Below are 57260 nucleotides of genomic sequence, written 5' to 3' on the forward strand. Positions count from 1 at the left end.
CACCCTGATATTGTCGAACGAATCATGAAAGATGGACATGAGATTGGTAGTATGGGCTATAATTACACATCCTACAATTCACTAGAAGCAAATGAAATACGAAGAGATCTTTTGCGAGCGCAAGATGTTTTTACGAAACTTGGCGTAAAACAAGTCAAGCTATTACGCCCACCTAGTGGCGACTTTAACAAAACAACCCTTAAAATAGCAGAATCACTCGGATACACCATCGTTCATTGGAGTAACAATTCAAATGACTGGAAAAATCCCGGCGTAAATAAAATCGTCTCCACAGTCTCTAGCAATTTAAAGGGTGGAGATATTGTCTTATTACACGCTTCTGATTCTGCTCTTCAAACAAATAAGGCTTTACCATTACTCTTACAAAAATTAAAGAGCGACGGATATGAACAAACATCTGTATCACAACTTATTTCCAACACAAGTACGAAAAGCGAAGATATTAAGTAGTTCCTTTCTACACGATTCTTCACACATAAAAAGCTCCGCTACCTTAATGAAAGATAGCGGAGCTTTTTTATCCTGGGATTTACAAATGATAAGAACCTAGCTAATTACAAATCCACTCTCTCCTCATTAAGCTGACTTACTCTTTTGTCCAATTAAACGATGCAATACAAGTAACTGATATGCATTACATAATAGAAGTGGTATCACCATTAAATATAACCAATCTGTGTCATTAATCCGGAGCGCTGGTACCCATTCAAGAATTGTTACAACAACCATAAAGAACAGAGCGGGCACAAATGCTTTTTTATTCGTTTCTTTACTCTTTATGTATGCGACAATTGCTCCAAACACAAATAACATCCCCGCAACAAGTATGTTATTCCCTAATGAAACTTCCCCATTCGCAATAAGTACTGACCTTAAATAAACGAAATCAAACAATACGAACGCAATAAAGAAGAGTTGCACCGCATTCCATAAAGCCGATGACCGAAACATCCCTAATCCAAAACGATGGATTGTTAAATACGCAAAGAACCCCATTTGACTTATAACACTAAAAATAAATCCTACGCCCATCAACCAAAAAGAAATTGCTAAAATCTCTTTTCCGTCGAAATTTTGAAAAAATTCAGCGTACTTGTCCCACTCTAAAACAAATCCAATAAAGACTGTGCTAATCCCACCCAGAAATAACGTCGTAAAAAATAGTCGTACCCACTTGCGGCTATTCACAACACATCCCCCATTATTCTTATATTTCTAATTAAATTGTATCAATGACAATTTCAAAAAGCTAGCCATGTTAATGTATAAATTCCTTAAAGAGATTTATATTAAAAAAAGAGAACTGTGCTGAAAGGAGCTCCAATTTATGAAACGGCTGCTGCTCGTTTTGATTTCTTCTTTTCTATTTATCGCACTAGTGGCATGTGCACAAGGAAAAGAAGCAAAATCCGAACTTGATTATGATCAAACAAAAAAAATGATTGTTGATATTTTAAAAACAGACCAAGGAAAAAAAGCGATCCAAGATGTATTAACTGATGAAAAAATGAAACAAGCACTCATACTAGATGAAACAGTCGTAAAGAAAACGATCGAAGATGCGATGGTATCCGAAAAAGGGCAACAATTCTGGGAAAAACTCTTTAAAGACCCTGAGTTCTCATCGAAATTTGCTAAAAGTATGGGAAAAGAACAAACAAACTTAATGAAAACTTTACTAAAAGACCCTGAATACCAGTCAGGTGTTATAGAGATTATGAAAAATCCTGAAGTAGAAAAAATTATGTTACAAACAATGAAGAGTAAAGAGTATCGTCAATATTTACAACAAGTACTAACCGAAACTGCCGAAAGTCCACTCTTCCAGGCTAAGATGATTGACATCATTAGTAAAGGTGTACAAAAAGCTGAAAAAGGCGGGTCTGATAAAAAAGGTGCAGGCGGTGAAGGTGGTTCTCAAGATGGGAACAAAGAACAATAAAAAAAATTATAGTAATGAGTGGACAATGTATATATTGTCCACTCATTACTACTTTACTTTTGTGTAACAGCTGTTTTATCAATAACTGTCTCAGCTATCGAACGATAAATAAGACCAGTTGTATGTGTATCTTCATATACTGACGGCGCAAAGTCCTCTTTATTCCAATCCGGTTGTTGAAGTGGAATTCGACCAAGCACATCTGTTTGGAGTTCCGTAGCTAATTTATCTCCTCCACCTCTTCCAAACACATACTCTTTTTCACCAGTTGCTTTACTTTCAAAATACGCCATATTTTCAACAACCCCAAGAATACTATGTTCTGTACGTAAAGCCATAGCTCCAGCACGCGCTGCTACAAATGCAGCTGTTGGATGCGGCGTTGTTACAATAATCTCTTTGCAAGCCGGCAACATCGAATGCAGATCTAAAGCAACATCACCCGTACCTGGTGGTAAATCCAATACTAAGTAATCTAAATCACCCCATTCTACTTCTGTGAAAAAGTGATTTAACATTTTCCCAAGCATCGGTCCTCTCCAAATAACTGGTGCGTTATCTTCTACAAAGAATCCCATTGAGATCACTTTCACACCTAGACGCTCCACTGGTATTATCTTATCCCCTCTTACGATTGGACGTTTCTCTATACCCATCATATCCGGTACACTAAAACCGTAAATATCCGCATCAATGATACCGACCTTTTTCCCTAAACGAGCTAAAGCAATTGCAAGGTTAACGGAAACAGTCGATTTCCCTACTCCACCTTTTCCACTTGCCACTGCTAAAAATGTTGTATGTGAGTTTGGTGATAATAAAGATTCACTTTTCTCTTCCTCTTGCGGTGGTGCAAACTGAGCTAATTCCTCTTCTGTAAATTCTGCAAAACGAAGTCCAACTGTTGTTGCCCCAAGTTCTTTTACTAATTTTACAATTCCAGACTGCAACTGCATTTGTTCCGCTGTACCTGTTTTTACAATTGCAATTTTAACACTTACATGTTCCTTCTCAGGCTTGACTGTTACCTCTTTAATTGCATTTGTTTCTTTTAACGTTTTATGTAAAAACGGATCTACAATCCCTTCCAACGCTTCCACTACCTGCTCTTTTGTTACCATAATTAGCCCAGCCCCCTGTATGAAAAATAACGTAATGTTAATTGAATTTATCTCTCTTTATTTTTGAAATAAATGCGTTTACATTTCCAGTATAACATATTTTCGGAAAACTTCGTTAACGAGAGAAACTCGAAAAATCCTCCTTATTCCGGAGGATTTCCTTTTTCTGTGAAATAACGTAATATACCACGATATATTGCAGCTGCTACTTTTTGCTGATACTTCTCCGAATTTAGCATATACCTTTCATTCACATTCGACAAAAAGCCCGCCTCAATTAAAGCACCCGGTTTTTTAGCATACTTCAATAAATACACGTGAGGAATTGTTTTAGCAGAACGATTCGTATTTTCTAAGCTCGTTCTCAATTCAGCCTGTATAAATTTCGCAGCCCGTTCATTTTCAATTAAAGAACGGTAGTAGAACGTTTGTGCGCCTTTAGATCCACCGCTAGTTAGAGCGTTTAAATGAATGCTTGCAAAAAAGTCTACATCAGGCTTATTAATAATCTCTACACGCTTTTTTAAGTCCTCTGCTTTACGCCTACTATATGACTTTGTATCTTTGTTAGCTAAATCATAATCTCCTTCACGAGTTAAAATAACTAACGCACCTTGTTCTTGTAAATAATCTTGTACTTTTTTTGTAATCTCGAGCGTAATATCTTTTTCTACAATATCCTTTCCACCAACAGCCCCTCCGTCTGGACCACCATGCCCAGCGTCTAGTACGATCACTTTCCCTGATAAGGGCAAATTCCAAGCTCGCCACGATTTTGTAATTTGAAATTCTTGTTTGACTAAAAAAACAAAACAACCGCAGCGAGCGCAAAAGAGATAATTCGAATTCTCTTCATACCTTTCCTCCTCCAGCTAGTCCCTCTAATTACTTATATGGGACAAGAGGAAAGTTTATGCTTGTCTTAGTGTAGCTTTAATCGATATCTTCGTTCACCTTTTTCATACCCTTCCTGCCACCACAGGCCGATAAACTGCTGGCAAGATTCAAAAAGTAATTCCTCATCTTGCAATTTAATTTCACGCATAGTCATACTTGTTAAAAATTGAAATAATGTTTCAGTTAATTGTTGCTCTTCTTCTAAGGCTCTATATTTCACATCAAAAAATGATTCACCATAATAACCAAATTTACTGTATCTCGCTCCTAATAAATAAGATTCTATCCCTAGTTCAATACAATAATCTTCATACTGACGATGAAGTTCTTGCATCTGAAAGGCATCACGAATATTTGAGCGCAATGTTTTTAACGATAATTCTCGCAGCATCTTACGCTCGTATTTTAACTGCTTTTCTTTTGTTTTTCTTGTAAGCTGACAATGACATTCATAGTACGTATAAACCTCCCTAATACGTATTAGTCTAAACTTCTAAAGAAGAAGCATACGCGAGGCCGTAGCACTAAAATATTCCAAGCTAAAAAAATTACAAAAGAGGAATTAAACATAAAAAAACCCCAACCAAAATGGTTGGGGTTTGTAGTTCGCAAAAATTAACGTTTTGAGAACTGAGGTGCACGACGTGCGCCTTTAAGACCGTATTTTTTACGCTCTTTCATACGTGCGTCACGAGTTAATAGACCTGCACGTTTTAGTGTTAGACGGTATTCTGGATCAGCTTTTAATAAAGCGCGAGAAATACCGTGACGAATAGCACCAGCTTGACCAGTGTATCCACCACCATTTACGTTTACAAGTACATCGTAGTTACCTAAAGTTTCTGTTGCAACTAGAGGTTGTTTCACTACTTCACGTAATGCAGCAAATGGGATATAGTTTTCAAAATCACGACCGTTAATGATAACGCGTCCTTCGCCTGGAACTAGGCGCACGCGCGCTACTGAACTCTTACGACGTCCAGTGCCATAGTATTGAACCTGTGCCAAAGTAAGCCCTCCTTTAATTGATTATCCGCGAAGTTCGTAAACTTCTGGTTTTTGTGCTTGGTGTGGATGCTCTGCTCCAGCATACACGTTTAATTTCTTAGATACTTGACGTCCTAAACGTCCTTTTGGAAGCATCCCTTTAATTGCAAGCTCTAACATTTGTACAGGGTAGTTTGTACGCATTTCTAGAGCTGTTCTTTGTTTAAGTCCACCTGGGTGGTTAGTGTGACGGTAGTAAATTTTATCGTTTAATTTATTACCTGTTAAATGAATTTTCTCAGCGTTAATAATAATTACATGATCACCCGTGTCAACGTGTGGTGTAAATGTAGGTTTGTTTTTACCACGTAAAATGGATGCTACTTCAGTAGATAGGCGACCTAAAGTTTGACCTTCAGCATCAACCACATACCATTTACGCTCAACTTCGTTAGCTTTTGCCATAAAAGTCGTACGCATGTGTTTCCCTCCTCGTTATCTTTTCCATAGAAAAAATCTATTGTTTATCTTAAACACGATTTCCTTCCGGGGCTAATCGTGGTTTTAGAAACAATACCATATGTTATGATATACTTTTGAGTTTCTAATGTCAAGCAAATGTTACACCAGGATTAGTTGTTATAGTTTACCTGCCATAAGTAAAGTCCATGACCTGGAGCCATCTTTCCAGCAAACTGGCGATTTTGTTTCGCTAAAATCTCTGGAATGCTATCAGGATCAAGCTTTCCTTGCCCTACGTTCAGTAACGTACCAACAATAATTCTGACCATATTATATAAAAATCCATTACCTACAAAACGAAAAATTAATTCGTCGTCTTGCTCAATTAACTCAATTTCATAAATTGTTCGCACTTTATCTTTTTTGTCAGTTTTTGCCGAACAAAAAGAAGTGAAATCATGCGTTCCAATAAAATAAGGAATCGCTTTTCTTATAGAGTTTATTTCAAGTGGATATGGATATTGATATACGTAATTTCTACGGAATACATCCGCAGTCTTTGATAATAATACACGATAACGATATTCTTTTTTCTCGACACCGTAACGCGCATGAAATTCTTCTGTTTTTTTCTCTACCTGTCTGATAACAATATCATCTGGCAACATTGTGTTTAAAGCATTACTCCATTGCCACTCTGCAAGAGACAAAGGGGTATCAAAGTGTATCACTTGTCCTTTTGCATGAACGGTAGAATCTGTTCTGCCCGATGCTTGAACACGAACAAGTTCTCCTTTATGCAATTTCTGCAATGCTTTCTCTATCTCTTGTTGAACAGTACGATGCTGCGGCTGAATTTGATAGCCACAAAAATGCATGCCATCATATGCAACCGTACATTTTATTCTATCCATTTCTTTATTCTCCATTACGATCGCACCCATGCCAAAATACAAGCTAAACAAAGTAAGCTTATAATCGTTACTGTATCACTTGTTTTCCAGCGTAGTTGCCTAAATTTAGTGCGTCCTTCGCCACTTTGATATCCACGAGCTTCCATCGCAATCGCTAAGTCCTCTGCACGCTTAAAAGCACTAATAAATAGCGGAACGAGTAGTGAAATAATAGCTTTCATCCTATCTTTTATCGGTCCCCCGGCGAAATCAATGCCACGTGACGCTTGTGCTTTCATAATTTTACTCGTTTCATCCATTAATGTCGGGATAAAACGTAGTGAAATTGACATCATTAATGCAATTTCATGAACAGGAACTTTTATACGCTTCAACGGCTTTAATAACGTCTCCAACCCATCTGTAATTTCAATAGGTGTCGTCGTTAACGTTAATAATGTCGTCATTAAAATAATAACGAAGAATCGTATAGAAATGTATATCCCTTGCTCTAATCCTTTTTCATGTATCGAAAACCAACCAAGCTGGAATAGTACTTCCCCTTCTTTATTTGTAAAAATATGCAGGAAAAATGTAAAAAGAAAAATCCATAGAATTGGTTTTAAGCCCGAAAGTACATAACGAATCGGCACTTTTGCAAAAAATAAAGCAATGAGTGCATATAAAAATAAAAATCCATATGAAATCGCATTATTTGCTAAAAAAACAACAAATACATATAAAAAGACAATCAACAGCTTCGTACGAGGATCAAGTTTATGAATGAATGACTGACCTGGAATGTATCTCCCAATGATCAACTGCTGCATGATTCATGACCACCTTTTCGTAACACCTGTACAACTTCATGAGTAAGATCCTCTAAAGATAAGGTAGCCTTCGAAATTGAAATACCAAACTTTTCTTCAATTGCACGTTTATACTTTAAAGACATCGGAAGATCCACACCAATTTTCTCTAATTCATCTGCATGTGAAAATACTTCCTCTGCTCTTCCTTGCAAAAAGACCGTTCCTTTATGCATGACCACAATTTGATCTGCATACTTAGCGGCATCCTCCATATTGTGGGTGACAAGAATGACTGTAAGCCCCTGTTCCTTATGAAGCTTGTAAAACATCCCCATGAGCTCGTGCTGTCCTTTAGGATCAAGCCCTGCTGTAGGTTCATCTAATACAAGCACTTCGGGTTCCATCGCAAGTACGCCTGCTATTGCAACGCGCCTCATTTGCCCACCGCTTAACTCAAACGGAGAACGTGCTAATAACTCTATGTCCAATCCAACAAGCTGGATTGCATCTTTCGCCTTTTGTTTTGCCTCTTCTTCAGATACACCAAAATTAGTAGGACCAAAACAAATATCCTTCTCAACTGTCTCTTCAAATAGCTGATGTTCTGGGAACTGAAAGACAACCCCTACTTTTTTTCGTAGTGGTTTAAGTTTCTTTTCTTTCTTCCCTGCTGAAATTAAATGTTCGCCAATTTGAACCGTACCATTTGTCGGCTGTAATAAACCATTTAAATGTTGAATCATCGTCGACTTTCCTGAACCAGTATGACCAATAATGGCATAATAGCCCCCACTTGGAAACGACACGTCTACATCGTAAAGTGCGCGTCTTTCAAATGGAGTTTTATATTGATAACGATGTTCTACTTTTTGGAATGTAATCTCCAAAGTTCGTTCACCAAGCTTTCCATTGTAAGATGCGTATTGTGCAAGTGAATTTCATTTCTTTTTAATAATTCTGCTATTTTCACCGAAAAAGGTACATCTAATCCAATCTCTTGGAGCATATGAGAGGATTTGAAAATTTGCTCTGGAGTACCTTCCTCTAATATTTCTCCCTTGTTCAAAATAATAATACGGTCTGACTGTGCCGCTTCTTCTAAATCGTGCGTAATCGATAACACCGTAATACCCTTTTGATTAACAAGTTGTCTAACCGTTTCTACTACTTCAAGTCTCCCCTGAGGGTCTAACATTGAAGTTGCTTCATCTAGTATTAAAATAGATGGCTGAAGTGCTAAAACACCTGCTATTGCGACTCGCTGTTTTTGTCCGCCAGATAACGAATGGGGTTCATCATTAAGAAAATCTTCCATACGGACCAGTTGCAGGGCTTGTTCTAGTCTTTCTATCATCTGCTCCCTTGGCATTCCGATATTTTCTAGACCAAATACAACGTCATCTTGTACTGTCGTTCCAACAAATTGATTATCAGGATTTTGAAATACCATCCCAATTTGTTTTCGAACATCCCATACCGTTTCCTCTGATAAAACCACTGTATCATTTACAGTAATGGTCCCTGATTCCGGTAAAAACAAACCATTCAATAATTTTGCAAGTGTAGATTTACCTGAACCATTTTGTCCAATAACAGATACCCATTCTCCTTCATATAAGGAAAATGAAACATCTTTTAATGCATAAGAGGCTGCCCCAGGATATTGAAATGATATATTTTCTGTCTGAAGTTTCTCTTTTTTCAATACAAGGCACCCTTTCCTTCGCCAAGTTAGCCTATTTTTTATATTTAAAAAAAAAGGGCCATGACCAGTTACTTGAAAAGAACTGTCCTGCCCTTTTAATCATCATTATACTAACTCGATAATTACCATTGGTGCTGCGTCTCCGCGACGTGGACCAATTTTTGCAATACGAGTGTATCCGCCTTGGCGCTCAGCATAGCGTGGAGCTACATCAGCGAATAATTTTTGAAGTGCATCTTGACCAGTCTCAGCGTTAGCAACTTCATTGCGAATGAAAGCTGCTGCTTGACGACGAGCATGAAGATCTCCGCGTTTACCTAAAGTGATCATTTTTTCCACTACAGAACGAAGTTCTTTTGCACGAGTTTCTGTCGTTTGGATGCGCTCGTTGATAATTAAATCAGTAGCTAAATCACGTAACATAGCTTTACGTTGCGCACTTGTACGGCCTAATTTTCTGTATGCCATTCGTAGTTCCCTCCTTTGTTGATGGGTTTAAATCCTCAGTCGTCTTTACGTAAACCTAAACCTAATTCCTCAAGTTTATGTTTAACTTCTTCTAAGGATTTACGTCCTAAGTTACGAACTTTCATCATATCTTCTTCTGTTTTGTTCGCAAGCTCTTGTACAGTATTAATTCCTGCACGTTTTAGGCAATTATAAGAACGAACAGAAAGATCTAGTTCTTCGATAGTCATCTCAAGAACTTTCTCTTTTTGATCTTCTTCCTTCTCGACCATAATCTCAGCATTTTGTGCTTCATCAGTTAAACCAACAAAGATATTTAAATGCTCAGTTAAGATTTTGGCACCTAAAGAGATAGCTTCTTTTGGCCCGATGCTTCCATCCGTCCATACATCAAGCGTAAGCTTATCATAATTAGCCACTTGTCCGACACGTGTCTTTTCCACTTGGTAAGTTACACGTGATACTGGAGTATAAATAGAATCAATAGGAATTACTCCTATTGGTTGATCTTCGCTTTTATTTGCATCAGCTGGCGTATACCCACGGCCACGCTTTGCAGTTAAACGCATGCGGAAATGCGCATTTTTTGCTAACGTTGCAATGTGTAAATCTGGATTTAAGATTTCTACATCACTATCATGAGTAATATCAGCAGCTGTGACAATACCTTCGCCCTGTACATCAATTTCCAACGTCTTCTCTTCTTCAGAGTAGATTTTAAGAGCTAACTTTTTCAAGTTTAAGATGATCGTCGTAACGTCTTCTACTACGCCCTCAACTGTTGAAAATTCATGTAATACGCCATCGATTTGGATAGCAGTAACAGCGGCACCAGGGAGTGAGGATAAAAGAATACGACGTAAGGAGTTACCCAAAGTAGTACCATATCCACGCTCAAGCGGTTCAATTACGAATTTACCATATTTAGCATCTTCGTTAAGTTCAACCGTTTCGATTTTCGGCTTTTCGATTTCAATCATTAACTAAACCCTCCTTCAAAACGTCGAAACCCCGGTTAAACAAAGGGATACCCCCTGTCTAACCGAAAGTCCCCCTTAGGCAGTTCCCGATTGTGCACAACAAGCGATGTTTCTGTACGAAATTTCTCGATAATGCATCATATCCATTATAGACAAAAGGGAAAATTCTATACAGAAAAATTACACACGACGACGTTTTGGTGGACGACATCCATTATGAGGAACTGGAGTAACATCTCTAATTGCTGTTACTTCTAGACCTGCAGCTTGAAGAGCACGAATTGCAGCTTCACGACCAGCACCAGGACCTTTAACAGTAACCTCTAAAGTTTTTAAACCGTGCTCCATTGCAACTTTAGCAGCAGCTTCAGCAGCCATTTGCGCAGCGAATGGAGTAGACTTACGAGATCCACGGAAACCAAGTGCACCAGCACTAGACCAAGAAAGTGCGTTACCATGAGTATCTGTAAGTGTTACGATTGTGTTGTTGAAAGTAGAACGAATATGAGCTATACCAGCTTCAATATTCTTTTTCACACGTTTTTTACGAGTGTTTGTTTTACGTGCCATTGTTAGTTCAACCTCCTTTACTTATTATTTCTTTTTATTTGCTACTGTACGACGTGGACCTTTACGTGTACGAGCATTGTTTTTAGAGTTTTGACCACGAACTGGTAAACCACGACGGTGACGAAGACCACGGTAAGAACCGATCTCCATTAGACGTTTAATGTTAAGAGATACTTCACGACGAAGGTCTCCCTCAACTTTAATACGATCGATGATATCACGGATACGTCCTAGTTCGTCTTCCGTTAAGTCACGAACTCGTGTTTCTGAAGAAATACCAGCTTCAGTAAGAATTTTTTCAGCAGTTGTGCGACCAATGCCGAATACGTAAGTTAAAGAAATAACAACGCGTTTGTCTCGAGGAATATCTACACCTGCGATACGTGCCATTCTGAATGCACCTCCTTCTGATTAACCTTGTTTTTGTTTATGTTTAGGGTTTTCACAAATAACCATTACTTTTCCACGTCTACGAATAACTTTACATTTTTCGCAGATTGGTTTAACTGACGGTCTTACTTTCATGTCTCGAACCTCCTTAAAGATTACGGAGTGCTATATTATTTAAAACGGTACGTAATACGACCACGATTTAAATCGTACGGAGATAATTCTACCGTAACTTTGTCTCCTGGTAAAATACGAATGAAGTTCATACGGATTTTACCAGAAACGTGAGCCAATACGACATGCCCATTCTCTAATTCTACTTTGAACATAGCATTTGGCAACGTTTCAAGAACGGTACCTTCGACTTCAATTACATCATCTTTAGCCATTCAATAGTTCTCCCTTCTTCAAATCAGTAACATTTTACACTGCTCTGAAATCCCGGAGAGCCAGCTACTTATAAAGTGGTAAGGATTTCGTATCCTGCTTCTGTAAGAGCAATCGTGTGCTCAAAATGTGCACACCATTTACCATCTACCGTTACCACTGTCCAGTCATCAGATAGTGTTTTTACATATCGTCTTCCTTGATTCACCATCGGCTCAACACAGATGACCATTCCCGGCTTTAATCTAGGGCCTCTATTTGGTGGACCATAGTGCGGGATTTGAGGGTCCTCATGTAAGTCTTGCCCGATTCCGTGACCAACATACTCCCTAACGATCGAGAATCCATTCTCTTCAGCATGGGTTTGAACCGCATGTGAGACATTTGATAATCTTTCGCCTGGTTTTACTTGTTCTAGACCAAGATACAACGATTTTTCTGTGACATCAAGTAGCTTTTGAACAGATTCAGAAATGTTTCCAACTGGATACGTCCATGCAGAATCTCCATGGTACCCATTGTATTTCGCACCAATATCGATACTGATGATATCGCCCTCTTCGAGCTTGCGCTTCCCTGGAATTCCGTGTACAAGCTCTTCATTTACAGAAGCACATATGCTCCCCGGAAATCCGTTGTATCCTTTAAAAGATGGCGTAGCACCATATTTTCGAATCGTCTTTTCCGCTATTTGATCGAGCTCTTTCGTTGTAATTCCTGGAGTAATATGCTGTTTCAACTCTTGATGAGTTAAAGCAACGATCCTGCCAGCTTCTCGCATGATTTCTATCTCGCGAGGAGTTTTGCAGATGATCATTACGCTAAGCCTCCGATGAGAACATCGATATCAGCAAATACTTTATTGATATCTTGCTCACCATTAATGCTTTGTAAGTAACCCAGCTCCTCGTAGAAATCAAGCAAAGGTTTTGTTTGCTTAATATTTACATCTAAACGATTTGCTACAGTTTCTTCATTGTCATCAGAGCGTTGGTATAATTCGCCACCACATTTATCGCACACATCAGCTTTTGCTGGTGGATTGAATTCTAAGTGGTAAGTCGCACCGCACTCTTTACAAATGCGACGGCCTGTAAGGCGTTTTAATAACAAACCTGAATCCACATTAATGTTTAAAACATAGTCGATTTTTTTGCCAAGATCTTTCATAATCTCTTCAAGAGCTGATGCTTGTGCAACAGTTCGTGGGAAACCGTCTAATAAGAAACCTCTTACGCAGTCTTCTTGACTTAAACGTTCACGAACGATTCCGATTGTAACTTCATCTGGAACAAGTGCACCTTTATCAATAAAAGATTTTGCTTGTAAACCCATTTCAGTTTCAGCCTTCATAGCTGCACGGAACATATCTCCTGTTGAAATGTGAGGGATGTTATACTTGGCAACAATCTGTTCGGCTTGTGTACCTTTACCAGCACCAGGAAGCCCCATTAAAATTAAGTTCATCCTTGTTCCCCCTCAGAGTACATGAGCATGTAGGGAAGACAATTCTTCCCACTTACTCACTGCTTGATAAACCCTTTGTAATGGCGTTTTACCAGTTGGCTTTCTAGCTGCTTCATTGTTTCTAAAGCAACGCCGACAACGATTAACATGCTCGTTCCACCAATCTGTGCAGATGGGGGAAGATTTCCCAGTTTCGTAAAGATAACTGGTAAGATTGCAATCGCTGCTAGGAAAATTGATCCTACAAAGGTCAAACGATACAAGATTTTTGTTAGATATTGTTCCGTATTCTTACCCGGACGAATACCTGGAACATATCCACCTTGTTTGTTTAGATTCTCTGACATTTGCTCTGGATTAACCTGAACAAACGCATAGAAATATGTGAAGGCTACAATGAGCGCAACATATATGATCATTCCCACTGGGTGAGAATAGTTAAAGTTTGCAATGATCCACTGCGATACATCATGATTCGGGAAGAACTGTGCAATAGTTGGAGGCGTAATTAAGAATGAAACAGCAAAAATGACTGGAATAACACCCGCACTATTTACCTTAAGCGGTAAATGTGTGTTTTGTGCTCCAGCATGATTCCCATTCCCTCCTGTTACACGCTTCGCATATTGAATTGGGATCTTTCTAACAGCCTGTTGAATGAAAATAACACCAACAATAACTGCTAGCACAGCTAGTAAGATCAATGCAACTTTAACGATACTCATGAACAATTGATCTCCGATATTTTGAAACTGTTGTTGATACACTTGAGATATAACACTTGGGATCGCTGCGGCAATACCGCCAAAGATAAGGATGGAAATACCATTACCTACACCTTTAGCTGTAATCTGTTCACCTAACCACATTAAAAATGCAGTACCAGCAGTCAGTACCGTAGCAATGTATAAATAAGTGCTCCAACCAGGGTTCAAAATTAATTGCCCACCTACCATACCGTTAAAACCAATTGACATACCAAACCCCTGAATAAACGCAAGAACAATTGTAAAGTAACGCGTGAATTGCGTTAGTTTACGACGGCCCATTTCACCTTGCTTCGACCATTCCGAAAATTTAGGAACAACATCCATCTGCAATAATTGCACGATGATGGATGCTGTAATATACGGCATGATTCCCATCGCGAAGATGGAGAAGTTTTTCAAGGCGCCACCGCCAAATGTATTTAGAATACCTAAGGCATTTAATTGATCTTGTGCTTTCAGTACGTCTCCATTTGTAAATGGCACTGGGATAAACGTGCCAATCCTGAATACGACTAACATCGCTAAAGTGAATAATATTTTACGTCTTATCTCAGCAACGCGCATAAAGTTGGAGATTGTACGAAACATTAGATCACCTCAACTGATCCGCCAGCTGCTTCAATTGCTTCTTTAGCACTTGAAGAGAACTTGTGCGCTTTAACAGTTAATTTTTTCTCTACTGCTCCGCTTGCAAGAATTTTAACACCGTCGTTTAACTTGCTGATAACGCCAGTTTCCAGCAATAATTCAGGTGTTACTTCTGTACCATCTTCAAAACGATTTAACGTTGATAAGTTTACAATAGTAAACTCTTTACGGTTAATGTTTGTGAAGCCGCGTTTTGGTAAACGACGGAATAATGGAGTTTGACCACCTTCGAAGCCAAGACGAACACCGCCACCAGAACGTGCGTTTTGTCCTTTATGACCTTTACCAGCAGTTTTACCGTTACCAGAACCGATACCACGACCGACACGGTTACGTACTTTACGAGAACCTTCTGCAGGTTTTAATTCATGAAGTTTCATTCCCAGGCACCTCCTTATATTAATGAGTTATCCTTAAGCTTCTTTTACAGTTATAAGGTGAGAAACTTTGTTGATCATACCAAGAATAGCAGGAGTTTCTTCCTTAACTACAGTTGAATTCAACTTTTTAAGACCTAAAGCTTCTACCGTCGCACGTTGATCTTGTGGACGACCAATTACACTACGAGTGAGGGTAATTTCTAACTTTTTCGCCATTTGTTTTCCCTCCTTAACCTAGTAGCTCTTCTACAGATTTACCGCGTAATTTTGCAACATCTTCAGCGCGCTTAAGTTCGCTTAATCCGTTCACAGTAGCGCGAATCATGTTGATTGGTGTGTTAGAACCAAGAGATTTCGAAAGAATATCTTGTACACCAGCTAATTCAAGTACCGCACGAACAGGTCCACCAGCAATAACACCAGTACCTTCAGCAGCAGGTTTTAAGAATACTTCACCAGCTCCAAAATGACCGTTGATTGTGTGTGGAATTGTTGTACCAACTAATGGTACAGCGATTAAGTTTTTCTTAGCGTCTTCGATAGCTTTGCGAATTGCGTCTGGTACCTCTTGTGCTTTACCAGTACCGAATCCAACATGACCGTTTTTATCGCCAACTACAACTAGTGCAGCAAAGCGGAAACGACGACCACCCTTAACAACTTTCGCGACACGATTTATCGTAACTACACGTTCTTCAAGTTCTAATTTACTTGGGTCAATGCGATGCATCAATTTTCCCTCCTTTGACCATTAAAATTGTAATCCAGCCTCACGAGCAGCTTCAGCTAGAGCTTTAACACGGCCATGGTATAAGTAACCACCGCGATCGAATACTACTTCTTTAACGCCTTTCTCTACAGCACGCTTAGCAACTGATTCTCCAACTTTCGTAGCAGCTTCAGTATTGCTAGTACCGTTAAGAGCAAGGTCTTTATCAAGAGTAGATGCACTTACTAACGTTACACCATTTACATCATCAATAACTTGAGCGTAAATATGTTGGTTAGAACGGAACACGTTTAAACGTGGACGTTCTGCAGTACCAGTAAGCTTAGCACGTACACGTGCATGTCTTTTCTTACGAGTCGCATTTTTATCAGCTTTAGTGATCATTCTTGTCACTCCTTTCTCTCACCTAACGGGTTTACTTAGCAGTTTTACCTTCTTTACGACGAACAACTTCGCCTTCGTAACGAATACCTTTACCTTTATATGGCTCAGGAGCACGTACAGCACGGATGTTAGCAGCAAATTCGCCAACACGTTGCTTGTCGATACCTTTGATTACGATTTTAGTTGGTGCAGGTACTTCAACTTCAAGACCTGCTTCCGGAGTCATTTCTACTGGATGAGAATAACCTACGCTTAAAACAAGTTTATCTCCTTGTTTTTGAGCACGGTAACCAACACCGACTAATTCAAGTCCGCGTGCGAAACCTGCAGTTACACCTTCAACCATGTTTCCGATTAAAGCACGAGTTGTACCGTGTAATGCACGGTGTTCCTTCTGTTCAGATGGACGCTCAACTGTTAGTGTATTTTCTTCAATTTTGATAGACATATCAGCATTGAATTTACGAGTTAATTCACCTTTAGGGCCTTTTACTGTTACAGTATTGTCTTCTGCAATTGTAATAGTAACACCTGCAGGGATTTCAAGAATCTTTTTACCAATACGAGACATGTGGTCACACCTCCGTTCGTTTTAAATATATATTACCAAACGTATGCTACTACTTCTCCACCAGTTTGTAATTGACGAGCGTCTTTGTCTGTCATTACTCCCTTAGATGTAGAAACAAGAGCGATACCTAATCCGTTAAGTACACGTGGTACTTCATCAGCTTTAGCGTAAACGCGTAAGCCAGGTTTACTGATACGTTTTAATCCAGTGATTACACGTTCATTGTTTGCACCATATTTCAGGAAAATACGAAGGATACCTTGTTTGTTATCCTCGATGTATTCTACATCACGAATGAAACCTTCACGTTTTAAAAGTTCAGCGATCTCTTTTTTGATTTTAGAAGCAGGAACCTCTAATTTCTCATGACGTACCATGTTCGCATTACGGATGCGAGTAAGCATGTCTGCAATTGGATCTGTCATCACCATGTGTTTTACCTCCTTCCCATTTGTGGGTTTTACCAACTAGCTTTTTTAACACCAGGAATTTGACCTTTATATGCAAGTTCACGGAAACAAATACGGCAAAGCTTAAATTTGCGGTATACAGAATGCGGACGACCGCAGCGTTCGCAACGTGTATACTCTTGTACTTTAAACTTAGGAGTACGCTTTTGTTTCGCTATCATAGATTTTTTAGCCACGTTTTCGCCTCCTCTACTTAGCGTTGGCTTCCATTATTTTTGGAATGGCATACCGAATTGTGTTAAAAGTTCACGAGCTTCTTCATCAGTTTTCGCTGTAGTAACGATTACGATGTCCATACCGCGGACTTTGCTTACTTTATCATAATCGATCTCAGGGAAGATAAGTTGCTCTTTAACACCTAATGTGTAGTTCCCACGACCATCAAATGATTTCTTAGAAACACCACGGAAATCACGTACACGTGGTAAAGAAACTGATACTAATTTGTCGAAGAACTCATACATGTGCTCGCCGCGTAAAGTTACTTTCGCACCGATTGGCATACCTTCACGAAGACGGAAACCAGCGATTGATTTTTTAGCACGAGTTACAACAGGCTTTTGACCTGCGATTTGTGTTAATTCTTCTACTGCATTGTCTAAAGCTTTTGAGTTAGATACCGCGTCACCAACACCAGTGTTGATTACGATCTTTTCGATTTTCGGTACTTCCATCACAGATTTATAGTTAAACTTGCTCACTAGAGCAGGAGTAATTTCCTTTTGGAACTTCTCTTTAAGGCGATTCAATGAAGTGACCTCCTTTCTTAAGAAAATTATTTATCTAATAATTCACCAGATTTTTTTGCAATACGAACTTTTTTACCATCTTCTACTTTGAAGCCTACGCGAGTAGGTTCACCTGTTTTCGGATCTAAAATCATAACGTTAGAAACGTGAATAGGTGCTTCTTTAGTAATAATTCCACCTTGTGGATTTAATTGAGATGGCTTAGAGTGTTTTTTAACGATGTTAACACCCTCAACGATAACACGGTTTTGCTTTGGGAAAGCCACAAGGATAACGCCTTGTTTTCCTTTGTCTTTTCCAGTGATTACCTGTACTTTATCACCTTTTTTTACATGCATCTTAATTCTGCACCTCCTTAGCAAGGCAATACCTTAAATTATAGAACTTCTGGAGCTAAAGAAACGATCTTCATGAAGTTGCTATCACGTAATTCACGAGCTACTGGTCCGAAGATACGAGTACCACGTGGGCTCTTATCGTCTTTAATGATAACCGCTGCGTTTTCATCAAATTTGATATAAGAACCGTCCGGACGACGAGCTCCGCTCTTCGTACGTACTACTACTGCTTTAACAACGTCACCTTTTTTAACAACGCCACCTGGTGTTGCTTGTTTTACCGTAGCAACGATAATATCACCAATGTTAGCATATTTACGACCAGAGCCGCCTAATACTTTAATTGTTAAAAGTTCACGTGCACCAGAGTTGTCAGCAACTTTCAAACGAGATTCTTGTTGGATCATGTTATGAAACCTCCCTTCGGACTAAAAATTCCGATTCGTCTATTTAGATAATAACCGCTTCTTCAACGATTTCAACTAAACGGAAACGCTTAGTAGCAGAAAGCGGGCGAGTTTCCATGATTTTAACGATATCGCCAAGTTTCGCTTGGTTTTGCTCATCATGGGCTTTGTACTTTTTAGAATACTTAACACGTTTTCCGTACAAGGAATGAGTTTTGTAAGTTTCAACTAAAACTGTAATCGTTTTGTCCATTTTATCAGACACAACACGACCAGTATAAACTTTGCGTTGGTTACGTTCGCTCACTATGCAAACCTCCCCTCAATTTATCGATTAATTCCGATCTCTCTTTCACGAACTACAGTTTTCATACGAGCAATCGCTTTACGCACTTCACGGATGCGAGTTGGATTCTCTAATTGTCCTGTAGCAAGTTGGAAGCGAAGATTGAATAATTCTTCCTTTAAAGCTTTAACTTTTGTTTCGATTTCGGCAGTGGTTAGTTCACGAATATCATTAGTTTTCATTAGATTCACCACCATTTTCTTCACGTTTTACGAATTTACATTTCACAGGTAACTTGTGAGCTGCAAGACGTAATGCTTCGCGTGCTACCTCTTCAGATACACCCGCGATTTCAAACATAATTTTCCCAGGTTTTACTACTGCTACCCAGCCTTCTGGTGCCCCTTTACCGGAACCCATACGTACTTCTAGAGGTTTTGCAGTGTAAGGTTTAGAAGGGAAAATTTTAATCCATACTTTACCGCCACGTTTCATGTAACGAGTCATTGCACGACGAGCAGCTTCGATTTGACGGTTTGTAATCCATGAAGCAGCTTGTGCTTGTAAACCGAATTCACCGAAAGCAATTTCAGTTCCACCTTTTGCACGACCACGCATTTTACCACGATGCTCTCTACGATATTTTACGCGTTTTGGCATTAACATATTATTTTCCTCCTTCCTCAGAAGCTTTCTTTTTTGTAGGAAGGACTTCTCCACGGTAGATCCATACTTTTACGCCTAATTTACCGTATGTTGTATCAGCTTCAACTGCTGCATAGTCAATATCAGCGCGAAGTGTATGAAGTGGAACAGTTCCTTCACTGTAAGATTCTGCACGAGCGATATCAGCTCCGCCAAGACGACCAGAAACCTGTGTTTTAATACCTTTAGCACCTGCACGCATAGCACGTTGAATAACTTGCTTTTGTGCACGACGGAATGATACACGGTTTTCTAATTGACGAGCGATGTTTTCGCCTACTAATTTAGCGTTAAGATCAGCTCTCTTAACTTCTAAAATATTGATGTGTACACGCTTGCCTGTTAATTGGTTAAGAGCTTTACGAAGTGCTTCAACTTCTGTACCACCTTTACCAATTACCATACCAGGTTTTGCAGTGTGAATTGTAACATTTACACGATTTGCTGCACGTTCGATTTCTACTTTAGCAACAGCAGAATCTTTTAAGCGTACAGTAATGTACTCACGGATTTTGATGTCTTCATGTAATAATGTAGCGTAATCTTTCTCAGCGAACCAACGAGATTCCCAGTCACGGATAACACCGACACGAAGACCAATTGGATTAACCTTCTGACCCATCGATTATCCCTCCTTCTTTTCTGATACCACAACTGTGATGTGGCTTGTGCGTTTGTTAATTTGGCTTGCACGACCCATTGCACGTGGACGGAAACGTTTCAACGTTGGACCTTCGTCAACGAAAACTTTTTCAACAACTAAGTTGTTAATATCCATCTCATAATTGTGCTCTGCATTTGCGATTGCAGATTTTAAAACTTTTTCTACAACTGGAGAAGCAGTTTTTGGTGTGTGGTTAAGGATAGCAATCGCTTCACCCACTTGCTTACCTCGGATTAAGTCTACTACTAAACGAACTTTACGAGGAGCAATACGAACTGTTCTCGCTACTGCTTTAGCTTGCATTGAAGTGCCTCCTCTCATTATCTTCTAGTTTTCTTATCGTCAGCAAGGTGACCTTTATACGTACGAGTTGGTGCGAATTCACCTAACTTATGGCCAACCATATCCTCAGTGATGTACACAGGTACGTGTTTACGACCATCATATACAGCGATTGTGTGTCCGATGAACTGAGGGAAGATAGTTGAACGGCGAGACCAAGTTTTAACAACTTGTTTTTGCTCAGATGCAACTAATTTTTCCATTTTGCTCATTAAGTGATCATCGACAAATGGTCCTTTTTTTAAGCTACGAGCCATTTTGGTGCCTCCCTTCGTGATTGGCGTACGGTTCTTGAAGCGAACCGTACTACAATCCCATTATTTTTTACGACGACGAACGATAAATTTATCAGACGCTTTGTTTTTCTTACGAGTCTTGAATCCAAGAGTTGGTTTACCCCATGGAGACATTGGAGACTTACGTCCGATTGGAGAGCGTCCTTCACCACCACCGTGTGGGTGATCAACCGGGTTCATTACAGAACCACGAACTGTTGGGCGCTTACCTAACCAGCGAGAGCGACCTGCTTTACCGATTTTGATAAGTTCGTGTTGTTCGTTACCAACTTGACCGATTGAAGCGCGACAAGCAGATAATACAAGACGTACTTCACCAGAAGTTAAACGTACAAGTACGTATTTTCCTTCTTTACCAAGTACTTGAGCAGATGTACCAGCAGAACGAACTAATTGTCCGCCACGACCAGGCTTAAGCTCGATGTTATGAACAACAGTACCTACTGGAATGTTGATTAATGGTAATGCGTTACCGATTTTAATGTCAGCTTCAGGGCCAGACATAACTTCCATACCTACTTCTAAAGTTTTAGGAGCAAGAATGTAACGTTTTTCACCGTCAACGTAGTTAATTAATGCGATATTCGCAGAGCGGTTTGGATCGTATTCGATCGTAGCAACGCGTCCTGGAATTCCATCTTTGTTACGCTTAAAGTCGATGATACGGTATTGACGCTTATGTCCGCCACCTTGATGACGTACAGTAATTTTACCTTGGTTATTACGACCAGCCTTTTTGCTTAAAGGAGCAAGTAAAGACTTTTCCGGTCTGTCAGTCGTGATTTCAGCGAAATCATTCGTAGTCATGTTACGACGACCGTTAGTAGTTGGATTATACTTTTTAATTCCCATCTCAATTTCCCTCCTTCTTTAGTAAGAATTAAACGCCTTGGAAGATTTCGATTTCTTTGCTGTCAGCAGTTAGCTTAACGATTGCTTTACGACGACGGCTAGTAAAACCAGCGTGACGACCAACACGTTTTGCTTTCGGCTTGTAGTTCATGATGTTTACTTTGTCTACATTAACACCAAAGATCGCTTCGATAGCGTCTTTAACCTCTGTTTTATTAGATTTAACGTCCACGTCGAACGTGTATTTTTTTTCAGCCATCATTTCCATAGAACGTTCAGTGATAACTGGGCGCTTAATGATATCACGAGGATCTCTCATTATGCAAGCACCTCCTCTACTTTTTCCACTGCCGCTTTTGTCATGATTAGCTTATCATGATGAAGCACATCTAGCACGTTTACGCCATCAGCAGTGATTACTGTTACTCCAGGGATATTGCGAGCAGATAACTCTACAGATTCGTTTGCATCAGCAGTTACGATAAGAGCTTTCTTCTCAACAGTTAATCCTTTAAGTACTGCTACCATGTCTTTTGTTTTTGGTGCATTTAACACTAGGTCTTCAAGAACTACAATGTTGTTCTCAACTACTTTAGTAGCTAATGCAGATTTAATCGCTAAACGACGAACTTTCTTAGGAAGTTTGTACGCATAGCTTCTTGGTGTAGGTCCGAATACCGTACCACCACCACGCCATTGAGGAGAGCGGATAGAACCTTGACGAGCACGTCCAGTTCCTTTTTGACGCCATGGTTTACGACCACCACCGCGAACTTCAGAGCGAGTTTTTACTTTGTGTGTACCTTGACGTAAAGATGCACGTTGCATCATTACAGCTTCGAAAAGTACAGCTTCATTTGGTTCGATACCGAAAATAGCTTCAGCTAATTCGATTTCACCAACCTGTGAACCAGTTTGGTTATATACAGTAACTTTTGGCATTGGAATTCCTCCTTCCTATTGTGAATTATTTACTAACCTTCACAGCGCCTTGAACAACTACAAGAGATTTCTTAGCACCTGGAACGTTACCTTTTACTAGTAATAAGTTGCGCTCAGTGTCAACTTGAACGATTTCTAAGTTTTGGATAGTAACTTGGTCTCCACCCATACGTCCAGCAAGCTTTTTGCCTTTGAATACACGGTTCGGAGCAACTGGCCCCATTGAACCTGGACGACGGTGATAGCGAGAACCATGAGACATAGGTCCGCGAGATTGTCCGTGGCGTTTGATAACACCTTGGAAACCTTTACCTTTAGAAATTCCTGTTACGTCAACGATTTCACCTGCAGCGAAAACTTCAACTTTTACCTCTTGACCAACCTCTAATCCGTCCACGTCTGCATCGCGGATTTCGCGAATGAAGCGCTTAGGAGTTGTAGATGCTTTAGCAGTGTGGCCTTGTTCAGGTTTGTTAGTTAACTTTTCACGTTTATCTTCGAATCCTAACTGGATTGCGTTGTAGCCATCAGTTTCAGTTGTTTTCTTTTGAAGAACAACGTTTGGATTAGCAGCGATTACCGTTACTGGGATTAACTCACCGTTCTCAGCAAATACTTGAGTCATACCGATCTTTCTTCCTAAGATTCCTTTGGTCATGAGTTACACCTCCTACATTTTTAAGTTATATAATTTATAGTTTGATTTCGATATCTACACCAGACGGTAAGTCTAAACGCATTAATGAATCTACTGTTTGTGGAGTAGGACTCACGATATCGATTAAACGTTTGTGTGTGCGCATTTCGAATTGCTCACGAGAATCTTTGTACTTATGAACAGCACGAAGAATTGTGTAAATAGTCTTCTCAGTTGGTAATGGGATCGGACCAGAAACTGTTGCCCCAGAACGCTTAGCTGTTTCTACAATTTTCTCAGCTGATTGATCAAGAATACGGTGATCATAAGCTTTTAAACGGATACGAATTTTTTCTTTTGCCATTATTTTCCCTCCTTCGTTCGCCTATTTCTAAAATAGACCTTCTCCATGGAAATTTCCCCACACCATGCCATGGCAAAGCGGCCGGGTGTGTCAGCAACCTTCCACTTCATCGCAGTCAAAGACCAACATTGTCTATTATACAATGTTATTCGTCTAGATGCAAGCATCTTTTTGTTTGCATCTGCTTTTCTCTACTTTTGCTATTATACATGGCACTTTAAAGAATTTCAAGTTTTCATCTGTTCTTATTCTACTTACAGTTTTTGGATGTTATATTCGTTTTTATATACTATAGAAGAAACCCATTCAAAAACAAAAAATGTGTCTCTTTCTTCTATATTAATAAGCAATAAAAAAACTCAAGGGAGAATCCCTTGAGTTTTTAATAATCTATTTAAAGATTACTCAGCAACGATTGTAGCAACTACACCGTAACCTACTGTACGTCCACCTTCACGAATAGAGAATTTAGTTCCCTCTTCGATAGCGATTGGAGCGATAAGTTCGATAGTCATTTCGATGTTGTCACCAGGCATTACCATTTCAGTACCTTCTGGTAATTGGATGATACCAGTTACGTCAGTTGTACGGAAGTAGAACTGAGGACGGTAGTTAGCGAAGAATGGAGTATGACGTCCACCTTCTTCTTTAGATAATACGAAAACTTCAGCTTTGAATTTAGCGTGAGCTTTTACAGAGCCAGTTTTAGCAAGAACTTGTCCACGTTGGATGTCTTCACGAGCAACCCCACGAAGAAGAGCACCGATGTTGTCTCCAGCTTGAGCTTGGTCAAGAAGTTTACGGAACATTTCTACACCAGTTACAGTTGTAGAAGCATTCTCTTCAGCAAGACCGATGATTTCTACTACGTCACCAACTTTAACGATTCCGCGCTCTACACGACCAGTTGCAACTGTACCACGACCTGTGATAGAGAATACATCCTCGATAGGCATTAAGAATGGTTTGTCAGTTTCACGTTCTGGAGTTGGGATGTAAGCATCAACTTCAGTCATTAATTCAATGATTTTTGCTTCCCAATCAGCTTCTCCTTGAAGAGCTTTAAGAGCAGAACCTTTGATTACAGGAATGTCGTCGCCTGGGAATCCGTATTCAGATAATAGGTCGCGAACTTCCATTTCTACTAATTCTAATAATTCTTCGTCGTCTACCATGTCGCATTTGTTTAAGAATACAACGATGTAAGGAACACCTACTTGACGAGAAAGAAGGATGTGCTCACGTGTTTGAGGCATTGGGCCATCAGCAGCAGATACTACTAAGATACCGCCGTCCATTTGAGCAGCACCAGTGATCATGTTTTTAACATAGTCAGCGTGACCTGGGCAGTCAACGTGTGCATAGTGACGAGTTTCAGTTTCGTACTCAACGTGTGCAGTTGAGATTGTGATTCCGCGCTCTCTTTCTTCTGGAGCAGCGTCGATTTGATCGTATCCGCGTGCTTCAGCACCACCAGCTTTTGCAAGAACTGTAGTGATCGCAGCAGTTAATGTAGTTTTACCATGGTCAACGTGGCCGATTGTACCGATGTTAACATGGGGTTTAGAACGTTCGAATTTAGCTTTAGCCATTCTAAATTCCTCCTTAGTTTATATAGGTTATTTTATATTTAGACTAGAAAGTGAAACTTAAGTCCCACTTTCTAAGCTTACATAAGTAGTTATACTTGAACAATCGATAAAAATCAATTATTCACCTTTATTTTTTTTAATAATTTCTTCAGAAACAGACTTCGGTACTTCTTCATAATGATCAAATGTCATTGAGAATGTTCCGCGTCCTTGAGTGTTAGAACGTAATGCCGTTGCATAACCGAACATTTCAGAAAGTGGAACCATAGCGCGAACAACTTGTGCGTTACCGCGAGCTTCCATACCTTCTACACGTCCACGACGAGATGTTACGTCGCCCATAATGTCACCCATGTACTCTTCAGGAATTACAACTTCAACTTTCATCATTGGCTCAAGAATTACTGGGCTACATTTAGAAACCGCAGCTTTAAGTGCCATAGATGCAGCGATTTTGAACGCCATCTCAGATGAATCGACATCATGGTAAGAACCGTCAACTAACGCAGCTTTAATGTCAACTAGTGGATAACCAGCTAGTACACCATTTTTAAGTGAGTCTTCAAGACCCGCTCCAACAGCTGGGATGTATTCACGTGGAACTACACCACCGACGATTTTGTTTTGGAATTCAAAACCTTTACCTTCTTCATTAGGTTCAAACTCAATCCAAACGTGACCGAATTGTCCACGACCACCAGATTGACGAGCGAACTTACCTTCAACTTTCGCAGCAGCGCGGAAAGTCTCACGGTATGCTACCTGAGGAGCACCAACGTTTGCTTCCACTTTGAATTCACGACGCATACGGTCAACGATGATATCAAGGTGAAGTTCACCCATACCAGCGATGATTGTTTGGCCAGTTTCTTGGTCAGTGTGAGCACGGAATGTTGGATCTTCTTCAGAAAGCTTAGATAATGCTGTACCCATTTTATCTTGGTCAGCTTTAGATTTTGGTTCGATAGCTACAGAGATAACTGGCTCTGGGAATTCCATAGACTCAAGGATAACAAGACTCTTCTCATCACAAAGAGTATCACCAGTAGTAGTATCTTTTAAACCTACAGCAGCAGCGATATCACCAGCGTAAACTGTTGAAATCTCTTCACGGCTGTTAGCGTGCATTTGTAGGATACGACCTACACGCTCACGCTTACCTTTAGTTGAGTTTTTCACGTATGATCCAGAGTTTAACACACCAGAATACACACGGAAGAACGTTAACTTACCAACATAAGGGTCAGTCATGATTTTGAATGCTAAAGCTGCGAATGGTTCTTCATCGCTAGACTTACGTTCGATTTCTTCCTCTGTATCCGGAAGAGTACCTTTAATAGCTGGTACATCTAATGGAGACGGTAGGTAGTCGATAACTGCGTCTAACAGAATTTGAACACCTTTGTTTTTGAATGCAGAACCACAGATTACTGGGAAGAATTCTACAGAAGTTGTAGCCTTACGGATACCAGCTTTAAGCTCTTCTATAGTGATTTCTTCACCTTCTAGGTACTTCATCATCATTTCTTCATCAAGCTCAGCTACCGCTTCAATAAGTTTTCCACGGTATTCTGCAGCTAATTCTTTGTGCTCTTCAGGAATTTCGACACGCTCGATGTCTGTTCCTAAATCGTTACCGTACATGTAAGCACATTCTTCAACAAGGTCAATGATACCATTGAACTCGTCTTCAGCACCGATTGGTAACTGAATTGGATGCGCGTTTGCTTGTAAGCGATCGTGGATTGTTCCTACAGAGTATAAGAAATCTGCACCGATCTTATCCATTTTGTTAACGAATACGATACGAGGTACACCGTAAGTAGTAGCCTGACGCCAAACAGTTTCTGTTTGTGGTTCTACACCAGATTGTGCATCAAGTACTGCTACCGCACCATCAAGTACGCGTAAAGAACGTTCTACTTCTACTGTGAAGTCTACGTGTCCTGGAGTGTCAATGATGTTTACACGGTGACCTTTCCATTGAGCTGTAGTTGCAGCAGAAGTAATTGTGATACCACGCTCTTGCTCTTGCTCCATCCAGTCCATCTGAGATGCACCTTCATGAGTTTCACCGATTTTATGAATACGTCCTGTGTAATACAGAATACGCTCAGTTGCTGTTGTTTTACCAGCATCGATGTGAGCCATGATACCAATATTACGAGTGTTTTCTAAAGAGAACTCTCTAGTCATTTGGTGTCTTGCTCCTTCCATATATGGATTGGATTATTTTATTTTAAGTAGCAAAAAAGCCACTTTATATTGTTACATATGCCAGTGTCTTGTACCCTCATTATGTAAAACGAGCGCCCAACGAAAGGGAGAGGCATTCTCCCTCTCCACACTTCCATAAGCGACAAATAAAGCGGTTTATGCTTACATTTATTTTACGTTGAATCCTACCAACGGTAATGAGCAAATGCTTTGTTAGCTTCTGCCATTTTATGAGTGTCTTCACGTTTCTTAACAGATGCACCAGCATTGTTAGCTGCATCTAAGATTTCGTAAGCTAGACGCTCTTCCATAGTTTTTTCACCACGAAGACGAGCATAGTTTACTAACCAGCGAAGACCTAAAGTTGTACGGCGTTCTGGACGAACCTCAACTGGAACTTGGTAGTTAGCACCACCAACACGACGAGCGCGTACTTCAAGAACAGGCATGATGTTCTTAAGAGCTTGCTCGAATACTTCCATTGGTTCTTTATCTGAACGTTCACGAACGATATCGAAAGCGTTATAAAGAATTGTTTGAGATTTACCTTTTTTACCGTCAACCATCATTTTGTTGATTAGGCGTGTTACTAGTTTCGAATTGTACATTGGATCTGGTAACACGTCACGTTTCGCAACAGGTCCTTTACGAGGCATATTGAGTTCCTCCTTTCATTATAAGTTTATTATTTTTTAGCAGGTTTTGGTCGCTTAGTACCATATTTAGAACGTCCTTGCATACGTTTGTCAACACCAGCTGTATCAAGCGCTCCACGAACGATGTGGTAACGTACCCCTGGTAAATCCTTTACTCGACCACCGCGAATTAATACTACGCTATGCTCTTGTAGGTTATGACCGATACCTGGGATGTAAGCTGTAACTTCAATACCGTTTGTTAAACGTACACGAGCGTATTTACGTAACGCTGAGTTAGGTTTCTTTGGAGTCATTGTACCAACACGAGTACATACACCACGTTTTTGAGGTGCAGAGATATCAGTTGATTTTTTCTTTAAAGAGTTAAAACCTTTGTTTAACGCAGGTGATTTAGATTTCCATACTTTATCAGTACGACCATTTCTCACTAATTGGTTAATAGTAGGCATTTGATTATCCTCCCTTCGCATGTTTGTATGACCACATATCCAGGTGGTTCATTATTAGTTGAAAACAAAGTTTTTGCAAGGAAGAGCAAATGCTCTCTCCTCACAAAAACAGTTTTAACTTATTATTCCTATTGCTGAAGCTCCTACTTGAATCCCCGAAACTTTTCCAAGCTTACGAACTGATTCAACTTTTGTTATGGGTATGTTATGTTGCAAAGCAGTGCGAATGATAACATGGGTTAACCGCACATCAGCATCTTCCGCAATAACAACTTCTTTAACTATACCATTTTTGATTGCTTCCAATGTTCGTTTATGACCAACGACTACATTTTCAGCATTTGACACTTTTTGATAAGACATATAAATATCCTCCAAAGCATCATTCAGGAGCAACCTTGATTATAGTAACATTTTGACTCATACAATGTCAACTAGGATTAGATGTTTTTATACAAAATTTACGACGGAAAATTTTACTGTTCCACATAAATCTCATCGTTTTCTACATTCATGTCATCTTGTGTTGTTTTTACAAGGTCCACTTTGCGATAACGATTCATACCTGTTCCAGCAGGAACAAGTTTACCGATAATAACGTTCTCTTTCAATCCTAGAAGCTCATCACGTTTACCTTTAATTGCTGCATCAGTTAAGACACGAGTTGTTTCTTGGAATGATGCTGCAGATAAGAATGAATCAGTTTCAAGTGAAGCTTTTGTAATACCAAGTAAAACAGGTCTAGCTGTCGCTGGTTGTTTACCTTGTAGTAACACCTTCGCATTCGCATCAGTAAACTGATGGATATCTAGTAATGTTCCTGGTAATACATCTGTTTCACCCGCATCACTTACACGAACTTTACGTAGCATTTGACGTACCATTACTTCTACGTGTTTGTCGCCAATTTCTACCCCTTGCATACGGTATACTTTTTGAACTTCACGTAATAAGTATTCTTGAACTGCCGTAATGTCCGTTACTTTTAGTAATTCTTTCGGATCAATAGAACCTTCTGTTAACTCTTTACCGTGGCTAATTGGCTGTCCTGGAGTTACTTTCAGACGAGCACCGTAAGGAATAGCATACGTACGAGCTTCAACTTCACCCTGTACAACTACTTCTTGACGATCTTTAACATCGTTGATCGCTGCGATAACACCGTCGATTTCACTGATAACTGCCTGACCTTTCGGATTACGAGCTTCAAAGATCTCTTGGATACGAGGTAAACCTTGTGTGATATCATCTCCGGCAACCCCACCTGTATGGAACGTACGCATCGTTAACTGTGTACCTGGCTCACCGATAGATTGAGCTGCGATAATACCTACCGCTTCTCCTACTTCTACGTCTGTACCAGTTGCTAAGTTACGACCGTAACACTTCTTACATACACCATGGCGAGTATTACACGTAAACGCTGAACGAATGTTTACAGTTTCAACACCCGAATTTTCAACGATATGAGCGATATCTTCAGTAATTAATTGATTTTCAGCAACTAATACTTCACCTGTTTCAGGATGTTTTACAGTTTTTCTTGCAAAACGTCCAACAAGACGATCATATAATGACTCAATTACTTCATTACCCTCTTTAATCGCACCGATTAGTAAACCACGATCTGTTCCACAATCATCTTCACGAACAATTACATCTTGTGCAACGTCTACAAGACGACGTGTTAAGTAACCAGAATCGGCAGTCTTAAGTGCTGTATCGGCAAGACCTTTACGAGCACCATGCGTAGAGATGAAGTACTCAAGTACTGTTAAACCTTCACGGAAACTTGATTTGATCGGAAGTTCAATGATACGACCAGATGGATTGGCCATCAGACCACGCATACCAGCAAGCTGAGTGAAGTTAGATGCGTTACCACGGGCACCGGAATCACTCATCATGAAGATTGGGTTGCGTTTATTCAAGGACTTCATCAGTTTTCCTTGGATAACATCTTTTGCATTACTCCAAATAGAGATAACGCGATCGTAACGCTCTTCTTCCGTGATTAAACCGCGACGGAATTGTTTAATCACATTATCTACTTTTGCTTGTGCTTCGTGGAGAATTTCATCTTTTTCACCTAATACAAGAATGTCAGATACCCCAACTGTAATACCAGCTTTTGTAGAGTATATAAATCCTAGGTTCTTCATACGGTCAAGCATGCGAGACGTCTCTGTAATTTTGAAACGCTTGAATACTTCTGCAATGATGTTACCAAGGATTTTCTTGCTAAATGGTGCCACTTCTTCGCGACTAGCAATAATTTCTTTAATGTTCGCACCTTTTTCAACGAAATATTCCGCTGGTGTTTCTTTTTCAAGGTTTGAATTTGTTGGTTCATTAATATAAGGGAACGACTCTGGTAAGATTTCGTTAAATATTAATTTACCAACTGTTGTTAATAGAAGCTTACTCTTCTGCTCTTCAGTAAATGTTACATTATTTACTGAACTTGCAGCAACTGCAACACGTGTGTGCAGATGTACATATCCATTTTGGTATGCAAGTATTGCTTCGTTTGCATCTTTGAAGACCATACCTTCACCGATTGCACCTTCACGCTCAAGTGTTAAGTAGTAGTTACCTAATACCATATCCTGAGATGGAGTAACAACTGGTTTTCCGTCTTTTGGATTCAAGATGTTTTGTGCCGCTAACATAAGAATACGAGCTTCTGCTTGTGCTTCTGATGATAACGGAACGTGAACCGCCATTTGGTCACCATCAAAGTCCGCATTGTATGCAGTACATACAAGTGGATGAAGACGGATTGCACGACCTTCTACTAATGTAGGTTCAAACGCCTGGATACCAAGACGGTGAAGTGTTGGTGCGCGGTTTAGAAGTACTGGATGTTCTTTGATCACAGATTCTAAAACGTCCCAAACTTCAGGTTGTACACGCTCGATTTTACGTTTCGCACTCTTAATGTTGTGTGCTAATCCTTTTTCCACTAACTCTTTCATAACGAAAGGTTTGAACAGTTCAAGCGCCATTTCTTTCGGTAATCCACATTGGTACATCTTTAAGTTCGGTCCTACAACGATTACAGAACGACCAGAGTAGTCAACACGTTTACCTAGTAAGTTTTGACGGAAACGTCCTTGTTTACCTTTAAGCATGTGAGATAGTGATTTTAATGGACGGTTACCTGGTCCAGTAACTGGACGGCCACGGCGACCATTATCGATTAATGCGTCTACAGCTTCTTGTAACATACGTTTTTCGTTTTGAACGATGATGCTTGGTGCACCTAAGTCCAATAGACGTTTTAAACGGTTGTTACGGTTAATTACACGACGGTATAAGTCGTTTAAATCAGAAGTAGCAAAACGTCCACCATCCAACTGTACCATTGGGCGTAGTTCTGGTGGGATAACTGGAAGAACATCTAGGATCATCCAAGATGGGTGATTTCCAGAGTTACGGAATGCTTCTAATACTTCTAGACGTTTAATAGCACGAGTACGTCGTTGTCCTTGTGCTGTTTTTAATTCTTCTTTTAAGAAGTCTACTTCTTTATCTAAATCGATGTCTTGTAATAGCTTTTTAATCGCTTCTGCACCCATAGCAGCCTGGAATGTGCTGCCATATCGATCACGATATGCACGGTATTCTTTTTCAGAAAGTAATTGCTTCTTATCAAGTGGTGTATCTCCACTTTCTGTTACAACATAAGAAGCGAAATAAATTACTTCTTCAAGCGCGCGAGGGGACATGTCTAAGACAAGTCCCATGCGGCTCGGGATACCTTTGAAATACCAAATATGAGATACAGGAGCAGCTAATTCGATATGACCCATACGTTCACGACGAACTTTTGCACGCGTTACTTCAACGCCACATCGATCACAAACTACACCTTTATAACGTACACGTTTATATTTTCCGCAATGACATTCCCAGTCCTTTTGTGGTCCGAAAATACGCTCACAGAACAAGCCGTCTTTTTCAGGCTTTAACGTACGATAATTAATCGTTTCTGGTTTCTTAACTTCACCGTATGACCAAGAACGAATCTTGTCAGGTGAAGCAAGTCCAATCTTCATATATTCAAAGTTATTTACATCTATCAAGGGGCCTACCTCCCTTTTAGTCTACAGGTTATCCCAATTATTCCTTAGTTGTCTCAACTTCGACATTCAATTTATCTGCTGATTGATGATCATCGTCATCTTCCGTATCACGCATTTCAATTTCTGTGTCATCGCTAGACATCATTTTAACGTCCATACCTAAACTTTGCAGTTCTTTAATCAATACTTTGAATGATTCTGGAACGCCTGGTTCTGGAACATTTTCGCCTTTAACAATTGCTTCATACGTCTTAACACGTCCAATAACATCATCAGACTTCACTGTTAAGATTTCTTGAAGAGTATAAGCAGCACCGTAAGCTTCAAGTGCCCAAACCTCCATCTCACCGAAACGCTGTCCACCGAACTGAGCTTTACCTCCAAGAGGTTGCTGCGTTACAAGTGAGTATGGTCCAGTAGAACGAGCATGAAGTTTATCGTCAACCATGTGCGCAAGTTTGATCATATACATGACACCAACAGATACGCGGTTATCGAATGGTTCACCAGTACGTCCGTCATACAGGATTGTTTTCGCGTCATTTGCCATACCAGCTTCTTCAATTGTGCCCCATACATCTTCCTCACGAGCACCATCGAATACTGGTGTTGCAATGTGAATACCAAGATATCTTGCTGCCATACCAAGATGAAGCTCTAATACCTGACCGATATTCATACGAGATGGTACCCCTAATGGGTTTAACATGATATCGATTGGCGTACCGTCTGGTAAGTAAGGCATATCTTCTTCTGGTAAAATACGAGAGATAACACCTTTGTTACCGTGACGTCCGGCCATCTTGTCACCTTCAGAAATTTTACGTTTTTGAACGATATATGCACGTACAAGTTGATTCACGCCTGGTGGCAATTCATCGCCATCTTCACGGTTGAATACTTTTACGTCTAAGATAATACCGCCACCACCGTGTGGTACACGTAGTGATGTATCACGTACTTCACGCGCTTTTTCACCGAAGATTGCATGTAATAGACGTTCTTCTGCCGTTAATTCTGTTACACCTTTTGGTGTTACTTTACCAACAAGTAGGTCTCCATCTTTTACTTCAGCACCGACGCGAATAATACCGCGCTCGTCAAGGTTACGAAGTGCATCTTCTCCAACATTCGGGATATCACGTGTAATTTCTTCTGGTCCAAGCTTCGTATCACGAGCTTCTGACTCATATTCTTCAATATGAATAGAAGTGTACACATCATCTTTTACAAGGCGCTCACTCATGATGATCGCATCCTCGTAGTTATAACCGTCCCATGTCATGAAGCCAACAAGCACGTTACGTCCAAGTGCTAATTCGCCTAGTTCCATAGAAGGACCATCCGCAAGGATTTCACCTTTTACAACTTCATTTCCAACACTTACGATTGGACGTTGGTTGTAACAAGTTCCTTGGTTAGAACGAATGAATTTCTGCATTTTGTAGCGATCTAAGTCGCCTTTTACTGTTTGACCGTCAACTTCTACATAACGACGTACCCAAATTTCACGTGCTTCTACGCGCTCAACAACACCAGGGTATTTACAGATTACTGCAGCACCTGAGTCTTTTGCTGATACGTACTCCATACCTGTACCTACAATCGGAGATTCCGGATTCATTAACGGAACCGCCTGACGTTGCATGTTCGCTCCCATAAGTGCGCGGTTAGAGTCATCGTTTTCTAAGAACGGAATACAAGCTGTCGCTGCCGACACTACTTGTTTTGGAGATACATCCATGTAGTCAATGCGCTCTTTATTTGTGACAATGTTTTCACCACGGAAACGAGCTACGATATCTTCATCAAGGAATTCTCCTTCTTCAGATAATTTCATATTCGCTTGGGCTACAACATAATTATCTTCTTCATCTGCTGTTAAATAATCAACATGCCCTGTTACGAGACCAGTTTCTGGGTCAACACGACGGTATGGTGTTTCGATGAAACCAAACTCATTTACTTTCGCGAACGAAGATAATGAGTTAATCAAACCGATGTTTGGTCCCTCTGGTGTTTCAATTGGACACATACGACCATAGTGAGAGTAGTGAACGTCACGTACTTCAAAGCCTGCGCGCTCACGCGTTAAACCACCGGGTCCTAATGCAGATAGTCTTCGTTTGTGAGTTAACTCTGCTAATGGGTTTGTTTGGTCCATGAACTGAGATAACTGAGAACTTCCGAAGAACTCTTTAATAGATGCAATAACAGGACGAATATTGATTAATGCCTGTGGTGTAATTGCATTTGTATCTTGAATCGACATTCTCTCACGAACAACACGTTCCATACGAGAAAGACCGATACGGAATTGGTTTTGTAATAGTTCTCCTACTGAACGCAGACGACGGTTTCCTAAGTGGTCAATATCATCTGTATCCCCTACTTTGTATAGTAAGTTGAAGAAGTAACTAATAGAAGCCAGAATATCACCTGGTGTGATGTGTTTTACATCGCGAGTAATATTTGCATTCCCAATTACGTTGATAGAACGTTCGCCTTCTGATTCTGGAGCATAAATCTTAATAGATTGCAGCTCAACATCGCCTTCTACCACTCCACCCATTGGTTTCGCTGTTTTGAATCCAATGTTTTTCTCTAAGTAAGGTAAAATGCGATCCAGTGTACGACGATCTAAGATTGTTCCTTCTGCCGCTAAAATTTCACCAGTTTCTGGATCCACTAATGTTTCAGCTAAACGTTGGTTAAACAATCTGTTTTTAATGTGTAGCTTTTTGTTGATCTTATAGCGACCTACATTTGCTAAATCATAGCGCTTTGGATCAAAGAAACGAGACACAAGTAAGCTCTTTGCATTTTCTACTGTTGGTGGTTCACCAGGACGTAGACGCTCATAAATTTCAAGCAATGCTTTTTCTGTGCTATCTGTGTTGTCTTTTTCTAACGTATTGCTTAAGTATTCGTTATCACCTAAAAGCTCGGTGATTTCTTGATCAGAGCCAAACCCTAATGCGCGTAACAAAACAGTTACAGGAAGTTTACGCGTACGGTCAATACGCACATATACAACATCCTTAGCATCTGTTTCATACTCTAACCAAGCTCCGCGGTTTGGAATTACAGTAGCAGTAAAACCACGTTTTCCGTTTTTATCCACTTTGCCACTATAGTATACGCTTGGAGAGCGAACTAACTGGGAAACGATAACACGTTCTGCACCGTTAATTACGAATGTTCCAGTCTCTGTCATGAGTGGGAAATCTCCCATGAACACATCTTGTTCTTTTACTTCACCAGTTTCCTTGTTGATTAGACGCACTTTTACACGAAGTGGTGCTGCATACGTCACATCACGCTCTTTGCATTCGTCTACAGAGTATTTAGGTTCACCTAAGCTGTAGTCGATAAATTCAAGCGATAGATTTCCCGTAAAGTCTTCGATCGGAGAAATGTCCTGGAACATTTCTCGCAAACCCTCATCAAGAAACCACTGATAAGAAGAGGTTTGAATTTCGATAAGATTTGGTAACTCTAATACTTCACTAATACGGGCATAACTTCTTCGTTGGCGGTGGCGTCCGTATTGAACTAGTTGACCTGTCAACTGCTTCACCCCTCAAATCATGAGTATTATAAATGCACAAAAAAAATTGTGCAAAATCACAAATAAATACAACTACTGCTATTAGCGTAGTTTTTTCTCTTAAAGATAGATACGTTGAGTCTTTCTACCTGCTCAAAAAAGAAAAATGGCTTCTTTAAGAAAACCATCATTCTGTTTCATAATCTGCTGATTTTACTATCTTTTCCAAGAGAAACAAAAATATACATCTTTCTCAACGCAGAAAATCATATATTGGCATTGTATAATGTTAACATAGCCAAAAATAACCGTCAACGCTTTTTTGATTTTATGATATAATATCCTTTTTTCTTTTCTACAACTTCAACTTCAGAAAATACTTCTTCTAGTTTCTTCAGCGCAGATGGTGCACCTTGTTTCTTTTGAATAACAATCCACAATTCTCCACCTGAAACCAAATACTCCACAGCCTTTTCTAAAATCTCGTGCACGACATCTTTACCAGCACGAATTGGAGGGTTAGATAGAATAGCAGCATACTTGCCATCTACATTTTCATAGACGCTACTTTGGAAAATACGTATATTCTCGATTCTGTTATTAGCGGCGTTTTCTTTCGCAAGCCCAAGCGCCCTTTCATTCACATCCACCATGTGAACGTCGCGACCTTGAAACTCTTTCGCTAACGACAAACCAATAGGACCGTATCCGCAACCTACGTCTAATATATCACCTTTAATATCCGGCATTTGAAACGCTTCAATTAAAAGACGAGAACCAAAGTCCACTTCGTTTTTCGAGAACACCCCATGGTCAGATAAAAAAGTAAATCGAGATTCACGAAGTGTAAATTCCCATCGTTTACGATCACTTTTACTAGAAGGGTCGTTAGAAAAATAATGGTCTGCCATATGGCCACCTCTTTTCTTTACAGTTAAAAAAAAAGCTCGCATGAGAGCGAGCTTTTTTTAAAGCATCAAAAGTTAATTACTTAACTTCTACAGCAGCGCCAACTTCTTCAAGTTTAGCTTTCATTTCTTCAGCTTCCTCTTTAGAAACGCCTTCTTTGATTGCTTTTGGAGTGTTGTCAACTAATTCTTTAGCTTCTTTTAAGCCAAGACCAGTGATTTCACGTACAGCTTTGATAACTTTGATTTTTTGAGCGCCAGCACTTGCAAGTACTACGTCAAATTCAGTTTTCTCAGCAGCAGCTTCACCAGCGCCACCAGCTACAGCTACAGGAGCAGCAGCAGTTACGCCGAATTCTTCCTCGATAGCTTTTACTAAGTCGTTAAGTTCTAATACAGTCATAGATTTAACTGCTTCAATGATTTGTTCTTTAGTCATTGTAAATATCCTCCCTTAAATAGGTTTGTATTGTTTTATAGATAACAAGTAATTATCTTTTAAAAAATTAAGCGCCTTGCTCTTCCTTTTGCTCTGCAACTGCTTTAGTAGCAAGTGCAAGGTTACGGATTGGAGCTTGAAGAACGCTAAGAAGCATAGAAAGTAAGCCTTCACGTGATGGAAGAGTAGCGATAGCTTTAACCTCATCAAGTGTTACAAGTTTACCTTCGATTACGCCCGCTTTAATTTCTAAAGCTTCATGTTTTGTAGCGAAGTCGTTTAATACTTTCGCAGGAGCAACTACATCCTCGTTACTGAACGCGATTGCGTTTGGTCCTGTTAAGAATTCGTTTAACTCAGCCATTTCAGCAGACTCTGCAGCACGACGAGTTAAAGAGTTTTTGTAAACTTTGAACTCAACGCCAGCCTCACGTAAGTTTTTACGTAATTCTGTTACTTCAGAAACTGTTAAACCACGGTAGTCAACAACGATTGTAGATTTACTCTCACGAAGTTTTTCAGCGATTTCAGTTACAACTTGTTGTTTAGTTTCGATTACTTTGCTCATGTTATTACACCTCCTGTAGATTATATAGAAGATGTACCGAAAGTGCACTAAAAACCTCCATGCCCAACTTGTAGACATGGAGGCATATAGTCACAGAAAAAAGATTCCGCTTCGTATATTAACACCTAGGTAGGAAATTAAGTCGAATGACACCTACTGTCTACGGTACACTATTTAAATTCACAACATAAATAATTATATTAAAACTTCTTTATGAAGTCAACTTCCAATTTTTACGCAAGTGTAGAAACGTCTACGCGTACGCCAGGTCCCATTGTAGAAGCAACAGTTGCATTCTTCATGTAAGTACCTTTTGCAGCAGCCGGCTTAGCTTTTTGTAGCGTGTCAGCAATTGTTTTGAAGTTTTCTACTAATTTAGCATCTTCGAAAGATACTTTACCGATTGGAACGTGGATGTTACCAGCTTTATCAACGCGGTATTCAACTTTACCAGCTTTGATTTCGTTAACAGCTTTAGTTACATCGAAAGTAACTGTTCCAGTTTTAGGGTTTGGCATTAAACCTTTAGGTCCTAATACGCGACCAAGTTTACCAACTTCACCCATCATGTCAGGAGTTGCTACTACTACATCGAAATCGAACCAACCTTGTTGGATTTTACCGATGTAATCAGCATCGCCTACGAATTCAGCGCCAGCAGCTTCAGCTTCTTTTGCTTTTTCGCCTTTAGCGAATACTAATACACGTTGTACTTTACCAGTACCGTGTGGAAGAACAACTGCGCCACGAATTTGTTGGTCAGCTTTCTTAGGGTCAACACCTAAACGGAATGCAGCTTCTACAGTCGCATCAAATTTAGCTGTGTTTGTTTTCTTTACTAATTCTACTGCTTCTGTTGCAGAGTAAGCAGCTGCACGATCAACAAGCTTCGCAGCTTCTACGTACTTTTTACCTCTTTTAGCCATTTTTATTTCCTCCTCGAATGTGGTTTTAGCGGAATAACCTCCCACGTTTACGCCTTTTTTTCAGGGCTGACCTGAGGATGCGCGCCATCCTTTTATTTAAAAAACGATAATCATTTACGATAATAAAGGTTGCGAATTGGAATTCCAGACCCGCAACCTTTTTTTAAAAACAAATCGAATTAGTCTTCGATAACGATGCCCATACTGCGTGCAGTACCTTCAACCATACGCATTGCAGCTTCTACACTAGCAGCGTTTAGGTCAGGCATTTTAGTTTCAGCGATTTCGCGTACTTTATCACGCTTAACAGTTGCCACTTTATTACGGTTTGGTTCACCAGAACCAGACTCAATACCAGCTACTTTCTTAAGAAGAACAGCAGCAGGAGGAGTTTTAGTAATGAAAGTGAATGAACGGTCCTCAAATACCGTAATTTCAACAGGGATGATAAGACCAGCTTGATCTGCTGTACGAGCGTTGAACTCTTTACAGAAGCCCATGATGTTAACACCTGCTTGTCCTAATGCTGGACCAACTGGTGGAGCTGGGTTAGCTTTACCTGCAGGAATTTGAAGCTTTACCATTTTAATTACCTTTTTAGCCACGAGACACACCTCCTTAAGTCCGTGATGTGGTCAATTGGACAGTGATTTGCCCTCCCACGTCATATTTTATCTGTAACGATAAAATCTTTCAAAAAACGTCTCCGATAACGAAGACGTACTGACTTAAAAGATATTATCACTTTTTACAATTCATTTCAAGTTTCATTTTATAATTTTTCAATTTGATGGAAGTCAAGTTCAACTGGAGTCTCGCGACCAAACATGTCTACAAGTACACTAACTTTTTTCTTCTCCACATCAATTTCTTCAATAGCACCTGTATAATCTGCGAATGGACCCTCATTTACACGTACTGTCTCATGAAGTTCAAAGTCGAAATCAACCACTTCGTTGTCCATTCCCATATGTTTCATAATGGAAACAACTTCCTCTTCTAATAGAGGAGATGGTTTAGATCCAGAACCCGAAGAACCAACAAAACCTGTTACACCCGGTGTATTACGAACAACATACCAAGAGTCATCAGTCATGATTAGTTCCACCAACACGTAACCTGGGAACACTTTTCTTTTCATTAATTTTTCTTTACCATTTTTCATTTCTACTTCTACTTCTTCCGGGACAACAACACGGAAAATTTTATCTTGCATACCCATCGATTCTACACGTTTCTCTAGGTTTGCTTTTACTTTATTTTCATATCCAGAATAAGTATGGACAACATACCAACTTTTTTCCATTCATTTAGGACGAGCGTCCTTCCCTCCCTGACGTACATTTTTTTGCGCAAATGAAAAAACCCGTTCACCGGGCTTTTACACAGTTCTTATAAATAACATTATATCATGGATAAGTGCTTCTTATTCAAGAATTAACCAAGAATTAACCGAATTAAAGAAGAAATGCCCATATCAACTACTGCGAAGAAAATCGCAAAGAACACAACTGTAGCGATAACAGTCGCTGTTGAGCGGAGTAATTCATCTTTTTTAGGCCAACTTACTTTTTTCATTTCGCGACCTACATCGCCGAAAAAGTTCGTTAAACGCATCTACGGGACCTCCAGTGTATTATTTCAATTATTTATTTTGTTTCCTTGTGAACTGTATGCTTATTGCATGTTTTACAAAACTTCTTTATCTCAAGTCGCTCTACTGAGCTCGTATCTTTCATCGTAGAGTAGTTTCGATTTTTACACTCTTCACATGAGAGTACAACTTTTTTTCTCATTAGTTACACCAGCCTTGTAACGTTATGTCCCTAAAAATGTATCATACAACAAAAGACAATGTCAATGTCATGACTCGCACTCTCTTTACAAAAAGAAAACAGGTGAATTAATTTACACCTGCGGTACTTTCTATGAATTTAAATTTGTACTCTCTCTCATTTCCATATATCGTTCCAACTTCCTTTTCACACGCTGCAATGCATTATCAATGGATTTCACATGCCTGTTTAACTGTTCTGAAATTTCTTGATAGGAACGGCCATCTAAGTATAAAGAGAGTACTTTTCTTTCTAAATCGCTTAATAATTCAGATATTTTTGATTCTATGTCGCTATATTCTTCCTGACTTATAATCATTTCTTCAGGATCAGTTACTTTCGCTTCCGAAATAACATCTAACAGTGTTCGATCAGATTCCTCATCGTAAATTGGCTTATCTAAAGACACATACGAATTTAATGGAATATGTTTTTGCCTTGTTGCTGTTTTAATAGCGGTAATAATTTGTCGAGTGATACACAGTTCAGCAAATGCTTTGAATGAAGACAGCTTGTCCTCTTTATAATCACGAATAGCTTTAAACAATCCAATCATACCTTCTTGAACAATATCTTCTCGATCGGCACCCACTAAGAAATAAGATCTTGATTTCGCGCGAACAAAGTTCTTATATTTGTGAATTAAATATTCTAGAGCGTCAGTATTACCTTTTCGAACTAACTCAACGATTGCCTCATCCTCTAAATCACGAAATGTAACGTCGCCTACACTTACGAAGCCTGCTTCCACCTTGATCCCTCCGACCGCTATTGATTTAGCAATATTATACAGTAAAAAGATAAAGAGCGTCAATGCTTCAACGCTCTCCTCTTCTTAATTTTTCTAACTTTTCTGTAACATCTTTACTAAATATCTTTCGCATGGCTGGTTGCTTTTCTTTCGTGTCTTTCGTACGTCTTCTTACTTGTTGCTCCATCGCTTGTACTTCTAACTCTAATTCACGCGCAGATTTCCGAAGGGCACCTTGCGCAAATATAACCCATTGTTCCGTATAATCAGAAGTCGCAACATATATTTGTGTATTAATATTTCTAAGCTCGATTGCAAGTTTCTCTATCTTTTCGTCCGCAGTTTGATTCTTACGCGTGAATATTACTTCCACCCGCGATTGTTTCATCTTTTTTTCAATACCATGCACTGTATAAGCATCAAAAACTATCATTACTTTCGTTCCTGTATAACCTTGATAATCCGCCATCTTATCAATAAGTGCGTCTCTTGATGATTGCAAATCTACATCCCGTAGTTCCTTCAAGTCTCCCCAAGCCCCGATAATGTTGTAACCGTCAACGATTAAAATATCGTTCATTTTTTATTTACCAATTTCGTGACGTTTACGATATACCTCATACATTAACAAACTTGCGGCTACTGAAGCATTTAAGGATGTAACTTTACCAACCATTGGTAAAGTAATTAGGAAATCACATTTTTCACCAATAATACGACTCATACCTTTTCCTTCACTACCGATTACTAATCCGATTGGCATTTTACCATCTAAATTGCGGTAATCTGTTTTCCCTTTGGCATCTGTACCAGCAATCCAAAGTCCACGCTCTTTTAATTCATCAATTGTACGAGATAGATTTGTTACACGCGCAACAGGAATATATTCAATTGCCCCAGTCGACGCTTTCGCAACTGACGCTGTAAGTCCTACTGCTCTTCTTTTCGGAATAATAATTCCATGAGCTCCCGTCGCATCAGCTGTACGCATAATAGAACCTAGATTATGTGGATCTTCAATTTCATCTAAAATTAAGAAGAACGGATCTTCATTACGTTTTTCTGCTACTTTAAATAAATCTTCTAGCTCGGCATATTGATATGCAGCTACTTGAGCAATTACACCTTGATGATTTCCCTCAACTAATTGATCTAATTTCTTCTTTGGTGCGTGTTGCAAAATAACCTTATTTTCCTTCGCTAATGCCAGTACAATCTGTACTTGCCCTTTGGCAGCACCTTCTGCGATCCAAATTTTATTAATATCTCTCCCTGATCGTAACGCTTCAATTACAGGGTTACGTCCGATAATATATTCACTACTCATGATGATGTGCTCCCTTCATTTTCTTCTAAAACAGCAATTGCCTTATATACAATTTCGTCTAATCTTTCACGATTATTTAATAAGTGATGATAACCGATTAAAGCTTCCAAAGCTGTACTATATCGGTATGTTTGTACATCCGTATTTTTCGGAACAGTACCCGAATTCGCATTTCGCCCTCTTCTCAGTACTGCCTCTTCTTCCTCTGTCAAAAATGCCGTCTCTAATAAATGATAAACAACTTTCGCCTGTGCTTTTGCCGAAACAAAGCTCGTCCCTAAGCGATGTAATTGATTAGGGCGAACTGTTCCTTTTTGAAGGAGGTGATAACGGATATATTGTTCATATACCGCATCACCCATATATGCTAACGCTAAGCTGTTCAATTGCTTTGCATCAATCATTTTTATCCTCTTTTCCATCTTGTACCTTGAGCGGTATCTTCTAAAATAATATTACGTTCTTTTAAATCATCGCGAATTTGATCGGATAATGCGAAATCACGATTTTTACGAGCTTCAATACGCTTTTGGATAAGCGCCTCAATTTCTTCATCAAGTAATTCTTCTTGCGCTATTTCTAATCCTAAAATATCAAATAATGTTTCAAGTTGTTTCACGTATGCTCCAATTACAACTTTAGAAGTATGTTCTTCTAATAAATATTGATTTGCATGATTTGCTACATTATATAATTCAGTAATCGCATTAGCCGTATTGAAATCATCATCCATTGCCTCTTCAAATGCAGCCTGGAATTTTTCCATTTCAGCTAACCATTTCTCATTATGATCTGTTAAATCTGTACTACTTTCCATACGATGTTTTAAATTACCGTAAGCTGTTTTAATTCTTTCTAGCCCATTATTCGTACTTTGTAATAACTCTTCACTAAAGTTAATTGGATGACGGTAATGCACTGATAACATAAAGAATCTAATTAACTGTGGATCATATTGCTTAATGATATCGTGAACTAAAATGAAGTTCCCAAGTGACTTAGACATTTTCTCATTATCAATATTAATATATCCATTATGCATCCAGTAACGTGCAAATGTTTTTCCAGTCAACGCCTCGGACTGTGCGATTTCATTTTCATGATGAGGAAACGACAGGTCTTGACCACCAGCATGAATATCAATTGTATCCCCCAAATATTTACGTGCCATCGCTGAGCATTCAATATGCCATCCTGGGCGTCCTTTCCCCCATGGGCTTTCCCAGAAGATTTCTCCTTCTTTCGCAGCTTTCCATAAAGCAAAGTCAAGAGGGTCTTGTTTCTTTTCTCCTACTTCAATACGTGCACCGTGACGTAAGTCTGCGATTGGTTGATGCGATAATTTACCGTAACCCTCGAATTCTTTCGTTCTAAAGTACACATCACCTTCTGATTCATATGCATACCCTTTATTCACAAGTTCGTGAATAAATTCAATAATGATATCCATATTTTCCGTTACACGCGGATGAACCGTCGCATGTTTGCAACCCAGTGCCGTTACATCTTCAAAGTAAGCTTCAACAAAACGATCCGCAATTGTTGGCACATCTTCGCCCAATTCATTTGCAGCCTTAATTAATTTATCATCCACGTCAGTAAAGTTAGATACATACTGCACATCATATCCTTTATATTCTAAGTAACGGCGTACCGTATCAAATACCATAGGTGGTCTTGCATTCCCAATGTGAATGTAGTTATAAACTGTAGGTCCGCACACATACATCTTTACCTTATTTTCTTCTAGTGGAATAAACTCTTCCTTTTGACGCGTTAACGTATTATAAATGTGAATAGTCATTTTTATCCTTCCTTTCTACCTTTACTTCGAGTTGCTTTCTCAATTTATCAAGTTCTGCTTCCATAACCTTTAATTTGTCAAAAATTGGGTCCGGAAGATCAGAATGATTTAATTCTTGACCAATCTTTACTCCATTTTGAATAACGACTCGACCAGGTATGCCTACAACTGTAGAATGCGCAGGGACTTCTTTTAATACGACAGATCCTGCTCCAATTTTAGAATTCTCTCCAACCGTAATCGATCCTAGTACTTTAGCACCTGTTGCAATTAATACATTATCCTGAATTGTAGGATGCCTCTTTCCTTTTTCTTTACCGGTACCACCTAATGTAACACCCTGATAAATTGTTACATTATCACCAATTTCACACGTTTCTCCAATCACAACTCCCATTCCATGATCAATGAAAAAACGACGACCAATAGTTGCTCCTGGATGAATCTCAATGCCAGTAAAAAAACGACTTACTTGTGAAATCCAGCGTGCAATAAAGAAAAAATTCCTTTTATAAAAAGCATGTGCAATTCGATGGGACCAAACTGCATGTAATCCAGAGTAAGTTAAAATGACTTCGAAATAACTTCGTGCCGCTGGATCCTGTTCAAAAACGACTCCAATATCTTCCCGAAGCCTCTTAAACATCGATGTTCCCTCCCCTTTATGGGCTGCTTTTTTCGAATGAACTAACTCCCTTAACTCCCCACTTCCCCCTAAATCTTTATACAAGGAGATAAAACTTATACTCATATCCTATTTTGGTATAAAAAAAAGACGCCTCTGTCATATCGACAGAGACGCCTTATAAGCGCGGTTCCACTCTGTTTAGGCTAAAGAAAGCCTCAAACTCATCCATGATAACGGTGTACACCGCTTCTGTTTACTTTCCGCCCTAAGACGTTCTACGAAATAATTCGCTGTTCAACAGAAGACTCGAAGGGGCATTTCAAAAATCCGCTTATAAACCACTTCCAGCCTAAAGGTGGTTCTCTCTGTAAAAAGCCTGATTTTCTACTTCTCCTTCTCGTCGCTTTTCCTTATTAGGTTTTAAGTATACTTATTATATTTCTAAATCTAGAAAATGTTAACCAATTACTTTTTGAATACGATTTAAAACTTTTTCTTTTCCAAGAAGAGCAATCGCATTAGGAAGTTCTGGGCCATGCGTTTGTCCAGTAGTAGCAACACGGATTGGCATAAATAAGTTTTTACCTTTATGTCCTGTTTCCTTTTGAACTGCTTTAATAGAAGCTTTAACTGCTGCTGGCTCCAGCGCTTCTAGAGCTTCTAATTGACTAGCAAATGCACGAAGCACTTCAGGTACTTGTTCACCTTTCAATACTTCTTGTCCTTCTTCTTCATGATCAACATGATCTTTAAAGAACATTTCAGAAAGCTCTACAATTTCAGCTCCAAAGCTCATTTGGTCATGATATAAAGCAATTACATCACGAACCCAAGCTTGTTCTTGTTCGCTTAAGTTTTCACCTACACGACCAGCCTTCACTAAATGCGGTAAGCTTAGTTCAACAACCGTATCTAATTCTTGCTTTTTCATATATTGGTTGTTCATCCATTTTAGTTTTTGAGAATCAAACAATGCAGGTGATTTCGATAAACGAGCTGCATCAAACATTTTGATAAACTCATCTTGAGAGAAGATTTCATCTTCTCCTACCGGCGACCAACCTAGTAGTGCAATAAAGTTAAAGATTGCTTCTGGAAGATATCCAAGCTCTTTATATTGCTCAATAAATTGAATAATAGATTCATCACGCTTACTTAATTTTTTACGGCTTTCATTTACAATTAAAGTCATATGACCGAACCTCGGGATATCCCAACCGAAAGCTTCGTAAATCATCATTTGTTTTGGCGTGTTTGAAATATGATCATCACCACGAAGTACGTGTGTAATTTCCATTAAGTGATCATCTACTGCTACCGCAAAGTTATAAGTTGGAATACCATCTTTTTTCACGATAACGAAATCACCAAAATCATTTGAATGGAATGCCACTTCGTCTTTTACGATATCTTTAAACGTGTAGTCGCGATCAGCAGGTACACGGAAACGAATACTTGGAATGCGGCCTTCAGCCTCAAACCCTTTCATTTGTTCCTCAGTTAAATCACGGTGATTTCCAGCATAACGCGGTGTTTCACCACGAGCGATTTGACCTTCACGCTCTGCTTCTAGCTCTTCTTCTGTCATATAACATTTGTAAGCTAAACCACGCTCTAATAAATCTACATATAATTTTTTATAAATATCTAAACGCTCTGTTTGACGATATGGTCCAAATTCACCACCAACATCAACACCTTCATCCCAATCCATACCGAGCCATTTCAAGTATTTTAATTGGCTTTCTTCTCCACCAGCAACATTACGTTTTACATCAGTATCTTCAATACGAATAATAAACTTACCATCTTGATGACGAGCAAATAAATAATTAAATAATGCCGTACGCGCATTTCCGATATGTAAGTGTCCTGTTGGACTTGGCGCATAGCGCACTCTCACTTGCTTTTCCATAATTGGTACACCTTCCATTCTTAATGTCTACACATTCTATAATTGTACAACAAAAAAATGTGATTATCCATCTTACGAATTAAAAACCATTATTTTTTCTGCAATAATACGACTGCTTGAGAAGCAATCCCTTCTTCTCTACCTGTAAATCCTAATTTTTCTGTTGTTGTTGCCTTTACATTAATATTATCAACAGATGTTTCTAATAGTTCACTAATACGTTTGCGCATGCTTTCAATATGCGGTGCCATTTTTGGCTTTTGGGCAATAATTGTACAATCTAGATTCCCTAGCTCGTAACCTTGTTCACGCACAAATTCCCAAACTTTCTGTAACAATATAGCTGAATCTGCATCTTTAAAGGCAGGATCTGTATCAGGAAAATGCTTTCCAATATCTCCTGCTGCAATTGCTCCTAAACACGCGTCAGCAATCGTATGTAACAATACATCCGCATCCGAGTGACCGATTAATCCTTTCTCATGAGGAATTGTAATTCCGCCGATAATTAATGGTCTACCTTCCGCAAATTCATGTACATCAAAACCTTGTCCAATTCGAAACATTCTTTGCATCCTCCTCAAGCTAAACTACTGAGCTTTATGATTCTATATTATATTGCTATCCCTATAAAGAAAAGCCCGGCCGTTGCCGAGCTTTTCTTTACTATAATGCCATCACTACTATTTCTTCTGAACATGAAGGAAACTTTCAGCAATTAACAAATCCTCCGGAGTCGTCACCTTAATATTATAGTAACTCCCCTCCACTACACCTACTTGCTTCCCGATACGTTCTACGAGACTTGCATCATCTGTACCAAGGAAACAACTCTGCTTTGCACTTCTATGAGCTTCTAATAACAGAGGAACAGAGAACCCTTGCGGTGTTTGAACTGCTTTAAGCTGAGAACGTTCTACCGTTTCAACAACAACACTCTGTTCTACTTTCTTAACTGTATCCTTCACTGGCACTGCACAAATGGAAGCACCATATTTTTCTGCTGCAGTTAATACATCCTGAATCATTTTATTCGTTACGAACGGGCGCGCACCATCGTGTACGAGAACATACTCGACTCCGCTCACATGCTGAAGTGCATTATATACGCTATCTTGCCTTTCAGCCCCGCCTTGAATAAATTGCACCTGTTTTTCAACTGGGTACTTCTGCATTAACTCCTCAAAATACGGGCGTTCTTCTTCGTTAATTGCCATAATAATACTTTTGCATGCTCTATCTTTTTCAAAAGCACGTAATGTATGCACAATAATCGGCACTTCATTTATAAGTAAGAACAGCTTATTTTTGCCAGCACCCATCCGTTTTCCTTGACCCGCTGCTGGAATAATTAATGTATACATATTAAAAATCCTCTACTTATAATGCTTTTTCTAATAATTTACGTTTCGCGAATATCATACGACCAGCCGATGTTTGCAATACACTTGTAACAAGTACATTGAGTTGTGAACCGACATATTCTCTACCGTCTTCTACTACAATCATCGTGCCATCATCTAAATATGCAACACCTTGATTTTGTTCTTTACCATCTTTCACAACATAAACACTTAGTTCTTCGCCAGGGAGTACAACTGGTTTAATTGCATTTGCTAAATCGTTAATGTTTAACACTGTTACCCCTTGTAATTCAGAAACTTTATTTAAGTTGAAATCATTTGTTACAACAGTTCCACCGGTGATTTTCGCTAACTTTACAAGCTTGCTATCCACCTCTTGGATATCCTCGAAATCGCCTTCATAAATTTCTACCGGAATTGGCATCTCTTTTTGAATACGATTTAAAATGTCTAACCCTCTGCGACCACGATTACGCTTTAACGCATCGGAAGAATCGGCAATATGCTGAAGCTCTTCTAATACGAATTGTGGAATCACAATTGTTCCTTCTAAAAACTTTGTTTGGCAAATATCAGCAATACGTCCATCAATAATTACACTCGTATCGAGAATCTTCCAGTGAGCTGTAGACTTCTCTACTTCTCCCTCGGCCTCTTCAGTCTCACTATTGTTCTTTTTCTTACCACCACGTTGCGGTAATGTAAATAATCCTAGCAATTCATTTCTCTTTTTAAACCCTACTTGGAACCCTAAATATCCAAGCAAAAGGGTAAAGAACACTTGCAATACTGTACTAATGACTGGGATTGTAAATTCACGAATTGGTATTAAAATTAAATATGCAACAATAAGACCAGAGATCAACCCTAATGTACCAAATAAAACATCTGCTACAGGCGCCTTTACAAGGGCCTCTTCGATATGCTTAATAAGTTGAACAATATAATCTACAAGCCAAAATGTTGTTAAAAATAAAATAATTGCACCAATAACCGCCCGAACATACGATCCTTCAAGCCATGGAACAGCACCTATGTCCAATACATTAATAACTTTTGGGATCAAGAAAATCCCTAACGCTCCCCCGATCACTAAAAAGAAGAGCTGTACGATCCGTTTTAACATCCAACCACCTCCTACTCATTATTAACCATTGTTTTGCTAATCAAAACGCCGAATGCAAAAGCGGACGTGTTTTTTTGTAAATAGTTTTATTTACCAATATACCATATCATATACCAAAAATGTTCTAGTGTCGTTATATTATGGAATCAATGTAATATTCTTAATTGTGTCTACTCATATAGAGATGCTCTTGAATTCTTTTTAGGCCTTCTCGTATTTTCTTCGCTCTAACTTCTCCAATTCCTTCCACATCATCCAATTCATTAATAGTTGCGCGACAAACACCTTGCAACGTTTTAAAGCGATTAATTAAATTTTCAATGATAAGTGGTGGAACGCGAGAAATTTTGCTTGCGATTCGGTATCCTCTCGGTGTCACACTTTCCTCTAAGCTCATTTGTCCTGGATAACCAAGCAACTTAACTAAATCGCTATCCTCTAGAAGTTGTGTATTTGCAAGATCTTGTAACTTCTTCAAAATTTGATGGTGATCTTGCGTTTTCTCTTGATAGTAATCCTTAATCAATAGCGCTGCCTCTGCTTCTAAATCAGCTAGTAATTCTGTGAGTTGTAAACGAATTAATCTTCCTTCTGTTCCTAACTCATGAATATAGCTCAATATTTCATTTTTAATACGCAGTACCATTTCAACACTATGTAAAACATGAACTACCTCGGACATTGTAACGACCTCTTCAAATTCTAGAATGCCCAAATTCGTAATCCCATCATTCCATACAGCTTTATATTTTTCTAACGTTTGAATAGCTTGATTTGCCTTTGTTAAAATTACACCTATATCTTTTAGTGTATAACGTAAGTTCCCTTGATATAGTGTAATTACGTTACGTCTTTGTGAAATAGCCACAACAAGGCTAGCCGTCTGCTTTGCTACACGCTCTGCCGTTCGATGACGCATACCTGTTTCAATAGAATCAATGGATGGATCTGGAACTAATTGTGCATTTGCAATTAAAATTTTGCTCCCAGTTTCATTTAAAATAAGTGCCCCATCCATTTTTGCTAATTCATATAAACTAGCCGGTGAGAATGCACAATTAATGTGAAATCCTCCATCAACAATACTTTTAATCTGCTCATTATACCCAAGAACAATTAGCCCTCCAGTTTGCGCACGAAGTACGTTATCTATCCCTTCGCGTAGTGGTGTTCCTGGGGCAACGAGCTGTAGAATGTTAATCATACTTTTGACACGTTGCTTGTTTTCCTCCATAGCCTAGCCTCCTAATGTCAAACGAAGCGCTTCTCCTAAATTAGAAACACCCACTACCTCAATTCCATCTGGAATTGTCCATCCTCCCAAATTTTTTCTAGGAATAATAGCACGTTGAAATCCTAATTTCGCTGCTTCTTGTACACGTTGTTCAATTCTTGATACTCTTCTTATTTCTCCAGTTAGGCCTACTTCTCCTATTACCGCATCGGTTGGTGCAGTAGGTTTATCTCTGAAACTTGAAGCAATACTTAATGCAACGGCTAAATCGATTGCTGGTTCATCTAATTTCAAACCACCCGCGACTTTTAAATACGCGTCTTGATTTTGCAACAATAAACCGGTTCTTTTTTCTAACACTGCCATAATAAGTGAAACGCGGTTATGATCAATTCCCGTCGCCATTCTTCGAGGATTTCCAAAACTAGTAGGAGAGATTAATGCTTGTATTTCTACTAAAACCGGTCTTGTTCCTTCCATTGAAGCAACCACTGTGGATCCTGCAACTCCAACTGGACGTTCTTCAAGGAAAATTTCAGAAGGGTTTAATACTTCTGCAAGACCTAGCTCCTTCATTTCAAAGATACCCATTTCATTTGTGGAACCAAAACGGTTTTTCACAGCTCGCAAAATACGATATGTATGGTGACGATCTCCTTCAAAGTAAAGAACTGCATCAACCATATGTTCTAGCATACGTGGTCCTGCAATTGCCCCTTCTTTTGTCACATGTCCGACTATAAAAATAGGAATCCCTTTCGTCTTTGCAAGTTTCATTAATTCCGCTGTACATTCACGTACTTGCGCGACACTTCCTGGTGCTGACGTCACTTCAGGTAAATGTATCGTTTGAATGGAGTCAATAACAACAAAAGCTGGATTCATCTCTTCAATGTGCGATGCAATTCGCTGTAAATCAGTCTCTGCTACAACAAATAGATTACTACCCTTTACATGCAAACGATCTGCACGAAGTTTAATCTGCTTTGCCGACTCCTCACCCGATATATATAGTACATCATATGAAGAATCTGCTAATTGCGATGAAATCTGTAATAGCAATGTTGATTTTCCAATCCCAGGGTCTCCACCAATAAGTACTAAGGACCCATCTACAATCCCACCACCAAGTACACGGTTAAACTCTTGGAATTTCGTTTCAATACGCGCCTCTGACTTTGTTTCTACTTCTGTTAGGCGTCTTGGTTTTGTTACTTCTGATTGGATTGCATTGGCATAATTAAGGCGTCTTGATGATACAACCGGTTCCATCTCTTCAACAAGCGTATTCCATTGACCACATCCAGGACATTTCCCCATATATTTTGGTGACTGATAACCACATTCTTGACATGTAAACTTTGTTTTCTTTTTAGCCATATCTTTTTATATTTCACTTCACTTTCATCTATAAACGTTTATCCTTCTCGTACAAGAAAGAGGGCTATCGCGTAGCCCTCTTTGTTTGTCTATACTTATTTTACCTTTTCCGCACTATGAATGACAAATGATTCTCCTTCTACATCAAAGATAACTTTTTGTCCTTTCTCAATAGCGCCTTTTAACAGTTCTTCTGACAGTCTATCTTCCACGTGCTTCTGAATTGCCCTACGAAGTGGACGAGCACCGTATTCACGATCAAACCCTTTATCAGCAATCGCTGCAATCGCTCCTTCTGTTAGGTGTAATTCAATCTCTTGTTCTTTTAAGCGTTTCACTAACTGATTAACCATAAGTGTTACAATCTCTTGAATATGTTTTTTCTCAAGCATATGGAATACGATAATTTCATCAATACGGTTTAAGAATTCTGGACGGAATGCCTTTTTCAGTTCATCCATTACTTTACCTTTCATATCTGAATAATCGCGGCTCTCATCTTGTACGTTAAAGCCAAGATGTTTATTACGTTTTAACGCATCTGCACCGACGTTAGACGTCATAATAACAATTGTATTACGGAAATCAACTGTACGCCCTTTAGAATCCGTTAAACGACCATCTTCTAATACTTGTAGTAAAATATTAAACACATCAGGATGAGCTTTCTCTACCTCATCTAATAGGACAACCGAATATGGCTTACGACGAACTTTCTCTGTTAATTGTCCACCTTCTTCATATCCAACATATCCTGGAGGAGATCCAACTAAACGAGAAGTAGAATGCTTCTCCATGTACTCAGACATATCGATACGAATCATCGCATCCTCATCACCGAACATAGATTCTGCTAACGCTCTTGCAAGTTCCGTTTTACCTACACCTGTTGGTCCTAAGAAAATAAATGAACCAATCGGGCGCTTCGGATCTTTTAATCCTGCTCTTGCACGACGAACAGCTTTTGCCACAGCTACGACTGCTTCATCTTGACCAATTAAACGATCATGTAAAATTGATTCTAAGTTTAATAATTTATCTGTCTCTGTTTGTGCAAGTTTAGAAACTGGGATACGTGTCCATGTGGAAACGACGTTTGCAATGTCTTCTACTGTTACTTCTGAATTTTCTTTTCCTTGTTGCTCTTTCCACTGGCGTTTTGTATCTTCTAACTTTTCACGTAAACGTTGTTCCATATCACGTAAGGAAGCAGCTTTTTCAAATTCTTGACTTTGTACCGCTGCATCTTTTTCTTTTCTAATTTCCTCAAGTTTCACTTCGAGCTCTTTTAAGTTCGGTGGTGTTGTGTAAGAACGTAAACGTACTTTTGATGCAGCCTCATCAATTAAATCAATTGCTTTATCAGGTAAGAAACGATCTGTAATATAACGATCTGAAAGTTTTACAGCCGCATCAATTGCATCATCTGTAATAGATACACGGTGATGCGCCTCGTAACGATCACGTAAACCTTTCAAAATTTGAATTGATTCCTCTAAACTCGGCTCATCAACATGGATTGGCTGGAAACGTCTCTCTAAAGCTGCGTCTTTTTCAATATATTTACGATATTCATCTAAAGTTGTCGCCCCAATACATTGTAATTCACCACGAGCTAAAGATGGTTTTAAAATATTTGACGCATCAATTGCACCTTCTGCTCCACCTGCACCAATTAATGTATGAAGCTCATCAATAAATAGAATAATATTGCCCGCTTGACGAATTTCATCCATCACTTTCTTTAAACGGTCTTCAAATTCACCACGATATTTCGTTCCAGCTACAACTGTTCCCATATCTAATGTCATAACACGCTTATCTCTTAAAGTTTCAGGAACTTCATTATTTACAATTTGCTGTGCTAATCCTTCTGCAATTGCTGTCTTACCTACACCAGGTTCTCCAATTAATACTGGATTGTTTTTTGTTCTACGGCTTAACACTTCAATTACGCGTTGAATTTCTTTACTACGTCCAATAACAGGATCTAAACGATTTTCACGTGCCACAACTGTTAAATCACGTGCTAAACTGTCAAGCGTCGGTGTATTTGCATTTGTTGATGAACCACCTTGGTGACCTGAACTAGCTTCGTTACTTCCAAGAAGTTGCAGTACTTGTTGTCTTGCCTTGTTTAGACTTACACCTAAATTATTTAAAACACGTGCCGCCACCCCTTCACCTTCACGGATTAAACCAAGTAAAACATGTTCTGTTCCCACGTAGGAATGGCCCAGCTTACGCGCTTCATCCATAGACAACTCAATAACCTTTTTAGCACGAGGTGTGTAATGTACTGTTTGTGAAGCTTCTGTTCCACGCCCAATTAATGCTTCTACCTCTTTTTGAACTTTCTCTGGACTTAATCCAAGAGCAATTAACGCTTTTGCTGCAATCCCTTCGCCTTCGCGTACAAGCCCAAGTAAAATATGTTCTGTACCAATATTATTATGCCCAATGCGAATTGCTTCCTCTTGAGATAAAGCTAATACTTTCTGTGCTCGTTCTGTAAATCTTCCAAACATCATAGAAATCGCCTCCTACTTGCGCTTAGTTTTGTTCAATACGTAATCGCTCACGGATTAAGGTTGCTCTTCGATAATCTCTTTCTTCTGGCCCTAAAGGTCCTCCTGCATATTGCTGCAAAATGCCTGGCTGAGTAAGGACCATTAACTCAGTCAAAATATTTCTTGATATCCCTTTTATATATCCTAGGTCAATACCAAGTCGTACATCGGATAAACAAGTAGCCGCTTCCGCAGATTGGATTAAACGACTATTAGAGAGTATACCGTAAGAACGATATACTTTATCTTCAAGCTCAACACTCGAATTTTGTACGATTAATTCTCTAGCTATTTTTTCTTGTTGTATAATTTGTTGAATGACACTCTTTAAATCTGCAATAATATCTTCTTCTGCTTTACCTAGTGTCATTTGATTGGACACTTGAAATATATTACCTAACGCTTCGCTACCTTCACCGTATATTCCTCTTACTACTAACCCTAATTTTTGAATTACTTGTATAATACGGTTAATCCTTTTCGTTAAAACGAGTCCCGGTAAATGAATCATTACAGAGGCCCTTAATCCTGTACCAACGTTAGTAGGACAACTCGTAATATATCCAAGTGATTCATCAAAAGCGTATTCAACTTCTTCCTCGATCCAATTATCTATTTGATTGGCACTCTGAAGCGCCTTTGATAACTGTAACCCTGAAAATAAACACTGAATCCTAACGTGATCCTCTTCATTAAGCATGATACTAATATGTTCACTTTCTGATAGTAAACATGCTCCGTATTCTGTTCCTGCAAGATTTGGACTAATTAAATGTTTCTCAACTAAAACCCTCCTTTGAAGAGGATTTAATTCATCCATTTTTAATAGTTCAAACTTCCCAAAAGGTTCTACCGGTTTATTTACAAACTTCTTCTTAAATAATTCGTGAATCTGTTTAGCTTCTTTCTCGTTTTGCATAGTAGAGAATTGATATTTTTTTAAATTACGAGCCAAACGAATTCGACTACTTAAAACAATATCAGAATCAGGGCCATCTCCCTTCATCCACGGACTAATTGCTTCGTTCATAATTCTGTCCAGTGACATAGAACTATTCCCCCTCTCTATGCTCACTAAGCCGATTTTCAAGACCTCGAATTTCATCTCGTATTTCAGCTGCTTTCTCAAACTCTTCTTTTTGCACAGATTGCTTCAGAGTGAGTTTTAGTTCATCTAATTCTTTCTTTAAGTGGATATTTCCTTCTATACGCTCTGGAATTTTTCCACAATGATCTGTATGTCCACCGTGTAGACGTTTTAATAATGGTTTTAAATGCTCTTTAAATGTATCGTAACAAGAAGCACAACCAAAGCGTCCCACTTTTGTAAATTGTTCATATGTCATCTTACAATCTGGACATCTTAGTATATTTATATTCGAAAATGTATTTTGTCCTTCTTCAAACATTGCTGATTCACCATGTAATAATCCAGCTAATAGTTCATGGAATGAAAAATTAGAGTGCTGTGATTGAAAGAAAGACGTATAGCCACTTTGTTCTGCACACTGCTCACAAAGATGAACTTCCGCCTTTTTCTCGTTGATTACTTTTGTATAATGTAAAGTTGCTGTTCTTATATTACAATTTTGACAAGTCATCGCTATCCCCACCTTTACAACAGGAACGATCTATCTCATGATACTTTTCATACATTACTAGATTGTTCTCTTGCCTTAATCCATTTAATAAAAGCACATGTTACCCTTCAAAATCCCTACAATATTAAACTGCATTATCTTAGTTATCATTTTTTACAAAAGTTATATTTATTTATATTTCAGTGTTCTTAACATTGCGCATAATATTCGAGCCCTAAGTTCATCTCGAGAAGGAACATCCATTAATAATACAGAACGATCTAGTACACTTAACATAAGTTTAGCTTCACGATTTGTTATGATGCCCTCTTCTATTAAACGTATAACCATACTTTCTGCATTTCCTTGTGCAACGCTATGATCAATCATATGAAGCATTTGATCAATAATGTCTATATCGTCATGCAGTTTGACTTTTATAATGCGAATGTAACCTCCTCCACCTCGTTTACTTTCTACTACGAATCCTCTTTCTAACGTAAAACGGGTATTGATTACATAGTTGATTTGAGACGGAACACAATCGAATCGATCCGCGATCTCATTCCTCTTGATTTCAATCACATTATTATTACTTAAGTCAATAACTTGCTTTAGATATTTCTCAATGATATCAGATATATTTCTCATTTATCCGCCACCTTTATTGACTTTGACTATCTTTGACTTTAATTATATACGTATTAAAAAAA

Annotated in this window: 71 protein-coding genes, 2 pseudogenes and 2 other annotated features (1 of these 75 cut by a window edge); of the genes and pseudogenes, 2 read left to right on the top strand and 71 right to left on the bottom strand. The window is 39.1% G+C overall.

Annotated elements, in window-relative coordinates; genetic code table 11:
* Window positions 1-471, top strand: the 3' portion of a protein-coding gene (pdaB, locus tag CDB3_RS01350) for a polysaccharide deacetylase family sporulation protein PdaB (RefSeq protein WP_000464724.1). Its footprint begins 294 nt before the window's first position; the window shows 471 of its 765 coding nt (coding positions 295-765); the start codon falls outside the window, past its left edge; it ends in the stop codon at window positions 469-471.
* 126 nt (window positions 472-597) lie between these two features.
* On the opposite strand, the gene kbaA is transcribed toward pdaB, so the two are convergent.
* The gene (gene kbaA / locus CDB3_RS01355; RefSeq protein WP_128853287.1) at window positions 598-1209 is read right to left on the bottom strand and encodes a KinB signaling pathway activation protein KbaA; all 612 of its coding nucleotides are present in this window, start codon (window positions 1207-1209) and stop codon (window positions 598-600) included.
* A 139-nt stretch (window positions 1210-1348) separates the two neighbouring features.
* Here kbaA and gerD point away from each other — a divergent pair, with 139 nt between their 5' ends.
* Window positions 1349-1963, top strand: a complete 615-nt coding sequence (gerD, locus tag CDB3_RS01360) for a spore germination lipoprotein GerD (protein WP_128853288.1) — start codon at window positions 1349-1351, stop codon at window positions 1961-1963.
* 53 nt (window positions 1964-2016) lie between these two features.
* Here gerD and CDB3_RS01365 read toward each other — a convergent pair whose 3' ends face one another.
* From CDB3_RS01365 to ctsR, 70 genes and pseudogenes are all read right to left on the bottom strand, one after another.
* The gene (locus CDB3_RS01365; RefSeq protein WP_071747335.1) at window positions 2017-3084 is read right to left on the bottom strand and encodes an Mrp/NBP35 family ATP-binding protein; all 1068 of its coding nucleotides are present in this window, start codon (window positions 3082-3084) and stop codon (window positions 2017-2019) included.
* A gap of 143 nt (window positions 3085-3227) precedes the next feature.
* A pseudogene (gene cwlD / locus CDB3_RS01370) lies at window positions 3228-3940 on the bottom strand (N-acetylmuramoyl-L-alanine amidase CwlD).
* A 66-nt stretch (window positions 3941-4006) separates the two neighbouring features.
* Window positions 4007-4434 (bottom strand): annotated as a pseudogene (locus tag CDB3_RS01375) (DUF2521 family protein).
* Between the two features lie 162 nt (window positions 4435-4596).
* Window positions 4597-4989: a 30S ribosomal protein S9 gene (gene rpsI, locus CDB3_RS01380; RefSeq protein ID WP_000079986.1), complete on the bottom strand. Its 393-nt coding sequence runs from the start codon at window positions 4987-4989 to the stop codon at window positions 4597-4599.
* Window positions 4990-5010: 21 nt separating this feature from the next.
* The gene (gene rplM, locus CDB3_RS01385; protein WP_001260795.1) at window positions 5011-5448 is read right to left on the bottom strand and encodes a 50S ribosomal protein L13; all 438 of its coding nucleotides are present in this window, start codon (window positions 5446-5448) and stop codon (window positions 5011-5013) included.
* Window positions 5449-5600: 152 nt separating this feature from the next.
* Entirely contained in the window at window positions 5601-6344 is a 744-nt protein-coding gene (truA, locus tag CDB3_RS01390) for a tRNA pseudouridine(38-40) synthase TruA (protein ID WP_002094769.1), read from the bottom strand.
* 14 nt (window positions 6345-6358) lie between these two features.
* Window positions 6359-7153: an energy-coupling factor transporter transmembrane component T family protein gene (locus tag CDB3_RS01395; protein ID WP_128853291.1), complete on the bottom strand. Its 795-nt coding sequence runs from the start codon at window positions 7151-7153 to the stop codon at window positions 6359-6361.
* Complete coding sequence (locus tag CDB3_RS01400) at window positions 7141-8022, bottom strand: energy-coupling factor ABC transporter ATP-binding protein (protein WP_097833006.1); 882 nt, start codon at window positions 8020-8022, stop codon at window positions 7141-7143. Before CDB3_RS01400 ends, CDB3_RS01395 begins: the two co-directional genes overlap by 13 nt.
* On the bottom strand, window positions 7998-8840 hold the full coding sequence (locus CDB3_RS01405; protein WP_128853292.1) for an energy-coupling factor ABC transporter ATP-binding protein: 843 nt from the start codon (window positions 8838-8840) through the stop codon (window positions 7998-8000). Before CDB3_RS01405 ends, CDB3_RS01400 begins: the two co-directional genes overlap by 25 nt.
* A 105-nt stretch (window positions 8841-8945) precedes the next feature.
* The gene (gene rplQ / locus CDB3_RS01410) at window positions 8946-9308 is read right to left on the bottom strand and encodes a 50S ribosomal protein L17 (protein WP_000331490.1); all 363 of its coding nucleotides are present in this window, start codon (window positions 9306-9308) and stop codon (window positions 8946-8948) included.
* A 35-nt stretch (window positions 9309-9343) separates the two neighbouring features.
* Window positions 9344-10288 carry a DNA-directed RNA polymerase subunit alpha gene (locus CDB3_RS01415; protein ID WP_000569644.1) on the bottom strand — a complete coding sequence of 315 codons (945 nt, stop codon included), beginning with the start codon at window positions 10286-10288 and terminating at the stop codon, window positions 9344-9346.
* Window positions 10289-10468: 180 nt separating this feature from the next.
* The gene (rpsK, locus tag CDB3_RS01420) at window positions 10469-10858 is read right to left on the bottom strand and encodes a 30S ribosomal protein S11 (RefSeq protein WP_000101797.1); all 390 of its coding nucleotides are present in this window, start codon (window positions 10856-10858) and stop codon (window positions 10469-10471) included.
* Window positions 10859-10882: 24 nt separating this feature from the next.
* Window positions 10883-11248 (bottom strand): 30S ribosomal protein S13, encoded by a 366-nt coding sequence (rpsM, locus tag CDB3_RS01425; RefSeq protein WP_000090790.1) that lies wholly within the window; start codon window positions 11246-11248, stop codon window positions 10883-10885.
* Window positions 11249-11269: 21 nt separating this feature from the next.
* Complete coding sequence (rpmJ, locus tag CDB3_RS01430; protein WP_000868344.1) at window positions 11270-11383, bottom strand: 50S ribosomal protein L36; 114 nt, start codon at window positions 11381-11383, stop codon at window positions 11270-11272.
* A 35-nt stretch (window positions 11384-11418) separates the two neighbouring features.
* Window positions 11419-11637: a translation initiation factor IF-1 gene (gene infA / locus CDB3_RS01435; RefSeq protein ID WP_001029884.1), complete on the bottom strand. Its 219-nt coding sequence runs from the start codon at window positions 11635-11637 to the stop codon at window positions 11419-11421.
* Window positions 11638-11705: 68 nt separating this feature from the next.
* A complete protein-coding gene (map, locus tag CDB3_RS01440; RefSeq protein WP_097833008.1) occupies window positions 11706-12452 on the bottom strand; it encodes a type I methionyl aminopeptidase in 747 nt (248 codons plus the stop codon).
* Window positions 12452-13102 (bottom strand): adenylate kinase, encoded by a 651-nt coding sequence (locus CDB3_RS01445; protein WP_001048996.1) that lies wholly within the window; start codon window positions 13100-13102, stop codon window positions 12452-12454. The genes map and CDB3_RS01445 overlap by 1 nt, the downstream gene beginning before the upstream one ends.
* A gap of 56 nt (window positions 13103-13158) precedes the next feature.
* On the bottom strand, window positions 13159-14460 hold the full coding sequence (secY, locus tag CDB3_RS01450) for a preprotein translocase subunit SecY (RefSeq protein WP_000490151.1): 1302 nt from the start codon (window positions 14458-14460) through the stop codon (window positions 13159-13161).
* A complete protein-coding gene (rplO, locus tag CDB3_RS01455) occupies window positions 14460-14900 on the bottom strand; it encodes a 50S ribosomal protein L15 (RefSeq protein WP_000766083.1) in 441 nt (146 codons plus the stop codon). Before rplO ends, secY begins: the two co-directional genes overlap by 1 nt.
* 33 nt (window positions 14901-14933) lie before the next feature.
* Complete coding sequence (rpmD, locus tag CDB3_RS01460; RefSeq protein ID WP_001085231.1) at window positions 14934-15116, bottom strand: 50S ribosomal protein L30; 183 nt, start codon at window positions 15114-15116, stop codon at window positions 14934-14936.
* Window positions 15117-15129: 13 nt separating this feature from the next.
* The gene (gene rpsE, locus CDB3_RS01465; RefSeq protein ID WP_000554646.1) at window positions 15130-15630 is read right to left on the bottom strand and encodes a 30S ribosomal protein S5; all 501 of its coding nucleotides are present in this window, start codon (window positions 15628-15630) and stop codon (window positions 15130-15132) included.
* 21 nt (window positions 15631-15651) lie between these two features.
* Entirely contained in the window at window positions 15652-16014 is a 363-nt protein-coding gene (rplR, locus tag CDB3_RS01470; protein WP_000628818.1) for a 50S ribosomal protein L18, read from the bottom strand.
* 31 nt (window positions 16015-16045) lie between these two features.
* Window positions 16046-16585, bottom strand: coding sequence for a 50S ribosomal protein L6 (rplF, locus tag CDB3_RS01475; RefSeq protein WP_000086551.1), 540 nt, complete (start codon window positions 16583-16585; stop codon window positions 16046-16048).
* A gap of 32 nt (window positions 16586-16617) precedes the next feature.
* Window positions 16618-17016 carry a 30S ribosomal protein S8 gene (rpsH, locus tag CDB3_RS01480; RefSeq protein WP_000245511.1) on the bottom strand — a complete coding sequence of 133 codons (399 nt, stop codon included), beginning with the start codon at window positions 17014-17016 and terminating at the stop codon, window positions 16618-16620.
* A gap of 29 nt (window positions 17017-17045) precedes the next feature.
* Window positions 17046-17231: a 30S ribosomal protein S14 gene (gene rpsN / locus CDB3_RS01485; protein ID WP_001085700.1), complete on the bottom strand. Its 186-nt coding sequence runs from the start codon at window positions 17229-17231 to the stop codon at window positions 17046-17048.
* Window positions 17232-17264: 33 nt separating this feature from the next.
* Window positions 17265-17804 (bottom strand): 50S ribosomal protein L5, encoded by a 540-nt coding sequence (gene rplE, locus CDB3_RS01490; protein ID WP_071747340.1) that lies wholly within the window; start codon window positions 17802-17804, stop codon window positions 17265-17267.
* Between the two features lie 26 nt (window positions 17805-17830).
* Window positions 17831-18142, bottom strand: a complete 312-nt coding sequence (gene rplX / locus CDB3_RS01495) for a 50S ribosomal protein L24 (protein WP_000558200.1) — start codon at window positions 18140-18142, stop codon at window positions 17831-17833.
* A 38-nt stretch (window positions 18143-18180) separates the two neighbouring features.
* Window positions 18181-18549: a 50S ribosomal protein L14 gene (rplN, locus tag CDB3_RS01500; RefSeq protein WP_000615912.1), complete on the bottom strand. Its 369-nt coding sequence runs from the start codon at window positions 18547-18549 to the stop codon at window positions 18181-18183.
* 43 nt (window positions 18550-18592) lie between these two features.
* Window positions 18593-18856, bottom strand: a complete 264-nt coding sequence (gene rpsQ / locus CDB3_RS01505; RefSeq protein ID WP_000004106.1) for a 30S ribosomal protein S17 — start codon at window positions 18854-18856, stop codon at window positions 18593-18595.
* Between the two features lie 20 nt (window positions 18857-18876).
* On the bottom strand, window positions 18877-19077 hold the full coding sequence (gene rpmC, locus CDB3_RS01510; protein ID WP_000855718.1) for a 50S ribosomal protein L29: 201 nt from the start codon (window positions 19075-19077) through the stop codon (window positions 18877-18879).
* Window positions 19067-19501 carry a 50S ribosomal protein L16 gene (rplP, locus tag CDB3_RS01515; RefSeq protein WP_000928969.1) on the bottom strand — a complete coding sequence of 145 codons (435 nt, stop codon included), beginning with the start codon at window positions 19499-19501 and terminating at the stop codon, window positions 19067-19069. Before rplP ends, rpmC begins: the two co-directional genes overlap by 11 nt.
* Window position 19502: 1 nt before the next feature.
* Entirely contained in the window at window positions 19503-20162 is a 660-nt protein-coding gene (rpsC, locus tag CDB3_RS01520) for a 30S ribosomal protein S3 (RefSeq protein ID WP_000529958.1), read from the bottom strand.
* Between the two features lie 3 nt (window positions 20163-20165).
* The gene (gene rplV / locus CDB3_RS01525) at window positions 20166-20507 is read right to left on the bottom strand and encodes a 50S ribosomal protein L22 (RefSeq protein ID WP_001148024.1); all 342 of its coding nucleotides are present in this window, start codon (window positions 20505-20507) and stop codon (window positions 20166-20168) included.
* A 17-nt stretch (window positions 20508-20524) separates the two neighbouring features.
* On the bottom strand, window positions 20525-20803 hold the full coding sequence (gene rpsS / locus CDB3_RS01530) for a 30S ribosomal protein S19 (RefSeq protein ID WP_000124454.1): 279 nt from the start codon (window positions 20801-20803) through the stop codon (window positions 20525-20527).
* 60 nt (window positions 20804-20863) lie between these two features.
* Window positions 20864-21694: a 50S ribosomal protein L2 gene (rplB, locus tag CDB3_RS01535; protein WP_000511584.1), complete on the bottom strand. Its 831-nt coding sequence runs from the start codon at window positions 21692-21694 to the stop codon at window positions 20864-20866.
* A 28-nt stretch (window positions 21695-21722) separates the two neighbouring features.
* On the bottom strand, window positions 21723-22013 hold the full coding sequence (gene rplW, locus CDB3_RS01540; protein ID WP_001205557.1) for a 50S ribosomal protein L23: 291 nt from the start codon (window positions 22011-22013) through the stop codon (window positions 21723-21725).
* A complete protein-coding gene (gene rplD / locus CDB3_RS01545) occupies window positions 22013-22636 on the bottom strand; it encodes a 50S ribosomal protein L4 (protein ID WP_001127261.1) in 624 nt (207 codons plus the stop codon). Before rplD ends, rplW begins: the two co-directional genes overlap by 1 nt.
* A gap of 25 nt (window positions 22637-22661) precedes the next feature.
* A complete protein-coding gene (gene rplC, locus CDB3_RS01550) occupies window positions 22662-23294 on the bottom strand; it encodes a 50S ribosomal protein L3 (RefSeq protein ID WP_000160209.1) in 633 nt (210 codons plus the stop codon).
* Window positions 23295-23328: 34 nt separating this feature from the next.
* Window positions 23329-23637, bottom strand: coding sequence for a 30S ribosomal protein S10 (gene rpsJ / locus CDB3_RS01555; protein WP_001040595.1), 309 nt, complete (start codon window positions 23635-23637; stop codon window positions 23329-23331).
* 401 nt (window positions 23638-24038) lie between these two features.
* The gene (gene tuf, locus CDB3_RS01560) at window positions 24039-25229 is read right to left on the bottom strand and encodes an elongation factor Tu (protein WP_001029616.1); all 1191 of its coding nucleotides are present in this window, start codon (window positions 25227-25229) and stop codon (window positions 24039-24041) included.
* 117 nt (window positions 25230-25346) lie between these two features.
* On the bottom strand, window positions 25347-27425 hold the full coding sequence (gene fusA / locus CDB3_RS01565) for an elongation factor G (RefSeq protein WP_000196380.1): 2079 nt from the start codon (window positions 27423-27425) through the stop codon (window positions 25347-25349).
* Window positions 27426-27631: 206 nt separating this feature from the next.
* On the bottom strand, window positions 27632-28102 hold the full coding sequence (gene rpsG / locus CDB3_RS01570; RefSeq protein WP_001137492.1) for a 30S ribosomal protein S7: 471 nt from the start codon (window positions 28100-28102) through the stop codon (window positions 27632-27634).
* Window positions 28103-28131: 29 nt separating this feature from the next.
* Window positions 28132-28554 (bottom strand): 30S ribosomal protein S12, encoded by a 423-nt coding sequence (gene rpsL, locus CDB3_RS01575; RefSeq protein WP_001142341.1) that lies wholly within the window; start codon window positions 28552-28554, stop codon window positions 28132-28134.
* 114 nt (window positions 28555-28668) lie between these two features.
* On the bottom strand, window positions 28669-28917 hold the full coding sequence (locus tag CDB3_RS01580) for a 50S ribosomal protein L7ae-like protein (protein WP_000121833.1): 249 nt from the start codon (window positions 28915-28917) through the stop codon (window positions 28669-28671).
* A gap of 113 nt (window positions 28918-29030) precedes the next feature.
* Entirely contained in the window at window positions 29031-32642 is a 3612-nt protein-coding gene (gene rpoC, locus CDB3_RS01585; RefSeq protein WP_128853293.1) for a DNA-directed RNA polymerase subunit beta', read from the bottom strand.
* A 37-nt stretch (window positions 32643-32679) separates the two neighbouring features.
* A complete protein-coding gene (gene rpoB / locus CDB3_RS01590; RefSeq protein WP_097833010.1) occupies window positions 32680-36213 on the bottom strand; it encodes a DNA-directed RNA polymerase subunit beta in 3534 nt (1177 codons plus the stop codon).
* A 290-nt stretch (window positions 36214-36503) separates the two neighbouring features.
* A complete protein-coding gene (locus tag CDB3_RS01595; protein WP_071747342.1) occupies window positions 36504-37103 on the bottom strand; it encodes a class I SAM-dependent methyltransferase in 600 nt (199 codons plus the stop codon).
* Window positions 37104-37179: 76 nt separating this feature from the next.
* Window positions 37180-37539, bottom strand: coding sequence for a 50S ribosomal protein L7/L12 (rplL, locus tag CDB3_RS01600; RefSeq protein ID WP_000159737.1), 360 nt, complete (start codon window positions 37537-37539; stop codon window positions 37180-37182).
* A gap of 67 nt (window positions 37540-37606) precedes the next feature.
* Window positions 37607-38107 carry a 50S ribosomal protein L10 gene (rplJ, locus tag CDB3_RS01605; RefSeq protein WP_000048724.1) on the bottom strand — a complete coding sequence of 167 codons (501 nt, stop codon included), beginning with the start codon at window positions 38105-38107 and terminating at the stop codon, window positions 37607-37609.
* Window positions 38108-38146: 39 nt separating this feature from the next.
* Window positions 38147-38291: a sequence feature (ribosomal protein L10 leader region), on the bottom strand.
* Window positions 38292-38340: 49 nt separating this feature from the next.
* A complete protein-coding gene (gene rplA, locus CDB3_RS01610) occupies window positions 38341-39033 on the bottom strand; it encodes a 50S ribosomal protein L1 (protein WP_002074134.1) in 693 nt (230 codons plus the stop codon).
* A gap of 179 nt (window positions 39034-39212) precedes the next feature.
* Entirely contained in the window at window positions 39213-39638 is a 426-nt protein-coding gene (gene rplK / locus CDB3_RS01615) for a 50S ribosomal protein L11 (RefSeq protein WP_001085872.1), read from the bottom strand.
* A 167-nt stretch (window positions 39639-39805) separates the two neighbouring features.
* Window positions 39806-40339 (bottom strand): transcription termination/antitermination protein NusG, encoded by a 534-nt coding sequence (gene nusG / locus CDB3_RS01620; RefSeq protein WP_097833011.1) that lies wholly within the window; start codon window positions 40337-40339, stop codon window positions 39806-39808.
* Window positions 40340-40470: 131 nt separating this feature from the next.
* The gene (secE, locus tag CDB3_RS01625) at window positions 40471-40650 is read right to left on the bottom strand and encodes a preprotein translocase subunit SecE (protein WP_001241321.1); all 180 of its coding nucleotides are present in this window, start codon (window positions 40648-40650) and stop codon (window positions 40471-40473) included.
* A gap of 32 nt (window positions 40651-40682) precedes the next feature.
* Complete coding sequence (gene rpmG, locus CDB3_RS01630; RefSeq protein ID WP_012260172.1) at window positions 40683-40829, bottom strand: 50S ribosomal protein L33; 147 nt, start codon at window positions 40827-40829, stop codon at window positions 40683-40685.
* A gap of 130 nt (window positions 40830-40959) precedes the next feature.
* Entirely contained in the window at window positions 40960-41619 is a 660-nt protein-coding gene (locus CDB3_RS01635; RefSeq protein WP_097833012.1) for an RNA polymerase factor sigma-70, read from the bottom strand.
* Between the two features lie 67 nt (window positions 41620-41686).
* Window positions 41687-42199, bottom strand: coding sequence for an NYN domain-containing protein (locus CDB3_RS01640; RefSeq protein ID WP_097833013.1), 513 nt, complete (start codon window positions 42197-42199; stop codon window positions 41687-41689).
* Between the two features lie 3 nt (window positions 42200-42202).
* Window positions 42203-42946, bottom strand: a complete 744-nt coding sequence (rlmB, locus tag CDB3_RS01645) for a 23S rRNA (guanosine(2251)-2'-O)-methyltransferase RlmB (protein WP_000093762.1) — start codon at window positions 42944-42946, stop codon at window positions 42203-42205.
* The gene (locus CDB3_RS01650; protein ID WP_128853294.1) at window positions 42943-43350 is read right to left on the bottom strand and encodes a Mini-ribonuclease 3; all 408 of its coding nucleotides are present in this window, start codon (window positions 43348-43350) and stop codon (window positions 42943-42945) included. Before CDB3_RS01650 ends, rlmB begins: the two co-directional genes overlap by 4 nt.
* Before the next feature lie 2 nt (window positions 43351-43352).
* Window positions 43353-44750, bottom strand: a complete 1398-nt coding sequence (cysS, locus tag CDB3_RS01655; protein ID WP_128853295.1) for a cysteine--tRNA ligase — start codon at window positions 44748-44750, stop codon at window positions 43353-43355.
* The gene (gene cysE / locus CDB3_RS01660) at window positions 44731-45396 is read right to left on the bottom strand and encodes a serine O-acetyltransferase (RefSeq protein WP_000476504.1); all 666 of its coding nucleotides are present in this window, start codon (window positions 45394-45396) and stop codon (window positions 44731-44733) included. Before cysE ends, cysS begins: the two co-directional genes overlap by 20 nt.
* Window positions 45397-45541: 145 nt before the next feature.
* Window positions 45542-45788, bottom strand: a binding site (T-box leader).
* A gap of 47 nt (window positions 45789-45835) precedes the next feature.
* Window positions 45836-47293 carry a glutamate--tRNA ligase gene (gene gltX, locus CDB3_RS01665; RefSeq protein ID WP_128853296.1) on the bottom strand — a complete coding sequence of 486 codons (1458 nt, stop codon included), beginning with the start codon at window positions 47291-47293 and terminating at the stop codon, window positions 45836-45838.
* Between the two features lie 89 nt (window positions 47294-47382).
* On the bottom strand, window positions 47383-47859 hold the full coding sequence (gene ispF / locus CDB3_RS01670) for a 2-C-methyl-D-erythritol 2,4-cyclodiphosphate synthase (protein ID WP_000488381.1): 477 nt from the start codon (window positions 47857-47859) through the stop codon (window positions 47383-47385).
* A gap of 117 nt (window positions 47860-47976) precedes the next feature.
* A complete protein-coding gene (gene ispD, locus CDB3_RS01675) occupies window positions 47977-48657 on the bottom strand; it encodes a 2-C-methyl-D-erythritol 4-phosphate cytidylyltransferase (RefSeq protein ID WP_128853297.1) in 681 nt (226 codons plus the stop codon).
* 16 nt (window positions 48658-48673) lie between these two features.
* Window positions 48674-49783, bottom strand: coding sequence for a PIN/TRAM domain-containing protein (locus CDB3_RS01680; protein WP_000919675.1), 1110 nt, complete (start codon window positions 49781-49783; stop codon window positions 48674-48676).
* A gap of 160 nt (window positions 49784-49943) precedes the next feature.
* Window positions 49944-51017 (bottom strand): DNA integrity scanning diadenylate cyclase DisA, encoded by a 1074-nt coding sequence (gene disA, locus CDB3_RS01685; RefSeq protein ID WP_000392161.1) that lies wholly within the window; start codon window positions 51015-51017, stop codon window positions 49944-49946.
* 3 nt (window positions 51018-51020) lie between these two features.
* Window positions 51021-52397, bottom strand: a complete 1377-nt coding sequence (gene radA, locus CDB3_RS01690; RefSeq protein ID WP_001085206.1) for a DNA repair protein RadA — start codon at window positions 52395-52397, stop codon at window positions 51021-51023.
* Between the two features lie 95 nt (window positions 52398-52492).
* Window positions 52493-54928, bottom strand: a complete 2436-nt coding sequence (gene clpC, locus CDB3_RS01695; protein ID WP_000971190.1) for an ATP-dependent protease ATP-binding subunit ClpC — start codon at window positions 54926-54928, stop codon at window positions 52493-52495.
* A 22-nt stretch (window positions 54929-54950) separates the two neighbouring features.
* Entirely contained in the window at window positions 54951-56015 is a 1065-nt protein-coding gene (mcsB, locus tag CDB3_RS01700; protein WP_128853298.1) for a protein-arginine kinase McsB, read from the bottom strand.
* 4 nt (window positions 56016-56019) lie between these two features.
* Entirely contained in the window at window positions 56020-56568 is a 549-nt protein-coding gene (gene mcsA / locus CDB3_RS01705; RefSeq protein WP_097833019.1) for a protein-arginine kinase activator protein McsA, read from the bottom strand.
* Between the two features lie 168 nt (window positions 56569-56736).
* Window positions 56737-57198: a transcriptional regulator CtsR gene (gene ctsR, locus CDB3_RS01710; protein WP_001244553.1), complete on the bottom strand. Its 462-nt coding sequence runs from the start codon at window positions 57196-57198 to the stop codon at window positions 56737-56739.
* Window positions 57199-57260: the final 62 nt, after the last annotated feature.

It is taken from the genome of Bacillus sp. CDB3 (assembly GCF_002081505.1).
GTDB lineage: Bacteria > Bacillota > Bacilli > Bacillales > Bacillaceae_G > Bacillus_A > Bacillus_A cereus_AT.

Bases quoted from the DNA above. Each gene is read 5' to 3' on its own strand.
- rplP (WP_000928969.1), bottom strand. From the start codon at position 19,501: ATGTTAATGCCAAAACGCGTAAAATATCGTAGAGAGCATCGTGGTAAA.
- rplC (WP_000160209.1), bottom strand. From the start codon at position 23,294: ATGACCAAAGGAATCTTAGGAAGAAAGATCGGTATGACTCAAGTATTT.
- rplW (WP_001205557.1), bottom strand. From the start codon at position 22,013: ATGAGAGATCCTCGTGATATCATTAAGCGCCCAGTTATCACTGAACGT.
- cysE (WP_000476504.1), bottom strand. From the start codon at position 45,396: ATGTTTAAGAGGCTTCGGGAAGATATTGGAGTCGTTTTTGAACAGGAT.
- rlmB (WP_000093762.1), bottom strand. From the start codon at position 42,946: ATGAGTAGTGAATATATTATCGGACGTAACCCTGTAATTGAAGCGTTA.
- map (WP_097833008.1), bottom strand. From the start codon at position 12,452: ATGATCATCTGCAAAACTCCTCGCGAGATAGAAATCATGCGAGAAGCT.
- rpsC (WP_000529958.1), bottom strand. From the start codon at position 20,162: ATGGGTCAGAAGGTTAATCCAATTGGTCTTCGTGTCGGTGTTATCCGT.
- CDB3_RS01680 (WP_000919675.1), bottom strand. From the start codon at position 49,783: ATGTTAAAACGGATCGTACAGCTCTTCTTTTTAGTGATCGGGGGAGCG.
- CDB3_RS01640 (WP_097833013.1), bottom strand. From the start codon at position 42,199: ATGAACGATATTTTAATCGTTGACGGTTACAACATTATCGGGGCTTGG.
- tuf (WP_001029616.1), bottom strand. From the start codon at position 25,229: ATGGCTAAAGCTAAATTCGAACGTTCTAAACCCCATGTTAACATCGGT.
- radA (WP_001085206.1), bottom strand. From the start codon at position 52,397: ATGGCTAAAAAGAAAACAAAGTTTACATGTCAAGAATGTGGTTATCAG.
- rpsS (WP_000124454.1), bottom strand. From the start codon at position 20,803: ATGGCTCGTAGCTTAAAAAAAGGACCATTTGTCGATGATCACTTAATG.
- rpsG (WP_001137492.1), bottom strand. From the start codon at position 28,102: ATGCCTCGTAAAGGACCTGTTGCGAAACGTGACGTGTTACCAGATCCA.
- CDB3_RS01650 (WP_128853294.1), bottom strand. From the start codon at position 43,350: ATGATTGATGCAAAGCAATTGAACAGCTTAGCGTTAGCATATATGGGT.
- rpmC (WP_000855718.1), bottom strand. From the start codon at position 19,077: ATGAAAACTAATGATATTCGTGAACTAACCACTGCCGAAATCGAAACA.
- rplJ (WP_000048724.1), bottom strand. From the start codon at position 38,107: ATGAGCAAAGTAATCGAAACTAAACAACAAGTTGTAACTGAAATCGCT.
- rplX (WP_000558200.1), bottom strand. From the start codon at position 18,142: ATGCATGTAAAAAAAGGTGATAAAGTACAGGTAATCACTGGAAAAGAC.
- rpsH (WP_000245511.1), bottom strand. From the start codon at position 17,016: ATGGTGATGACAGATCCAATTGCAGACATGCTTACTCGCATCCGTAAT.
- rpmJ (WP_000868344.1), bottom strand. From the start codon at position 11,383: ATGAAAGTAAGACCGTCAGTTAAACCAATCTGCGAAAAATGTAAAGTT.
- nusG (WP_097833011.1), bottom strand. From the start codon at position 40,339: ATGGAAAAAAGTTGGTATGTTGTCCATACTTATTCTGGATATGAAAAT.
- fusA (WP_000196380.1), bottom strand. From the start codon at position 27,425: ATGACTAGAGAGTTCTCTTTAGAAAACACTCGTAATATTGGTATCATG.
- infA (WP_001029884.1), bottom strand. From the start codon at position 11,637: ATGGCTAAAGATGATGTAATTGAAGTCGAAGGTACCGTTCTTGAAACG.
- rplD (WP_001127261.1), bottom strand. From the start codon at position 22,636: ATGCCAAAAGTTACTGTATATAACCAAACTGGTTCACAGGTTGGTGAA.
- CDB3_RS01395 (WP_128853291.1), bottom strand. From the start codon at position 7,153: ATGCAGCAGTTGATCATTGGGAGATACATTCCAGGTCAGTCATTCATT.
- rplL (WP_000159737.1), bottom strand. From the start codon at position 37,539: ATGACTAAAGAACAAATCATTGAAGCAGTTAAATCTATGACTGTATTA.
- mcsB (WP_128853298.1), bottom strand. From the start codon at position 56,015: ATGTCACTGGACAGAATTATGAACGAAGCAATTAGTCCGTGGATGAAG.
- CDB3_RS01580 (WP_000121833.1), bottom strand. From the start codon at position 28,917: ATGTCTTATCAAAAAGTGTCAAATGCTGAAAATGTAGTCGTTGGTCAT.
- disA (WP_000392161.1), bottom strand. From the start codon at position 51,017: ATGGAGGAAAACAAGCAACGTGTCAAAAGTATGATTAACATTCTACAG.
- rpsJ (WP_001040595.1), bottom strand. From the start codon at position 23,637: ATGGCAAAAGAAAAAATTCGTATCCGTTTAAAAGCTTATGATCACCGT.
- CDB3_RS01595 (WP_071747342.1), bottom strand. From the start codon at position 37,103: ATGGCAGACCATTATTTTTCTAACGACCCTTCTAGTAAAAGTGATCGT.
- gerD (WP_128853288.1), top strand. From the start codon at position 1,349: ATGAAACGGCTGCTGCTCGTTTTGATTTCTTCTTTTCTATTTATCGCA.
- rplQ (WP_000331490.1), bottom strand. From the start codon at position 9,308: ATGGCATACAGAAAATTAGGCCGTACAAGTGCGCAACGTAAAGCTATG.
- rpmD (WP_001085231.1), bottom strand. From the start codon at position 15,116: ATGGCGAAAAAGTTAGAAATTACCCTCACTCGTAGTGTAATTGGTCGT.
- rpsE (WP_000554646.1), bottom strand. From the start codon at position 15,630: ATGCATCGCATTGACCCAAGTAAATTAGAACTTGAAGAACGTGTAGTT.
- rplO (WP_000766083.1), bottom strand. From the start codon at position 14,900: ATGAAACTTCATGAATTAAAACCTGCAGAAGGTTCTCGTAAAGTACGT.
- rplN (WP_000615912.1), bottom strand. From the start codon at position 18,549: ATGATCCAACAAGAATCTCGTTTGAAAGTTGCTGACAACTCTGGTGCA.
- ispF (WP_000488381.1), bottom strand. From the start codon at position 47,859: ATGTTTCGAATTGGACAAGGTTTTGATGTACATGAATTTGCGGAAGGT.
- truA (WP_002094769.1), bottom strand. From the start codon at position 6,344: ATGGATAGAATAAAATGTACGGTTGCATATGATGGCATGCATTTTTGT.
- rpsL (WP_001142341.1), bottom strand. From the start codon at position 28,554: ATGCCTACTATTAACCAATTAGTGAGAAATGGTCGTACTGATAAAGTA.
- rpsK (WP_000101797.1), bottom strand. From the start codon at position 10,858: ATGGCACGTAAAACAAACACTCGTAAAAAACGTGTGAAAAAGAATATT.
- rplA (WP_002074134.1), bottom strand. From the start codon at position 39,033: ATGGCTAAAAGAGGTAAAAAGTACGTAGAAGCTGCGAAGCTTGTTGAT.
- rplR (WP_000628818.1), bottom strand. From the start codon at position 16,014: ATGATCACTAAAGCTGATAAAAATGCGACTCGTAAGAAAAGACATGCA.
- cysS (WP_128853295.1), bottom strand. From the start codon at position 44,750: ATGACTATTCACATTTATAATACGTTAACGCGTCAAAAGGAAGAGTTT.
- rplF (WP_000086551.1), bottom strand. From the start codon at position 16,585: ATGTCTCGTATTGGTAAAAAGATTCTTGAAATCCCTGCAGGTGTTACT.
- CDB3_RS01415 (WP_000569644.1), bottom strand. From the start codon at position 10,288: ATGATTGAAATCGAAAAGCCGAAAATCGAAACGGTTGAACTTAACGAA.
- ispD (WP_128853297.1), bottom strand. From the start codon at position 48,657: ATGTATACATTAATTATTCCAGCAGCGGGTCAAGGAAAACGGATGGGT.
- secE (WP_001241321.1), bottom strand. From the start codon at position 40,650: ATGCGTTTAACGAACTTTTTCGGCGATGTAGGTCGCGAAATGAAAAAA.
- CDB3_RS01365 (WP_071747335.1), bottom strand. From the start codon at position 3,084: ATGGTAACAAAAGAGCAGGTAGTGGAAGCGTTGGAAGGGATTGTAGAT.
- rplV (WP_001148024.1), bottom strand. From the start codon at position 20,507: ATGCAAGCTAAAGCAGTAGCGAGAACAGTTCGTATTGCTCCTCGTAAA.
- clpC (WP_000971190.1), bottom strand. From the start codon at position 54,928: ATGATGTTTGGAAGATTTACAGAACGAGCACAGAAAGTATTAGCTTTA.
- ctsR (WP_001244553.1), bottom strand. From the start codon at position 57,198: ATGAGAAATATATCTGATATCATTGAGAAATATCTAAAGCAAGTTATT.
- rplM (WP_001260795.1), bottom strand. From the start codon at position 5,448: ATGCGTACGACTTTTATGGCAAAAGCTAACGAAGTTGAGCGTAAATGG.
- rpsM (WP_000090790.1), bottom strand. From the start codon at position 11,248: ATGGCACGTATCGCAGGTGTAGATATTCCTCGAGACAAACGCGTTGTT.
- rpmG (WP_012260172.1), bottom strand. From the start codon at position 40,829: ATGAGAAAAAAAGTTGTACTCTCATGTGAAGAGTGTAAAAATCGAAAC.
- rplB (WP_000511584.1), bottom strand. From the start codon at position 21,694: ATGGGAATTAAAAAGTATAATCCAACTACTAACGGTCGTCGTAACATG.
- CDB3_RS01445 (WP_001048996.1), bottom strand. From the start codon at position 13,102: ATGAACTTAATTTTAATGGGGCTTCCTGGTGCTGGTAAAGGTACACAA.
- gltX (WP_128853296.1), bottom strand. From the start codon at position 47,293: ATGGAAAAGCAAGTGAGAGTGCGCTATGCGCCAAGTCCAACAGGACAC.
- secY (WP_000490151.1), bottom strand. From the start codon at position 14,460: ATGTTTCGTACAATCTCCAACTTTATGCGCGTTGCTGAGATAAGACGT.
- mcsA (WP_097833019.1), bottom strand. From the start codon at position 56,568: ATGACTTGTCAAAATTGTAATATAAGAACAGCAACTTTACATTATACA.